The organism is Salinimonas sediminis, assembly GCF_003429285.1.
GTDB lineage: Bacteria > Pseudomonadota > Gammaproteobacteria > Enterobacterales > Alteromonadaceae > Alteromonas > Alteromonas indica.
On the sequence record NZ_CP031769.1, the window covers coordinates 3,850,415 to 3,908,085 of the forward strand.

The 57,671-nt window shown below is 44.4% G+C and carries 52 protein-coding genes (2 of these 52 running past the window's edge); 36 read left to right on the forward strand and 16 right to left on the reverse strand.

The genetic code is table 11. The features are described from left to right. Positions 1–264, forward strand: partial view of an AAA family ATPase gene (locus D0Y50_RS16910; RefSeq protein WP_117318137.1) — the 3' portion only. Its footprint begins 234 nt before the window's first position; only the last 264 of its 498 coding nucleotides appear in the window; the start codon falls outside the window, past its left edge; it ends in the stop codon at positions 262–264. A 38-nt stretch (positions 265–302) separates the two neighbouring features. Here D0Y50_RS16910 and cspE read toward each other — a convergent pair whose 3' ends face one another. The 6 genes from cspE to prlC all read right to left on the reverse strand — a co-directional run bounded on the left by cspE (position 303) and on the right by prlC (position 6,770). Next, the gene (gene cspE, locus D0Y50_RS16915; protein WP_108568737.1) at positions 303–512 is read right to left on the reverse strand and encodes a transcription antiterminator/RNA stability regulator CspE; all 210 of its coding nucleotides are present in this window, start codon (positions 510–512) and stop codon (positions 303–305) included. A 294-nt stretch (positions 513–806) separates the two neighbouring features. After that, positions 807–2,447 carry a ubiquinone biosynthesis regulatory protein kinase UbiB gene (gene ubiB, locus D0Y50_RS16920; RefSeq protein ID WP_108568736.1) on the reverse strand — a complete coding sequence of 547 codons (1,641 nt, stop codon included), beginning with the start codon at positions 2,445–2,447 and terminating at the stop codon, positions 807–809. Positions 2,448–2,459: 12 nt separating this feature from the next. Further along, positions 2,460–3,092 carry a ubiquinone biosynthesis accessory factor UbiJ gene (locus D0Y50_RS16925; RefSeq protein WP_117318139.1) on the reverse strand — a complete coding sequence of 211 codons (633 nt, stop codon included), beginning with the start codon at positions 3,090–3,092 and terminating at the stop codon, positions 2,460–2,462. Beyond that, a complete protein-coding gene (gene ubiE, locus D0Y50_RS16930) occupies positions 3,092–3,886 on the reverse strand; it encodes a bifunctional demethylmenaquinone methyltransferase/2-methoxy-6-polyprenyl-1,4-benzoquinol methylase UbiE (RefSeq protein WP_117318142.1) in 795 nt (264 codons plus the stop codon). The genes D0Y50_RS16925 and ubiE overlap by 1 nt, the downstream gene beginning before the upstream one ends. A gap of 161 nt (positions 3,887–4,047) precedes the next feature. Beyond that, the gene (locus D0Y50_RS16935; protein ID WP_117318144.1) at positions 4,048–4,734 is read right to left on the reverse strand and encodes a DNA-3-methyladenine glycosylase I; all 687 of its coding nucleotides are present in this window, start codon (positions 4,732–4,734) and stop codon (positions 4,048–4,050) included. Further along, positions 4,734–6,770, reverse strand: coding sequence for an oligopeptidase A (gene prlC, locus D0Y50_RS16940; RefSeq protein ID WP_117318146.1), 2,037 nt, complete (start codon positions 6,768–6,770; stop codon positions 4,734–4,736). Before prlC ends, D0Y50_RS16935 begins: the two co-directional genes overlap by 1 nt. Before the next feature lie 305 nt (positions 6,771–7,075). Between prlC and D0Y50_RS16945 the strand changes: the two genes are divergently transcribed. Together D0Y50_RS16945 and D0Y50_RS16950 are read left to right on the forward strand one after the other, a co-directional pair. After that, entirely contained in the window at positions 7,076–7,639 is a 564-nt protein-coding gene (locus D0Y50_RS16945) for a response regulator (protein ID WP_108568731.1), read from the forward strand. A 202-nt stretch (positions 7,640–7,841) separates the two neighbouring features. Then, positions 7,842–9,164 carry a response regulator gene (locus tag D0Y50_RS16950; protein ID WP_117318148.1) on the forward strand — a complete coding sequence of 441 codons (1,323 nt, stop codon included), beginning with the start codon at positions 7,842–7,844 and terminating at the stop codon, positions 9,162–9,164. On the opposite strand, the gene D0Y50_RS16955 is transcribed toward D0Y50_RS16950, so the two are convergent. Beyond that, complete coding sequence (locus D0Y50_RS16955; RefSeq protein WP_170145542.1) at positions 9,156–10,424, reverse strand: sensor histidine kinase; 1,269 nt, start codon at positions 10,422–10,424, stop codon at positions 9,156–9,158. The two genes, D0Y50_RS16950 and D0Y50_RS16955, sit on opposite strands and share 9 nt — an antisense overlap. A 179-nt stretch (positions 10,425–10,603) precedes the next feature. Between D0Y50_RS16955 and gorA the strand changes: the two genes are divergently transcribed. The 4 genes from gorA to D0Y50_RS16975 all read left to right on the forward strand — a co-directional run bounded on the left by gorA (position 10,604) and on the right by D0Y50_RS16975 (position 15,297). Continuing rightward, on the forward strand, positions 10,604–11,950 hold the full coding sequence (gene gorA, locus D0Y50_RS16960; RefSeq protein WP_108568728.1) for a glutathione-disulfide reductase: 1,347 nt from the start codon (positions 10,604–10,606) through the stop codon (positions 11,948–11,950). A gap of 89 nt (positions 11,951–12,039) precedes the next feature. After that, positions 12,040–13,236: a tyrosine-type recombinase/integrase gene (locus D0Y50_RS16965; RefSeq protein WP_108568727.1), complete on the forward strand. Its 1,197-nt coding sequence runs from the start codon at positions 12,040–12,042 to the stop codon at positions 13,234–13,236. Then, positions 13,223–14,155 carry a hypothetical protein gene (locus D0Y50_RS16970; RefSeq protein ID WP_176582465.1) on the forward strand — a complete coding sequence of 311 codons (933 nt, stop codon included), beginning with the start codon at positions 13,223–13,225 and terminating at the stop codon, positions 14,153–14,155. The genes D0Y50_RS16965 and D0Y50_RS16970 overlap by 14 nt, the downstream gene beginning before the upstream one ends. A 101-nt stretch (positions 14,156–14,256) precedes the next feature. Further along, positions 14,257–15,297, forward strand: coding sequence for an IS481 family transposase (locus D0Y50_RS16975; RefSeq protein ID WP_117315792.1), 1,041 nt, complete (start codon positions 14,257–14,259; stop codon positions 15,295–15,297). A gap of 91 nt (positions 15,298–15,388) precedes the next feature. Here D0Y50_RS16975 and D0Y50_RS16980 read toward each other — a convergent pair. Further along, positions 15,389–16,497 (reverse strand): IS3 family transposase gene (locus D0Y50_RS16980; RefSeq protein ID WP_408640653.1). Its coding sequence is split into 2 segments (ribosomal slippage): positions 15,389–16,245 and positions 16,245–16,497, totalling 1,110 coding nucleotides; the frame shifts between segments, so codons are not numbered across the junction. A 148-nt stretch (positions 16,498–16,645) separates the two neighbouring features. On the opposite strand from D0Y50_RS16980, the gene D0Y50_RS16985 reads away from it, so the two are divergent. Genes D0Y50_RS16985 through D0Y50_RS16995 form a run of 3 tightly spaced genes read left to right on the forward strand, consistent with a single transcriptional unit; the run spans position 16,646 to position 19,828 of the window. Continuing rightward, a complete protein-coding gene (locus tag D0Y50_RS16985) occupies positions 16,646–17,329 on the forward strand; it encodes a hypothetical protein (protein ID WP_117318153.1) in 684 nt (227 codons plus the stop codon). Between the two features lie 8 nt (positions 17,330–17,337). Further along, on the forward strand, positions 17,338–19,419 hold the full coding sequence (locus D0Y50_RS16990) for an integrase (protein WP_108568725.1): 2,082 nt from the start codon (positions 17,338–17,340) through the stop codon (positions 19,417–19,419). After that, positions 19,409–19,828: a hypothetical protein gene (locus D0Y50_RS16995; RefSeq protein WP_108568724.1), complete on the forward strand. Its 420-nt coding sequence runs from the start codon at positions 19,409–19,411 to the stop codon at positions 19,826–19,828. Before D0Y50_RS16990 ends, D0Y50_RS16995 begins: the two co-directional genes overlap by 11 nt. Before the next feature lie 342 nt (positions 19,829–20,170). Here the strand turns inward: D0Y50_RS16995 and D0Y50_RS17000 are convergent, their stop codons facing one another. Then, positions 20,171–20,593, reverse strand: coding sequence for a PD-(D/E)XK nuclease superfamily protein (locus tag D0Y50_RS17000; protein WP_108568723.1), 423 nt, complete (start codon positions 20,591–20,593; stop codon positions 20,171–20,173). A 681-nt stretch (positions 20,594–21,274) separates the two neighbouring features. On the opposite strand from D0Y50_RS17000, the gene D0Y50_RS17005 reads away from it, so the two are divergent. Continuing rightward, positions 21,275–22,195 carry a WYL domain-containing protein gene (locus tag D0Y50_RS17005; protein WP_108568722.1) on the forward strand — a complete coding sequence of 307 codons (921 nt, stop codon included), beginning with the start codon at positions 21,275–21,277 and terminating at the stop codon, positions 22,193–22,195. 605 nt (positions 22,196–22,800) lie between these two features. Further along, entirely contained in the window at positions 22,801–23,475 is a 675-nt protein-coding gene (locus D0Y50_RS17010; protein ID WP_117318155.1) for a response regulator, read from the forward strand. Between the two features lie 31 nt (positions 23,476–23,506). On the opposite strand, the gene D0Y50_RS17015 is transcribed toward D0Y50_RS17010, so the two are convergent. Beyond that, complete coding sequence (locus D0Y50_RS17015; RefSeq protein WP_117315792.1) at positions 23,507–24,547, reverse strand: IS481 family transposase; 1,041 nt, start codon at positions 24,545–24,547, stop codon at positions 23,507–23,509. Between the two features lie 127 nt (positions 24,548–24,674). Between D0Y50_RS17015 and D0Y50_RS17020 the strand changes: the two genes are divergently transcribed. From D0Y50_RS17020 to D0Y50_RS17110, 18 genes are all read left to right on the forward strand, one after another. Further along, on the forward strand, positions 24,675–25,964 hold the full coding sequence (locus tag D0Y50_RS17020; protein ID WP_013783479.1) for an ATP-binding protein: 1,290 nt from the start codon (positions 24,675–24,677) through the stop codon (positions 25,962–25,964). Beyond that, on the forward strand, positions 25,948–26,313 hold the full coding sequence (locus D0Y50_RS17025; protein WP_013783478.1) for a cupredoxin domain-containing protein: 366 nt from the start codon (positions 25,948–25,950) through the stop codon (positions 26,311–26,313). The genes D0Y50_RS17020 and D0Y50_RS17025 overlap by 17 nt, the downstream gene beginning before the upstream one ends. After that, positions 26,303–27,067, forward strand: coding sequence for an FTR1 family protein (locus D0Y50_RS17030; RefSeq protein WP_013783477.1), 765 nt, complete (start codon positions 26,303–26,305; stop codon positions 27,065–27,067). The genes D0Y50_RS17025 and D0Y50_RS17030 overlap by 11 nt, the downstream gene beginning before the upstream one ends. Beyond that, positions 27,064–27,759, forward strand: a complete 696-nt coding sequence (locus tag D0Y50_RS17035) for a hypothetical protein (protein WP_013783476.1) — start codon at positions 27,064–27,066, stop codon at positions 27,757–27,759. The genes D0Y50_RS17030 and D0Y50_RS17035 overlap by 4 nt, the downstream gene beginning before the upstream one ends. A gap of 1,666 nt (positions 27,760–29,425) precedes the next feature. After that, positions 29,426–30,178: a thermostable hemolysin gene (locus D0Y50_RS17050; RefSeq protein ID WP_075607102.1), complete on the forward strand. Its 753-nt coding sequence runs from the start codon at positions 29,426–29,428 to the stop codon at positions 30,176–30,178. Further along, on the forward strand, positions 30,168–31,673 hold the full coding sequence (locus D0Y50_RS17055; RefSeq protein ID WP_075607103.1) for an AMP-binding protein: 1,506 nt from the start codon (positions 30,168–30,170) through the stop codon (positions 31,671–31,673). The genes D0Y50_RS17050 and D0Y50_RS17055 overlap by 11 nt, the downstream gene beginning before the upstream one ends. 3 nt (positions 31,674–31,676) lie before the next feature. Next, the gene (locus tag D0Y50_RS17060) at positions 31,677–32,357 is read left to right on the forward strand and encodes a TenA family transcriptional regulator (RefSeq protein ID WP_075607104.1); all 681 of its coding nucleotides are present in this window, start codon (positions 31,677–31,679) and stop codon (positions 32,355–32,357) included. 46 nt (positions 32,358–32,403) lie between these two features. Continuing rightward, on the forward strand, positions 32,404–33,249 hold the full coding sequence (locus tag D0Y50_RS17065) for an SDR family oxidoreductase (RefSeq protein WP_075607105.1): 846 nt from the start codon (positions 32,404–32,406) through the stop codon (positions 33,247–33,249). A 136-nt stretch (positions 33,250–33,385) separates the two neighbouring features. Next, positions 33,386–33,970: a tetratricopeptide repeat protein gene (locus D0Y50_RS17070; RefSeq protein WP_408640705.1), complete on the forward strand. Its 585-nt coding sequence runs from the start codon at positions 33,386–33,388 to the stop codon at positions 33,968–33,970. Between the two features lie 1,037 nt (positions 33,971–35,007). Then, positions 35,008–36,116, forward strand: a protein-coding gene (locus D0Y50_RS17080) for an IS3 family transposase (protein ID WP_408640653.1) whose coding sequence is annotated in 2 segments (ribosomal slippage) — positions 35,008–35,260 and positions 35,260–36,116 — 1,110 coding nt in all. Because the reading frame shifts where the segments join, the coding sequence is not laid out codon by codon here. Between the two features lie 138 nt (positions 36,117–36,254). After that, positions 36,255–36,494 carry a hypothetical protein gene (locus D0Y50_RS20105; RefSeq protein ID WP_456300108.1) on the forward strand — a complete coding sequence of 80 codons (240 nt, stop codon included), beginning with the start codon at positions 36,255–36,257 and terminating at the stop codon, positions 36,492–36,494. Between the two features lie 238 nt (positions 36,495–36,732). Further along, on the forward strand, positions 36,733–37,467 hold the full coding sequence (locus D0Y50_RS17085) for a glycosyltransferase family 2 protein (protein WP_075607107.1): 735 nt from the start codon (positions 36,733–36,735) through the stop codon (positions 37,465–37,467). Continuing rightward, the gene (locus tag D0Y50_RS19815; RefSeq protein WP_232366294.1) at positions 37,468–37,728 is read left to right on the forward strand and encodes a hypothetical protein; all 261 of its coding nucleotides are present in this window, start codon (positions 37,468–37,470) and stop codon (positions 37,726–37,728) included. Then, complete coding sequence (locus D0Y50_RS17090) at positions 37,713–38,183, forward strand: TVP38/TMEM64 family protein (protein ID WP_232366530.1); 471 nt, start codon at positions 37,713–37,715, stop codon at positions 38,181–38,183. The genes D0Y50_RS19815 and D0Y50_RS17090 overlap by 16 nt, the downstream gene beginning before the upstream one ends. Next, positions 38,158–39,900 (forward strand): ArnT family glycosyltransferase, encoded by a 1,743-nt coding sequence (locus tag D0Y50_RS17095; RefSeq protein ID WP_075607109.1) that lies wholly within the window; start codon positions 38,158–38,160, stop codon positions 39,898–39,900. Before D0Y50_RS17090 ends, D0Y50_RS17095 begins: the two co-directional genes overlap by 26 nt. Positions 39,901–40,022: 122 nt before the next feature. Next, a complete protein-coding gene (locus D0Y50_RS17100) occupies positions 40,023–41,630 on the forward strand; it encodes a phosphoethanolamine transferase (RefSeq protein ID WP_075607110.1) in 1,608 nt (535 codons plus the stop codon). Then, the gene (locus D0Y50_RS17105) at positions 41,618–42,025 is read left to right on the forward strand and encodes a diacylglycerol kinase (protein WP_075607111.1); all 408 of its coding nucleotides are present in this window, start codon (positions 41,618–41,620) and stop codon (positions 42,023–42,025) included. The genes D0Y50_RS17100 and D0Y50_RS17105 overlap by 13 nt, the downstream gene beginning before the upstream one ends. Positions 42,026–42,305: 280 nt before the next feature. Next, positions 42,306–43,466 (forward strand): IS30 family transposase, encoded by a 1,161-nt coding sequence (locus D0Y50_RS17110; protein ID WP_117318160.1) that lies wholly within the window; start codon positions 42,306–42,308, stop codon positions 43,464–43,466. A 31-nt stretch (positions 43,467–43,497) separates the two neighbouring features. On the opposite strand, the gene D0Y50_RS17115 is transcribed toward D0Y50_RS17110, so the two are convergent. The 6 genes from D0Y50_RS17115 to D0Y50_RS17145 form a co-directional block, all read right to left on the reverse strand. Next, the gene (locus D0Y50_RS17115) at positions 43,498–44,538 is read right to left on the reverse strand and encodes an IS481 family transposase (RefSeq protein WP_117315792.1); all 1,041 of its coding nucleotides are present in this window, start codon (positions 44,536–44,538) and stop codon (positions 43,498–43,500) included. 215 nt (positions 44,539–44,753) lie between these two features. After that, positions 44,754–45,185 carry a hypothetical protein gene (locus D0Y50_RS17120; protein ID WP_117318162.1) on the reverse strand — a complete coding sequence of 144 codons (432 nt, stop codon included), beginning with the start codon at positions 45,183–45,185 and terminating at the stop codon, positions 44,754–44,756. Positions 45,186–45,461: 276 nt separating this feature from the next. Further along, positions 45,462–46,031: a recombinase family protein gene (locus D0Y50_RS17125; RefSeq protein WP_117318164.1), complete on the reverse strand. Its 570-nt coding sequence runs from the start codon at positions 46,029–46,031 to the stop codon at positions 45,462–45,464. Between the two features lie 187 nt (positions 46,032–46,218). Continuing rightward, positions 46,219–47,586: a DEAD/DEAH box helicase gene (locus D0Y50_RS17130; RefSeq protein ID WP_117318166.1), complete on the reverse strand. Its 1,368-nt coding sequence runs from the start codon at positions 47,584–47,586 to the stop codon at positions 46,219–46,221. Then, positions 47,583–48,107, reverse strand: coding sequence for a hypothetical protein (locus D0Y50_RS17135; protein WP_176582466.1), 525 nt, complete (start codon positions 48,105–48,107; stop codon positions 47,583–47,585). The genes D0Y50_RS17130 and D0Y50_RS17135 overlap by 4 nt, the downstream gene beginning before the upstream one ends. A 375-nt stretch (positions 48,108–48,482) precedes the next feature. After that, complete coding sequence (locus tag D0Y50_RS17145) at positions 48,483–49,091, reverse strand: hypothetical protein (protein WP_176582467.1); 609 nt, start codon at positions 49,089–49,091, stop codon at positions 48,483–48,485. A 423-nt stretch (positions 49,092–49,514) separates the two neighbouring features. Between D0Y50_RS17145 and D0Y50_RS17150 the strand changes: the two genes are divergently transcribed. The 6 genes from D0Y50_RS17150 to D0Y50_RS17175 form a co-directional block, all read left to right on the forward strand. Beyond that, entirely contained in the window at positions 49,515–52,823 is a 3,309-nt protein-coding gene (locus D0Y50_RS17150) for an amidohydrolase family protein (RefSeq protein ID WP_117318170.1), read from the forward strand. 697 nt (positions 52,824–53,520) lie between these two features. Further along, complete coding sequence (locus D0Y50_RS17155; RefSeq protein WP_117318172.1) at positions 53,521–54,777, forward strand: HlyD family secretion protein; 1,257 nt, start codon at positions 53,521–53,523, stop codon at positions 54,775–54,777. After that, the gene (locus tag D0Y50_RS17160; protein WP_108568890.1) at positions 54,774–56,957 is read left to right on the forward strand and encodes a peptidase domain-containing ABC transporter; all 2,184 of its coding nucleotides are present in this window, start codon (positions 54,774–54,776) and stop codon (positions 56,955–56,957) included. Before D0Y50_RS17155 ends, D0Y50_RS17160 begins: the two co-directional genes overlap by 4 nt. Beyond that, complete coding sequence (locus D0Y50_RS17165; protein WP_108568891.1) at positions 56,950–57,210, forward strand: helix-turn-helix domain-containing protein; 261 nt, start codon at positions 56,950–56,952, stop codon at positions 57,208–57,210. The genes D0Y50_RS17160 and D0Y50_RS17165 overlap by 8 nt, the downstream gene beginning before the upstream one ends. A gap of 57 nt (positions 57,211–57,267) precedes the next feature. Further along, entirely contained in the window at positions 57,268–57,486 is a 219-nt protein-coding gene (locus D0Y50_RS17170) for a hypothetical protein (RefSeq protein WP_108568892.1), read from the forward strand. Between the two features lie 112 nt (positions 57,487–57,598). Next, positions 57,599–57,671: the beginning of an ATP-grasp domain-containing protein gene (locus D0Y50_RS17175; protein ID WP_170145544.1), read on the forward strand. The gene runs 827 nt beyond the window's last position; only the first 73 of its 900 coding nucleotides appear in the window; its start codon is at positions 57,599–57,601; its stop codon lies beyond the right edge, outside the window.

Below are 57,671 nucleotides of genomic sequence, written 5' to 3' on the forward strand. Positions count from 1 at the left end.
AATCTGCCCCACACTAACGTAGTGTTGTGTGCTCCTTTTACCCAAGAGTTGGCCAACCAGCACTGGCCACAACAGCTAGCAAGTCAGTACGGGTGTAACGTTATGGTATATTGGTTATTTGCTAAAGCCGAAACGATAAAGCAAAGAATGATAATTAGGGGGAATAACAGAGATAGGAATAAGCTGAAAAGGTGGGATGATTATCAGGCTTATTTTAAAGCAATGCCACAGTGCCGTCATATTGCGGTTGACTGTGACATATAAAAAAACAGCAGCCACACGACTGCTGTTTTTAGGAATACTTAGATAGCATTCACGTTGGCAGCTTGCAGACCTTTCTGACCCTGCTCAACTTCAAACTCAACGCGTTGACCTTCGTTAAGCGTTTTGTAGCCTTCTGACACGATAGCACGGAAATGAACGAAAACGTCCTTATCACCACTATCCTGAGTTAGAAAACCATAACCTTTATCAGCGTTAAACCACTTAACGGTACCTGTAACTTTAGACATGTAGACCTCAAAAATCTCTATAAATATCGCTTTCGCGTATAACTAAACGTCTTTAAACCTGACGAGTTTATTTGGGTCTTACTTTGGAATGAACAAACCACTAACAGCAAATCACAGGTGTAACTTGAGTATTTATACATCAACGCAGAAACAAATATAATCACGTCTTGTTAAAGACTGGGGCTAAAACAGCCAAGAACACTATAACAGGTATTTTTAAAATTGATACATAAAATAGGGATTGAATGTTAATAATCATCAAAATTTCATGTTTCGGCGGCTTCGCAAAATACGTTACTGCTGTTCCCGGTGTCCCTTTCGCCAAGAACGCATCCAGCAGCCTACGCCTACTGTAGCGCTAAGTGCCGTCAGCCCCCAGGGTAAATCATATATAGGCAAAATAGCGGCCACAATAATAAAGGTGGCGCCAACAATACTATAATGAGCAGCCCGGGTGGCCTGTATTTGCATATCCACCAGACGCTGGTGTTCTTTGCGTTGCTGAATAGGCAGTGCCTTTAATTGCAACATACTATCATGCAGTAAATCGGGCATATCAGGCAGCTTTTCCGACCAGTACGGTAAATTACTTTTTACCTTGTTAAGCATGGCCTTGATACCCACCTGCTCCTGCATCCAGTTTTCTAAAAAAGGTTTTGCGGTTTTCCATAAATCCAGCTGTGGATAAAGCTGGCGCCCTAATCCTTCGATATACAGCAACGTTTTTTGCAACAATACCAATTGGGGCTGCACCACCATATTGAAGCGCCGGGCGGTATTAAACAGTTGCAGTAAAACATTACCAAAGGAAATATCGGCCAACGGCTTTTGAAAAATAGGTTCGCATACAGTACGTATGGCCATTTCAAATTCGTCTATATTGGTATCTGCTGGCACCCACCCCGAATCCGCATGAAGTTGGGCAACTTTACGATAGTCCCGGTTAAAAAATGCCACAAAGTTTTCGGCCAGATAGCGTTTATCTTCTTTATTCAACGTTCCCACAATCCCAAAATCGATAGCAATGTATTTAGGTTGGGATGGGTTTTCAGGGGAAACAAAAATGTTGCCCGGGTGCATGTCAGCGTGAAAAAAGCTGTCTCGGAAGACCTGGGTGAAAAACACCTCTACGCCCCGCTCCGCCAGCAGCTTCATATTGGTATTTTGCGCCAGCAAAGCATCAATATTAGACACTGGAATACCGTAAATTCGCTCCATCACCAATACGTTGTGCCGACACAGCTCGCTGTAAATGGCGGGTATGTACAAAGCATCAGACCCTTCAAAGTTCCGTCTTAGCTGGATACCGTTGGCCGACTCGCGAAGTAAATCCAGCTCATCCACCAGGGTCTTTTGATATTCAGTGACGACTTCAACCGGCCGTAAACGTTTACCATCAGGTAACCACTTCTGGAGCACCTGGGCCAGGGTGAACAACAGGTCCATATCCGCTTCAATGGTTTTGCGAATATCCGGACGCAGCACCTTTACTACCACATTCTTTTGATTGCTACGCAAGGTAGCAGCATGAACTTGGGCAATAGAAGCCGAAGCCAGGGGCTCAACCTGAAAGTCGCTGAATAGCTCATCCAGATGGGTAATACCCAATGATTGCCGGATAATGTCCTGGGCTTTGTCGGAAGGAAATGGCGCAACTTTATCCTGAAGCCGGGCCAGCTCGTTGGCAATAGCGGGGTGTAGCAAGTCACGTCGGGTTGACAACATCTGCCCGAATTTAATAAAAACCGGCCCCAAAGATTGCAACGCCAGGGTGATTCGCTGGCCAGCGGTTTTATCTTTGTACTGGTTATTTATCCAAAAAATACACCTGCGCATGGCTCGGGCATACCAGGGCATCCAGCGATCAGGGATAAGTTCATCTAAACCGTGCTGTAACAGCACCTTGTTGATTTGATACAACCGAAAAATTCGCATAACCAAAGGTGATCACTGCTCGTTGTTTAGGGCATTAAGGCGGGCTTCAAAACGTTGTACGTCATCGCGTAATGCATCGACTTCATCGTTAAAGTGCATTACCGCCAGCTTACCTACACCGATGGGTTTTTCTTCGGTGAGGGCATTACTGATACCAGCACGTGAACGCGCCAGCGCATTGGCTATCTGGGTTTTGAAGCCAGCTAAGGTTTGGCCTGCCTGATGGGCGATTACGTCGCCGGTATAATGCGACAACCATTCCTGCGGATCGATATCCAACTGGCCAAAGAGTGCGGCGGTGTGTTGAGCAATATGTAAATCGCCATCCAAATGCAGCTCACCTTGCCGTATTAACTGGGTTAGCTGGCTGGTTTGGGTCAATTTGGGCAACACTTCCAGAGAGGTACGTATACAACAGCTATTTTCATCCAGCTGTGCCACTAGCTCGCTGTGTTCTAAGAGTTCCGTGAGTACGTCTACCCGCTGCGAAAACACCAAGGTTAACGCATGCGGAAACTGGTCAATATACAAAGTCAGCCGTTTACCGTTTAGCGGAAGCAGTCTGGCCTGGCTATCTTCATCCAGTGCCAGTACCCGATTAATCGCCGTTTCAGCTATTGCACTTAACAGAGCACTGGCTGGCATTAAAATTTGTATCCACGATGCAATGCCACAATCCCGCCTGTCAGGTTGGTGTAGTCACATTGTTCAAACCCTGCCTGCTCAAACATTCCTTTGAGCGTTTCCTGGTCAGGGTGCATACGAATGCTCTCTGCCAGGTAGCGGTAGCTTTCTTCATCATTCGCAACTATCTGGCCCATCCGGGGCAAAATATGGAACGAGTAAATATCGTATATTTTAGATAGGTGCTGGGAAGCCGGTTTGGAAAATTCCAATACCAGCAAGCGGCCTCCGGGCTTCAGCACCCGATAGATTGAATTAAGCGCATTTTGCTTTTCTGTCACATTCCGTAAGCCAAATGCCATGGTGACCACGTCGAACGAGTTATCGGGAAAAGGCAAACTTTCGGCATCGGCCTGGACATAATCAATATTGCCAACCAATCCTTTGTCACGCAGTTTATCGCGACCTACTTTAAGCATGGAAAGATTGATATCGGCCAGGGTGACTGAACCACCGGGACCGACCATGCGCGAAAATTTTGCGGTCAGATCGCCCGTGCCACCCGCAATATCCAATACTTTATGCCCGGCTCTTACGCCAGAACAGTCAAGCGCGTAACGTTTCCAAAGACGGTGGATTCCCAATGACATCAAATCATTCATGACATCGTATTTAGCCGCTACAGAATCAAACACGTTAGCCACTAAAGACGCCTTTTGCGCCTTATCGACCTGCTTAAAGCCAAAGTGGGTTTGCTGCGTAGTGGGCGTGGCCTGGGTATCGGAGGTACCAGATGGTGTGTTTGCGTCGCTCATACCTGTCCTGTTGGCATATTCAGTTATGCTCGGAAGTGTAACTAATAAAGCCCGTCAGCAACAGTCATTTAGGGTTAAATTCATGCTAATTAAGAGCGGCCTGAGCAGGGAAATTATAGCGGGATGGCCAGCCCTGGCGAGGCTGACCGGCTGGTTCAGGGTTAAGTGCGATTGCTGCCCCAGCTGTACGCCACAATTTGGCTCAGCTGACACAATGGACGTCCGCTTTGCTGCTGCCAATCCATAAACTGTTTGTTGATAGCGGCTAAACTTCGCTGGCTGGTAGCCCCGCCGTCATAAACTTCATGCTGATGCAAATATGTCAACGTATCTTGTGACAGCAAGAAAGTATCAATGCCCAATGCGCGCAGCATATACGGCCCCGTATTGCCGCCGAGCCTGGCCCCGCGTCGCTTCAGCAGCTGCCATAAGCCAGTAATATCCTGTGGCGCAATACCACTGACAAACTGCCCGAAACTACCATGCTCGCGGCTAAGATCAGCAATCAGCATAGCGTTTTCACGCACCGTCATTACTTTCTTATAGTTTCGCACAATCCGCTTGTCGGTGGCTTTTTGCTCTAACATTTCATCCGGCATCAACAGAACTTTATCCACATCAAACTGGAAAAAGACCTCTTCAAATGCCGGCCACTTTTGCTCTATTACCCGCCATACAAAGCCTGATTTGAAGACTTGTTTGGTCATTGCGGCCAATACCCTGTCGTTGGGTATTGCGGCTACCTGCGCAGAGGTAAGGGGCTGACTTAACAGCCTTTCAAGCCCTGCTTGTCCGCCCTTACGCTCGCAGGCCCGACGATATAGGGTATCGAAGGGTTCTGCTGCCATTACGCCTTGATTCCACTATGCCGCAATAGCGCATCAACCTTTGGTTCGCGTCCCCTAAAGGCTACAAATAAGTCCATAGGCTCCCGGCTACCGCCCATCTCCAATATGTTATGTAAAAAGGCCTGTCCCGTCTCGCGATTGAAAATGCCATCTTCTTCAAACTTACTAAACGCATCCGAGGATAACACTTCCGCCCACTTGTAGCTGTAGTATCCAGCTGCATAGCCACCGGCAAAAATATGCCCAAAGCTGTTTTGAAAGCGATTAAAATCAGGAGGCACGATAACGGCGACTTCCTGACGCACCGCATCCAGCACCTGCTGAACGTCGACCTCGTCACCCGCCTGCTGATGCAGGGTAAAATCGAATAAGCTGAATTCCAGCTGCCGGGCCATTTGCATAGCCGACTGGAAATCTCTGGCGGCTAACATTTTATCAAGCAAGTCATTGGGGAGCGGCGCCTCGGTTTCATAATGAGCCGACAGGTAACTCAACGCCTCTTCTTCCCAACACCAGTTTTCTAAGAACTGGCTTGGCAGTTCAACTGCATCCCAGGGCACCCCGTTAATCCCAGATACCCCCGCTACCGACATTTTAGTTAGCATATGGTGCAGGCCATGACCGAATTCATGAAACAGCGTGACCACTTCGTCATGGGTAAACAAAGCAGGTTTGTCGCCCACCGGCCCATTGAAATTACACGTCAGAAAGGCCACTGGCAGTTGGATTTCACCATTACTGCATTCACGCCGTACCCGGCACTCGTCCATCCATGCCCCACCACGTTTGTTCGCGCGGGCATACAGATCCAGATAAAAACTACCACGCAGAGCATCCGCCGCATCGGTAATAGTGAAATAGCGAACATCGTCGTGCCAGGTATCAATACCAGGTTGCTCTATAATTTTAAGGCCATATAAACGATGTACCGTTTCAAACAAGCCATGCAGTACTTTTTCTTCGGGGAAATAAGGCCGCAGCATTTCGTCTGAAATCGTATATTTATCTTGTTTCAGCTTTTCGCTGTAATACGGAATATCCCAAGCTTGTAATGTAGATACATTATGATGGTCCTGCGCATACGCCTGCACTTCGGCTAAATCAGCCTTGGCCTGCGGCAACGAGCGCTCTGCTAAGTCACGGATAAAACCTGTTACCTGGTCTGTCGAGGCCGCCATTTTGGTAGATAGTGAGTATTCTGCGTAACTATCGAATCCCAACATTTTGGCTGACTCGGTCCGCAGCGCCAGTATTTCCTGAATAATTTCAGTATTGTCCCACTTGCCCGCATTAGGGCCTTGATCTGACGCCCGCGTAGCATAGGCCCGATACATTTGTTCCCGTAAATCGCGGTTATCAGCATACAGCATTACCGGCAAATAGGACGGGATATCCAGGGTAAACAACCAGCCCTGCAAATCTTTTTGGTGGGCAGCTTGGGCCGCCGCGGCCAGCGCTGATTCAGGCATTCCCTGTAATTGCGCTTCGTCAGTCACATGCTTAGTCCAGCCCATGGTGGCGTCCATCACATTGTTACTGAAAGTAGACGATAGCTCTGATAAACGGGCGCTGATTTGGGCGTAACGCACTTTTTTATCGGCCGGTAAGGCCACACCAGAAAGCGTAAAGTCCCGGATAGTATTTTCAATATACTTTTGGCGCTGTTCATCCAGTGTTTTGAACTCATCACTTTGACGCAGGCTGGTATAGGCTTTGTACAACCCTTCGTGCTGGCCTACCCAAGTACCGTATTCAGATAATAATGGCAAACAGCTGTCATGCGCTTCGCGTAGCGCATCGTTACTGACCACTGAATTCATATGAGATACCGGCGACCACATTTTGCTTAGCCGATCGTCAGCTTCTTCAATATGGGTAACGACATTGGCATAGCTGTAATCCCCCGAGGCGACCACCTCATCAATGGTCTCTTTACAATGGCTTATGGCTTTTTCAATAGCCGGTTTAATTTGTTCCGGGGTAATTTGGGAAAAGACGGGCAGGCCGTCTACCAGCTCAATGGCAGGTTGTGTCATATGACTCTCGCTTTTATTCAGATGTATGTCATGAATGTAGGGTTGCACCCGGCCAAAAACAAGTCAGAGGTATTGGATTACTGGCGCAGATACGTATTGCTTATACCCTTAAGTGGGCCTTTTTGATCGCCCGGTATTGCGCTCCCGCGCCTTCGCCCGACAAATCATCCCCTGGCAGGACGGCCCGCTTATCTGTTTATATTCACCTGCTGTTATTGTCACAAAGTATACTAAAGGCCTACTTGTCGCACCGCGAATGCTCAACTATACCTGTTAGTAACCTATTTTAATGACGCCTGAATTTTATGAAGACTTTGACCTCCGGAGAAATCGCTACCTACTGCGATGTTAATTTACGCACGGTTATCCGCTGGATCGAAAGCGGTAAACTTAAAGGTTTCAAACTTCCCGGCAGGGGCAATAATCGGGTGCTGGAAGAAGATTTCCTGGCGTTTCTTGAGCAGCACGATATGCCCATCCCGGAGCCGCTTAAAAATAAGGCGTCCCCCTCAATTTTGATTGTCGATGATGAACTTCCCGTGGCGAAGTCAATTCAGCGGGTGGCGCGGCGTGCCGGTTTTGACCCGCTTATCGCGACAGGCGGGTTTCAGGCCGGGGTTATGCTAAGCCAGCACAACCCTACATTAATGACACTTGACTTAAGTATGCCGGGGATGGACGGCTATAGTGTTATTCAGTTTACCCGCGAACAGGCCCGCTATAAGCAGTTAAAAATTATTGTAATCTCTGCGCTGGACGCAACCAGCCTTGAACGTGCATTGCAAATGGGCGCTGATGCAGTGTTAGCAAAACCATTCTCTAATCATGCTTTAACCGAAATATTGGAACAGTGTATGGGCGAAGCCTGATACATCGCCAGCTAGTGTAGCGGTAAAGCGGCCCTAATCAGCGTAGCTTTACAGATGCGGGAATTACACTACTGCGCCTGCCTGCTCGTAGGCTAGGCGTTATCTGCACCTAATGGATAAGTTTGGCCCCCTGTTTTTTTCCTTATACAGAGCTACACTTATCAGATGCACTTTACTAAATTGTCAGCAATTAGGAGAGTCAATGAGCTCAGTAGCACCGCCGGTTAAAAAGAAGTATACCGTGCTGTTTGTTGATGATGAGCCCAATATTTTACGGGCGATTAAACGTGCGCTGTTTAAAATGGACATCAATATGGTGTTTGCTGAAAGCGGTATACAGGCATTGGAGGCGTTAGGTTCGCAAACCATCCATGTGGTCATTTCAGATATGAAAATGCCTCACATGTCAGGCGCTGAGTTACTCGAGCAAGTAGCACAACACTATGCCGATACCTTTCGGGTTGTCCTTACCGGCTTTGCCGATATTGATTCGACTATCAAAGCGGTAAACCAAGGTAAAATTCATCGATACCTGCAAAAACCCTGGGATAATCAGGAGCTGATAAACACCATCGAAGAAGGTTTGGAACGGGTAAAATTAAAAGATGAAAATGCGCGTTTACAATTGCTTACCCGTGCACAGAATAAAAAGCTAAAAGATATCAACCTGCTGCAGGAGCAGACCATTCAAAAGCGTACCCGGCAAATTAAAGCGGTGCTAAGTAAGATAGAAAAAAATCATCACGCGCTGGAGCAGGTCCTATTTAATGTCATTAGTATCAACCCGGCTATTAACGGTAAGTTTGCCATTGAAGTCAGTGAACTGGCAGCGTTGCTTGCAACAGAATTTGACTGTGATAAAGACACTGTCAAAACCACCAAATATGCCGGCCTTATCTGTGAGCTGGGCTGTCTGGGCTTAGACCCGGAGGAATTTAAACCAGCATTTGCCTCGTTAAATTACCAACAGCAAAAAGCCTATTTATCGCAAACGCGTCAAGCCGCCCTGATTCTGGCCCCGGCGCATCATTTGCAGCCCGTCTCAGATATCATCGAAATGCAGTTTGAGCATTTCAATGGGTCTGGATTGAACAAAAAGGTAGCCAAAGAAATACCGGTTGGCGCGCGTATTCTGGCTATCGCCAGAGACTACTGGCGCTTGGTATCGGGCCGGGTCACAGGCTCCGATATTGCCCCGCGGGAAGCCAAGCTGGAAATGAAGAAGCATCTGAATACCCGATACGATGGGGAAATTTTGACATTATTGCTGGAGTCCGAGCAAATTGGTAAACCCAAATACATTGAAAATTCTTATGAGGCCCGCCAGCTTAAAGAAGGTATGGTGTTAGGCGCTAATTTGTACAATGACAGTCACCTACTCATATTGCCCGAGGGCCACGTATTTACCAGCTCTACGATTGAAAAACTGGTGCGGTTTGAAGAGGAGCGTGGCAGTGCGTTCGCTATTTTAATTAAACCAGAACCGCTACCTGAGCAGCCCGAAGAAGCTGAAACCTCATTGTGAACCATCTTGCTGGCGGGGCAAACGAAGGGTAAAAGTAGTGCCTTTGCCGACGTCGCTGGTGGCGACTATGGTGCCACCATGCGCGCGAATAATACCTTGCGATATCGACAAGCCCAGCCCGGTTCCCTGCCCGGTGGGTTTGGTGGTAAAAAAGGGCGTAAATATACGGTTGAGGGTGGCCTTTGGCATTCCCGTACCGGTGTCGGTCAGCGATATCTCCAGCCACAGTGCGTCGCCCTTTACCGCAATGGTCAATGTGCCGACGCCGGGCATAGCGTGGGCGGCATTTAACATCAGGTTCATTAGCACCTGCTCAAGTTGCGATGTATCACCGCGCAGCCGTGTATCAACGGCGCTGACATCAAGTTCCACTGTATGGTGATCAGCAAACCGGCTTCGGGTAAGATTGATACAGCGTTGTAATACCGGGTGTATATCCATCGCTTTAAAAGTGCCGTCTGCACGACGCGAAAACGCGTACAGATCGCTCACAATCCCGCTTATACGGTCAATACCTTTGATATTGGTTTGCACAATATCTTCGCAATCTTCTAGTAAAAACTGAATATCGTATTGTTTTTGCAGGGCCTGCAGTGGCACCCGTAATTCGCCGACTTCTTGCTCGAGCTGGCTAAGCTGAGCAAAAATGTCGCGAAACGAGGCGGTGTAATCGGTCATCGACTCTAAGTTAGACCGGATATAGCCGATGGGATTATTAATTTCATGAGCAATACCCGCTGTCAGCTTTCCCAACTCTGACATTTTTTCTGCCTGCACCAGTTGCGCCATCGTTTCTGCCATACCCCGCGACATTTCTTCTATTCGTGCTTGCGACTGTTCGAGCAACCTATCCTTTTGTTGCTGATCGATAGCGTACTGCAACCATTTAGTCCAGCGAGACATACAAGCTAAGTCAGGTGTGTTATTGGCGCTTAACTCAAATAGCAGCCAATGTTCGGGATAGGCTTTTACCTGCAATTTGATAACCAGCAAGCGAGGCTTCTCTAAAAACCGCACATTTTGTTCACTGTGTGGGCCGCCCTGTGCTTCAAGCGTGTTACATTGCTCGTGACAGCGTTGGTATTGCTGTTGCCAGCCTTGCCCAGCCACATACACTGGCGGTTGAGATGACACCGACAACGCATTGTACCAATGTGCAATCGACGCCCCCCACGCGGCGAGATTATTGTCTACCAGCAACCGAACCACACTATCCAACAGAAAATCAATATCAGGTGAATCGCAAATCACCTGCATCATTGCGTTGCTAATTATAGATTCGACCTTATGATCAAAGCATGAATCGGACATGACCACTGTTTTTCTAAAGACCTATTAGAAAAGGTACTCCGTAAACCTCAATTGCACCAATTTTTTGAGGGATTTTTATAACCGTGTCAGACTACCCGCTGGCCGACTCTGATTAGACTGGGATAACTATGAAACAATTTGACTACATTTGTATTGGCGGCGGGAGTGGCGGTATTGCGTCAGCTAACCGCGCCGCTAAGCACGGTAAACGCGTCGCTATTGTCGAAAGCAACCTGATTGGTGGTACCTGCGTTAATGTGGGTTGCGTACCTAAAAAAGCGATGTGGTTTGGCGCCAATGTAGCCGAAGCCATTAATCGTTATTCCGAAGATTATGGGTTTGACGTTACGTTAAACAAATTTAACTGGCCGGTAATGGTGGCGAACCGTCGCGCCTACATTGAGCGGATTCATGCCTCTTACGGCAAAGTATTGGCAACAAATGACATCACCTTGATTAAAGGTTATGCAACCTTTGTGGATGACCACACTATCGAGGTTGACGGCGAGCAATATAGTGCGCCACATATTACTATTGCCACTGGTGGCCGCCCTCGTTTGCCCGATATCCCGGGGGCTGAGTACGGTATTGATTCGGATGGTTTTTTTGATTTAGACCAGCAACCTGAACGGGCTATTGTGGTAGGCGCAGGCTACATTGCAGTAGAATTAGCCGGCGTATTGCACAGCCTTGGTACCAAAACAGATTTAGTGATTCGCCATGATGCGCCATTGCGCCACTTCGACCCTATCATTCACGAAACCCTGGTTGAGGTCATTGAACAGGAAGGGCCGAAGCTGCACAAACAGTCGGGTGTCGAAAAAGTAGAAAAAACCGCCGATGGCGAGTTATGTGTTCATCTTACCAGTGGCGAAATTGTGCACACCGATTGCCTTATCTGGGCTATCGGCCGGGTACCAAATACAGATAACATCGGTATAGAAAACACCGCAGTGCAAACCGATCAGCGCGGTTATATCACGGTTGATAAATACCAGAATACGCAGGCAGATGGGGTCTATGCAATTGGTGATATCACTGGCCACGTTGAATTAACCCCGGTGGCCATCAAGGCCGGTCGGTTATTGAGCGAACGGCTGTTTAACGGCCAGGATAATGCCTTTTTAGACTACAACCTGGTGCCTACGGTGGTTTTTTCCCACCCGCCCATTGGCACAGTGGGCTTGTCCGAAGAAGCCGCCAAACAGCAATATGGGGATGACCTTATTACCGTGTATTCCTCCTCGTTTTCAGCTATGTATACCGCGGTAACCCGGCATCGTCAGCCGACCCGAATGAAGCTGGTGTGTATGGGCGAAGATCAAAAAGTTGTTGGCCTGCATGGTATTGGCCATGGCATGGATGAAATCCTCCAGGGCTTTGCAGTGGCGATGAAAATGGGTGCCACTAAAGCAGATTTTGACTCCTGTGTGGCTATCCATCCCACCAGCGCCGAAGAATTTGTTACTATGTAGATCGCGTTCTGGAATGTTAGACTGTAGCTGAGCACTTTCTGGAAAATGTACTACCCTTTAGAAATTCTTAGATTCATTCGGGGTAGTACATGACTTACGTGATTCAATCAAATCCCTTCTCTGTGCTTCCCCTTTCGGTACCCAATAGTGGGCATATTAAGCTGGAAGGTATCCCAACTTTTTACTATTCAAACCACGAATATATTACACCTGTAAATCTTTGGATAAATCATCTAGTCAACTACAGGAAGGCGAAAGATTTAAACTCCACGGTTCGTGCTTTAAAGCGCTACTTTAATTTCTTGGAAGAAAACTCATTATCTTGGGATAAATTTCCGACTGCTAAATATTTAAGACCTACCTATAGGTTTAGAAACGATAATTTACTAACAAACGCAAGGCTAGGACAAATCCAGTTCTCTACGGCATCTCTTTACATGAGGCATGTCGTAAAGTTTTACGAGTGGTGTATCCACCAAAAATTTCTTAACGTTAACGAATCCGGTAAACCATTTGACTACGAGATGGTGAAAATCAGAAACACCGGAATGATGAATCATCTTAACCCTCATTACATTGTCAGTAGCACGGACCTTCGCGTAAAAGTTCCTTTAAAAGAGCGAGTGCAATCACTCAATCCGCTATCAAAAGATGAGCTAGAGCCCTTTGCGAAAGCACTCTCCACGTTCAACATAGAGTTTATAATCCATCAACTCTTGCAAGTACAATCAGGTTTGAGATTACAGGAAGCATGTACTTTCCCATTATGTTTAGCGTTGGAACTTGAGTTTTCCGATAAATCAGAAGTGAAAATTGGTCCGATGAATGGTGTAGCTACAAAGTATGGAAAAGAAAGAAAAGTCGAAATCTCTCCCAGCCTCAGAGCTCTACTTGTTGGCTATGCAAAATCAAAAAGGCGCAGGCTAAGGCTCAAAAAGAACAATAGTTCATTTTTGCTAGTCTCGAAATCAGGTGCTCCATTTAGTCCTAACAACGTTCAGCAATCGTTTAGAAGATTAAGAAACGCTGTTGAGCGTGAAACGTCTTCGCTATTTTCTCATACCACTCATGACCTCAGAGCCACGTACTGTACGTACCGCCTTGCATCGCTTTTAGAGATAGGGATGCAAAAAGACGCAGTAACACAAATGATGGCATGGATGGGACACAGTAGTGAAGCAACAACTTGGAAGTACGTCGACTTCTTGGAGCGTAAAAAAAACGTTAGAGAAGCAGCAAGCTTTCTAGATACCATTCTTGAAGAGTCGCTATATGAGTCAATCTGAGCAAGATAAAAGCCTCATCATTAGTTTGAAAGTAGGGATAGCTCGGTATCAGCAATTCGACTTCAATAGATTTCGATACCTCAATGTGCCGCTAAAAAAGGAACTAACTGGCGGTATATATGCAAATAGAGACGAGCTTGTTCGACGCTGGTTTACAGCTCTTCGTGATGATCAAAACTACTCAGACAGAACGAAGTTTGGATATGTCAATGACCTTGTAAGATATGTGAAATTTGTAGATTCGTCGAATCTCGACTTGGAAACTCACGATTCCATAATTGCGTGGGAAAGGCATCAGGTCGAAAAAGTGAGGCTTGGCTCGTTGAATGTCAATACAGCTCGTAAAAGAACAAGTTCTATAAAGTGCATGCTTACTATACTAGGGTTACCTTGTAAGGATTGGTTTTCTCCGAGAGGGCTTTTCAGACGCGAACTGAACCCTACTGAGGGCTATTCAGACTCTGAACTCAAGTCCCTTTTAAAGCCAATCTACTCAACGTTTAATAAGCTTTTTGAACAAATACTTAGCACTCCAGAACTGCATTTATACACAGAGCCAAGAGTTGCAACTGCTGAAATTGCTTTCGGGCCCCGGAGAATAGAAGTTGCGGGGGCCATCACAAAATGTTTTTCACTTGGTTATTTCCTCATGTCTTATTTTACTTGGGGAAACATGACGTCCTTATTATCTATGAAAAAGTTTAAGGAGAGTAACTTCAACGAAGAGCGCATATACTCGCAAAGCGTTCTAAAAGCCAGGGCGAATAAGTACGTAACGATATCAATCGGAGAAAATAATCGTCAAAATGTACCGAAACATTCGCTGCGATTCATAAAGAAACTTTTACAGTTGAGCCACGCTATCGCGCCGAATAATGAGCATTTGTTTTTTATGGCTTGTAGGGGCAAGTTAAAGTGAATTAGTCTCGACTTAATCTGACACTTCTTCTTGAAAAGATGAGAGTTACCCGTTTTGATAAAGGTGTCGAATCTTTAATCAAAACAAAATAGGTAACTCTCATGTTGCATACTAGCAATCCAATCATCAAACACAAAGCAGGACTGTTAAATCTGGCTGAAGAGCTGGGCAATGTATCGAAGGCCTGCAAAGTGATGGGCGTGTCTCGTGACACGTTTTATCGGTATCAGGAGTTGGTTGAAGAAGGCGGTGTTGATTCGCTGATTAACCGTTCAAGACGCACACCTAATCTCAAGAACAGGGTCGATGAGCAGACCGAACAAGCTGTCATAGCTCACGCCATTGAGTTTCCCGCTCACGGTCAAGCCAGAACAAGTAATGAGCTGCGTAAAGCAGGCGTGTTCGTTTCAGGCAGCGGTGTTCGCTCGATATGGCTCAGACATAATCTGGAAAACTTCAAAAAGCGACTTGCCGCACTGGAAGCCAAAGTTGAAAGCGAAGGCATCATTTTGACCGATGAGCAGGTTGCCGCGCTTGAGAAGAAAAAGCAGGATGATGAGGCCTGCGGTGAGATTGAAACACACCATCCCGGCTATCTAGGCTCGCAAGATACCTTCTACGTCGGCAACCTCAAAGGTGTCGGCCGCATTTACCAGCAAACCTTCGTTGATACCTACAGTAAAATTGCGTTCGCCAAGCTCTACACGACCAAAACGCCAATCACCTCGGCCGACATCCTCAACGACAGAGTGTTGCCGTTCTTTGAGGCTCAGGAGCTGCCCATGCTGCGGATTCTGACAGACAGGGGCACAGAATATTGTGGCAAAGTGGAACAGCATGATTATCAGCTCTACTTAGCCATCAACGATATCGACCACACAAAAACCAAGGCGCGACATCCGCAAACCAATGGGATCTGTGAGCGATTCCACAAAACCATCCTGAATGAATTCTATCAGGTCACCTTCCGCAAAAAGCTCTATGACTCGCTGGAAGCATTACAGAAAGATCTGGACGAGTGGCTGGAATACTACAACAATGGAAGGACTCATCAGGGCAAAATGTGCTGCGGCAGAACGCCAATGGAAACATTAACCGATGGGAAGCAGATTTGGGCTGAGAAGAACTTAGCTCAAAGCTAATCTGACACTGGCACCGTGAAACGGGTAACTGTCAGATCAGGTCTGAGCTAGTACAGTTAAAGCCTCTTGAACCAAGCTGTCCACTTCCCCTTTAATGAGACAGTGCTGAACTAGAGTTTTCCAGTTTTGCCCGGTAAGCTGCCGGTGGCAGGTTACCCAGACTTTCATGTGTTCTTTCTTCGTTGTAATCCAGTCGCCAGAACCAGGCCATGTCTCTCACCTGACTGAGATTTTCAAACAAGTAAGCATCCAGAAACTCTCTGCGGAATGAACCATTAAAGCGCTCAACAAAACCATTTTGCTGCGGCTTTCCTGGCTGGATATAAACCAGCTCAATATTGTTGGTTTCACACCAATCTGTCAGCGTTGCCGAAATGAGTTCCGGGCCATTATCCATACGCAGCTGAGTGGGTAATCCACGCTCAGCTTTAAGCTGTTCTAGCACGCGTACGACACGGCCAGCGGGCAGTGATGTGTCAACTTCAATAGCAAGGCACTCCCGCGTGCCTTCATCCACTACATTCAGTGTTCTGAACCGTTTGCCGCAATACAAAGTGTCATGCATAAAGTCCAACGCCCATTGGTGGTTTGCCTGATCCAGTACTTCTAAAGGCTGTGCTATTCGCTTGGGCAGTACCCGTTTGGTTCTGCGCCTCAGATTCAACCCCATCTGGCAGTAAACGCGATAGACACGCTTATGATTAAAGGTGAAGCCTTTGAAACGCATTCGACCAAAACACTTCCAAAAGCCTGCTCGCGGCGACTTCTCCAAGACCGCATTGATACCATCAATGACAGCAGCATCCGCTTTACGCCAGTCTCGTCCAGGACGATAAAAGGTCGCACGGCCAATACCAACGAACAGGCAGGCTTTTACGACGCTTAGCCCCGCATCAACCAAGATGCTGACGCATTCTCGTTTCTCTGCTGTCACCAACCCTTTTTTGCGACAAGTTCCTTAATGGCATTATTTTCTAAGCTGACATCGGCAAACATTTTTTTGAGCTTAGCATTTTCTTCTTCAAGCTCTTTTAGTCGCTTGACGTCTGAGGCTTCCATACCACCGTATTTGGACTTCCAATTGTAAAAGGTTGCACTGCTGATACCGTGTTGACGGCAAACTTCCTCAACCTTCATACCAGCATCAACTTCCTTTAACACCCCAATAATCTGAGATTCTGTATATCGTGATTTTTTCATAGTCGTCTCCTGCGTTAATCATTGCAGAAAACTCCAATTAAGTCTGTCTCAGTTTAGGGGAAGTGGACAAAGCCATTTAAGATCCACTAGTATTTGGCTTCAATCTACTTTTAATCTACACACAGATGACAATCTACCGCTTAGGCCTATGGCAAAGAGATTTAGGGCGACTGGTAGTGCTCGATATTTAGATTTAACAGGCGACTATGCTGGCGCTTCTATTTTATTAGGCAATACACCAAATACTCTTCGTCAGCACTATACTACGGGTAATCCGATAGAAAATAAAAAGCAGTTACAAGCTGCCACCCATACATTGGAAGCTGTTGCACGATGTTCTGACCTTGCCCAGGCGAAAAGCTATGCGAAATCGAAACTGGATGTTGAAGTACTCCCCTATGAGCAGTTTCTTGCTAAGTATGGTGATTTAAATAAGCACTCTAAAAAGACAGCCCTTGGCTCTGGATGCATTTCACCTTTCGGTAAACAAGCTAGTGTTTACAGACGAAAAATGAATTTAAGTCCAATGCACTTTGATGTTGATCATTTGGCTTGCGCCGATATCTTGAATTGCTTTGACTGTCCCAATCAGGTGATTATCGAAAAAGTTGAGGATATTTGGTGCTTAATGAGCTTTCGGGAAGTAATTGAAGAATCAATTATCGACCATAAAAGTCATTCTCAGTTCGTTAGAAACTTTGCTTCACTGGTTGAAAAAATAGACTTGTGTATTTTTAGCGTTGACCCGAAGGTACGCCGTAAAGCAACTAAAAAGCTCAAACAGGAAGGTCGTCACCCCATTTGGCCTGAAGGTATAAATTACAACTTTTAGAGAGCACGATGCAAATACTTCTTAGTCTTCCTGGAAATGTAGTGAATGAAAACCTCGATGGTTTTCAAAAAGTACTTGAATCCTATAGTAAGTTGGACTTCAAGTATCTAGATAACGTGCCAGTGACTAAAGACCATGCGGGGACTACAGTTAGCTACTTTGGCGATGAAGAGTGGATTTTATCTGCTTACATAGATAGAAAGATAACCAACAAGGATAAAATCACTTTTTCAGAGATCAGTTCTTTTGAACTTGCTACAGAGCTGAAAATGATTTGTTTTTCTTGGCTTTACACTAATGCAGGCAGAGGGAACTCTTACCCACTGAAGCCATCAACAATTATCTTTCAGCACAGTAAGTTGCTGCAAGTCTATAAGTTTTTGGAAAAAATGAAATGGGCTAGCATTTCCAAACTGTCGCATGCCGTTTTGTTTTATGAATTTTGTACATACTTAACATCTTTGCAATACAGTTATGGCAACACCGTCCAGATATTCAGCATGTTGAATAAAGTACAAAGGGCGGATCACATTCTTCCCATAGGCCTAGTAATCCCTACCGATCAAAGCACGAAAGCCTTAGCAATTGAATGCTGCGCGGTTGAAAAGACTAAACCAAATCAGTTTTACGCTATGCCTACAAGTATCATGGAGAAAATTTATTCGAGAGCAATCGATTATATTGAAAAACTCTATCCGTATAGAGTTTTGCTAAGTGAACTGATACGAGAGTTGCGCATAAATTACGAAGTAGGCAAAAAGGTTGTTGATCGCAAAATAAATGACGGGAGTTGGAAGTGGTTAACCCCAAATTCCGCAGACTATAGGGTAGAGGTAAATAAAGCTAAGCCTCAGAGCTACTCATCCATTATTGAGTTGTATCTTCAAGGGACGCCATTAGAAAAACATATTTTACCCTGGCGACAATTTGAGTCGTGGTTATCAAAAATCCAGGCCGCTTGTTATATCGTTTGCGCAGCATTTACAGGAATGCGACGCAGCGAACTGTACTCTTTGCATCCCGATAGTTTTAAGACTAGAACGTACAACGGTAAAATCATTCACACTGTACAATCATACCACCACAAGATGACACAAGGACGAGGACAACTATCTGAGTGGGTAACAACAACTATCGTAGGAGACGCCATCTCACTCGCTGAGGCCTTGACGCAATATATGCGAGAACAACTGTTCAATCATCCAGACCCGATGAAAAACCACGAGGCGAGTTGTTTATGGCTTACTCAAACAAAGAAAAGTGAAGCTCCAAAGATCATCTATGAAGGGCATTTTCGCAACAAATTTAATGAGATAGCTAAAGAGGCAGGAGCAATTGTAGATGACGAGGCCCTTGAAGAATTTTACTTGATCAACCCAAACCAAAACTCTGTTTTATCTAATAAAAAAATTGCACTTGGATATATATGGCCCATTACTTCTCATCAATTTCGAAGAACTTTTGCCGTATTTGTAAGACGCCACAACCTCTGTTCCACGATAGCCGTTAAAGAACAGTTTAAACATTTGGATATACCAACCAGTGAGTGGTACGAAGAAGGCGGTGCGGCAGCAGTACTTAGAGGGATTAATACCGATAGCGAGCTGTCAGAATTGATAAAAAATGTTCGTAATGAAGTTATTACTGAAACTGTTTTTAAGTGGTACAACCGAAAAGATAAATTATTTGGCAAGCGCGGCCTTGAAATAATGAAAGATAGAGGGTCAATTCCAACAGAGCATAAAAGTTGGCAAGAAATTCACAATCACGTTAAAGCTGGCAGAATAGACTTTGTAGGAACGTTACACTCCTATTGCTTAGCAGGATATCAATGCCAAATGAGCAAGGTCGCCTCACCAGCAAATTGTTTTAAATGTGAAAATCAGTTAATAGATGAAGAACAAGCGAAGGGCTGGTCAATAAGACACCAACAGTGTATCCAGCAGATAAAATACCTTAAGAGTATAGATTCTTTTTCTAGTTCTATTGAAAGCCATTACCTTTCACAAATTAAAGCAGCCGAGCGAGTCATGCACTTCTTTAACATTCCATTTTCTGAGTACAAACAAGACGGGGGAAATGATGACTAAATCAGAAGTTACGAGAGCGAGGATTGAAGAGGCTCTAGACAGAATACTGAATAAAGCCACAACAATTGTCCCGTACTCCCAAAAGCTCTCGGTTAAAGCGGTTGAGGAGGAAGCAGGCCTAGGCAGCGGTTCAATATACTATTACGAAGATATTGTCGAAGAAATTTGGGCTTTAAAAAAACAAAGCTATTCAGTGAGTATGATACCCGAACACTCCTCAGACGCTCTTTCAAAACTGAGGTTACGACTCAAAAAAGAAATTAAATTGAAAAGAAAGTACAAGAGCGAAGTAGCTGAGCTTCGTGAAAGGCTATCCAATATGGCTAGCCAGCACAATTCTTTTGCATTAACCATCGAAGAGTACAAACAGAGAGTGGCAGAATTAGAGTACCAGTTAACAAATGAATAGCATGTCTAATTTATCTTGTATCGTCACATCGAAATAACTTGGTGTTCACACGCTTGTGTGGAGTAGGCAACATTTGATTTAACAAAATTGCTAGAAAGCTTGCGCAAATCTGACAGTTTCTCATTGCACATACTGCGCTCGCACTCTCATTGAAGCTCATTGGCATCCATTAGTGCGTAAGAACTTGTCTGTAAAAGCATACTAGGTTAATTGGTTGCTGATCATTAAAGAAGAGATTTTCTATTAACATAAGACAATTAGGACAGTACCTTCTGAAAATAGGCCTGCTACATGTGTAATTATGGTAGTGTGCCAGAAACGGCACACTACATGCTCCTTAACTTAAGCGGCATAACGGCCTAAATCTGGACCTATAAAAGCAACAATGTCTTTCACAGTGATAGCAGTCAGCTTAGGTGCTGATGACCGGTAAGAATTTAAAAATTCAATGGCCCTGTCATGTTTCAATAGCTCACATCCACCACATACGACTAAGTAATCATCGTATGCAGAGCGTGCCGCGTCCATTACTGTATATCCAAGTTTCTCTATAGCAGTGCCGGCAGATTCTTGATACTTAACAACAACTTGAATTGTGCGTATTGGTGTATGAACGACAAAATGTGCATAGTCCCTTTTATCCGAGAAAATACTCGGATATTTGACATTTCGTTGGTACGTCATTGGCTTTTCGTTAGTATTTTCAGAAAACCCAAGCCCCTGAAAAGTACTAGTAATATCGTTTAGTAAATCTTTTCTACTCATTAGTAGTTACCTCAATAAATTTTCTAAGATAGGATAAGCCTAAAAAACAGGCTAATTCCGAGCAAAAACTTACCGCTTCCCACATTTTTATCTAATAAACGGCTCAAAATATTGAGGTGAACATCAAAGACATGTACTATCATGACTCTTAAAGATTGATAGGCTGTTCTTCAATGGACAAGCACTTCAGTGTCGTGTCTTATTCTTTCTGTTGGCGCAGATAAATAAATCACCTCACAAAAAAAGCACTTTTCAGTAACACTGATAAGTGCTTTTTTATTTCTCCCTTCTAACTCCTTTGAACGGCTTCCGATCACTTTTGACGTGCATAAATTGTCCGGTGTTTGCATCACGCTTGACCCAGTGACCTGAACCAGTTTGAGTTTGCGATCGTTTTCGAACAGCTCCGCAACGGCGGTTATCACCGACTTTTCCGTTAGTTGCCATATACAACCTCCTTTCTTCATTAGGATCTATATGTTAGAGACCAATTCTCCAACTATGATCAATCTTACGATCAAAAAACAACCAAGTCAATTCTTGCGTAAAGTTTTTATAAGTGAAAATGAAAATTCAATAGCATAAAATCAACAACAAAGACCGAAATCAAAATACGAAAGTAGACTCTAAGACATTAGTGAAGTAGTATTTAAGCCACATACATGACTAGATATACTGATAATGCTTACCTATAAAGACCTAAAAGAACAATATACAAATACTGCAGATCGCCTTGCATACATCGACTTTATGTTGCGCTTCACTGGTATCGTTAAACGTTCTGACATCGGTGAAATGTTCAATTTATCTGATGCGGCGGCTTCAAAAGTTCTAGCTGATTACAGTAATATTTGTAAAAGAAATATTGTGTACAACAGAAGTGTAAGAGCTAATGCTATTGTAAGAGATAGTTATGAACCTCTCATAGATTTTGACGCAGAAACAGCATTAGGCATGTTAGCTAATGGTTTCAATAAGAACAAACTCTCTCTACCGGCCAAAACTATAATCCCCTTTGAAAAAATAGGGAAAGTAACTAACAATCTCTCAACTAATTTTATTGGGAAAATTACAAGAGCAATTAAAGGTAAATACGCTATTAGTTGTGAGTACCGTTCAGAAAACAGTGATAATCATCATAGGCGAACAATCATTCCTCTTGCAATGATGCACGATGGGGTTAATTGGATGTTTAGAGGTTATCATCGAGACGACGAAAATAAGGTATTTTTTAAGAATTTCCATTTTTCAAGGGCGTTTGATGTTGTTGAGCATTTTGGAGAGAAAACATATAAAGCTCTATCCCATGAAACCTTAGATTTTGACAAAGAATGGAATTTAATCCTTCCCCTTCAGCTCCAGCTTCATACCGATAGAAGTGAATCACAAAAAGCCAGAATCAGAACTGATTTTGGTATCCCTGAAAACAAAAACGAGATGACCACATCAGTACGTTGTGCATTCCAGTGGATTATCGAAAAAGAATGGTTTATCGATAGCAGAAATGGAGAGGAAAAGTTAGAGGATAAAACTCCGAGATTTTATAAATTTAAACTCTTAAATGCTGAAATGCTGAAGCTTTTAAAATCAAGCAACATCTAAAATGAAGCACAAGTACTAAAGTATCGATAGGTTTAGATGTTTGAGCGGTTGGAGGAAAAATACTGAAATGCAGTTATTGTTAGCAAAGCATAGCTGTTGGAAAAATTCCTAATGTGTACGTAAATGGTGAAGTTGACACAACGGTATCCGCAAGGCATCAAAAAATGAAAAATATTCCCTGCGATGATTTAACAAGAAAAATTGTGTACCTAGCAATAAAAGACGCCGGTAAGAAATGATCGATACTGATTCAAAACTGGCCTCTCGGTACTAGCATTGTTACGTTTAGTAGCCCATATTTGATCTAGCACTTTTAGATGTAGGTTAAGATGTCATCTGACAGGCAGCTTCAGACAATTATCGGACAAACAGATTATTGGCTTTTTTGAGTTTTGTACTAATTGCGGATATCTCCTCTGTAGCCAACGTAATTGTTGAGGTCATAAAAGCCCATAGGAAGTGTGTGGTAGCATTTTTGACGATTATTAGAAGCTATGAAAGGTCTGAAAAAACCTGCTCGATTCAGACCTGTAATAAAAAATGCTTAAGGTTTTCTTAAGTTTTTTTGTATATCCTTAAATTTACTGAGAAATTATGGGGATCTTATGCGCATACTGTTAGTTGAAGACGATAAGCCTTTGTCCAACGCGCTTAAAGTTTCATTAAGAAAGGCAAACTATACTGTAGACTGTGTCTACGATGGTGCCAGCGCAATAAGTACACTTCGCCCATCGCAAAATGATATTGTCATTTTGGATCTAGGTCTACCAGACCAGGATGGATTAATCGTTCTCAAGAGTATTCGAAAAACTAATCCAGTACTGCCAGTCTTAATTCTGACCGCAAGAGACAAGACCTCTGACAAAATATCAGGGCTAGATGCGGGTGCAGACGATTACCTCCCCAAACCCTTTGAAATTGATGAGTTGCTGGCGCGCTTACGGGTTTTAGAGCGCAGATTAGGTACGTCTTCAGAAAGTGTGATCACTGTGCAGAACGTCAGCCTTGATACAAAGCACCATACATTGACTATTGATAGTGACATAGTACATCTTCCGCGTAGAGAGCTTATGCTTTTGAAAGCGCTAATTGAAAACGCGGGTCGCATATTGAGTAAGCATCAACTTGAGAGCAAACTCTATGAATGGGGTGAGGAAGTTTCAAGCAATACAATAGAAGTGCATATCAGCAATTTAAGAAAAAAGATGCCAGAAAACTTCATTCGAACCATTAGAGGCGTAGGGTATTGCATATCCTGTACTAGCTCAGACCTGATCTGACAGTTACCCGTTTCACGGTGCCAGTGTCAGATTAGCTTTGAGCTAAGTTCTTCTCAGCCCAAATCTGCTTCCCATCGGTTAATGTTTCCATTGGCGTTCTGCCGCAGCACATTTTGCCCTGATGAGTCCTTCCATTGTTGTAGTATTCCAGCCACTCGTCCAGATCTTTCTGTAATGCTTCCAGCGAGTCATAGAGCTTTTTGCGGAAGGTGACCTGATAGAATTCATTCAGGATGGTTTTGTGGAATCGCTCACAGATCCCATTGGTTTGCGGATGTCGCGCCTTGGTTTTTGTGTGGTCGATATCGTTGATGGCTAAGTAGAGCTGATAATCATGCTGTTCCACTTTGCCACAATATTCTGTGCCCCTGTCTGTCAGAATCCGCAGCATGGGCAGCTCCTGAGCCTCAAAGAACGGCAACACTCTGTCGTTGAGGATGTCGGCCGAGGTGATTGGCGTTTTGGTCGTGTAGAGCTTGGCGAACGCAATTTTACTGTAGGTATCAACGAAGGTTTGCTGGTAAATGCGGCCGACACCTTTGAGGTTGCCGACGTAGAAGGTATCTTGCGAGCCTAGATAGCCGGGATGGTGTGTTTCAATCTCACCGCAGGCCTCATCATCCTGCTTTTTCTTCTCAAGCGCGGCAACCTGCTCATCGGTCAAAATGATGCCTTCGCTTTCAACTTTGGCTTCCAGTGCGGCAAGTCGCTTTTTGAAGTTTTCCAGATTATGTCTGAGCCATATCGAGCGAACACCGCTGCCTGAAACGAACACGCCTGCTTTACGCAGCTCATTACTTGTTCTGGCTTGACCGTGAGCGGGAAACTCAATGGCGTGAGCTATGACAGCTTGTTCGGTCTGCTCATCGACCCTGTTCTTGAGATTAGGTGTGCGTCTTGAACGGTTAATCAGCGAATCAACACCGCCTTCTTCAACCAACTCCTGATACCGATAAAACGTGTCACGAGACACGCCCATCACTTTGCAGGCCTTCGATACATTGCCCAGCTCTTCAGCCAGATTTAACAGTCCTGCTTTGTGTTTGATGATTGGATTGCTAGTATGCAACATGAGAGTTACCTATTTTGTTTTGATTAAAGATTCGACACCTTTATCAAAACGGGTAACTCTCATCTTTTCAAGAAGAAGTGTCAGATTAAGTCGAGACTAATTCACATATCCAACTCTGGAGATTAACGTGACGTCGATTCGTCGCTTTCTTATTTTAACTCTTACCAGTGCTTTAGTCCTTATTGTCTTCAGTGCGGCGCTCCACGGCTATCGTGCCACAATAGGTATATCAACTACGCTACTAGACAATGAACTCACCGCGTTAAGTAGTGCCGTTGCTTCGTTCAATGGTGGCTCACCAGGTAAAGATCACGCTTTGTTATTTCAAATCTGGCAGGACGATAAGCTGATAAAAAGTTCAAGCAAAGTGTTAAAGGCCCCACTCTCTGACTTTAAAGACGGTTTCTCAGAAAAAAATGCTCTTGGAACACGATGGCGTGTGCATACCTCTTATGTAAAAGATGATGGCTCTTGGTACATGGTGGCGCAACCATTGAGTAATCGCTTTACGTTAGCAGATGCATTAACCGTTGCTTCCATTACTCCTTTTATTGTCAGTGTTCCCCTTCTTGTCGTAATTTTGTTTTTAGGAATAACCTGGGGGCTTGCCCCCCTAAAACAGCTTTCTCGAAAATTGGCTAAACGAACAGGTAATAACTTTTCTACCATTGCACTTGATAGAGAACCCAGTGAACTTAAACCTGTTGTTTCTACGCTCAACTCAATGTTTTCTCGACTAAGTGCTGCGTTTGAAAGAGAACAGCAGTTTGCGTCCAACGCCGCACATGAACTGCGTACACCGCTAAGTGTGATGAAAATCAATATTCACAATATTGCTGAAGAATTAGGAGATAGCGGTAAACTACTTGAAACGCTTCAACGCGACACCGATCGGATGATTGACGCGGTGAATCAATTTTTGTTACTGACACGTACCAGTCCGGAGACATTTGTAGAACAAAAAGAGGCAGTTAATCTGCACTTTGTTGCGCAAGAAGTGATTAGCGATCTATATGGAAAAATTGAAACCAAACAGCAAGAGATATCCTTAGAAGGCGATGAGATTTGGTTAAACAGCGTACATTTTATGTTGTACACCTTATTGCAAAATCTTATTACCAACGCCAGTAATTATTCCCCTGAAGGGGCACAAATTGTTGTTCGAATTGAACAACTCGCATCAAACGTAGTTTTGAGTGTCGCGGACTCGGGTCCTGGCATACCAATAAGTGAACGAGCCAGCGTATTAAAGCGATTTAACCGCGCAGCACAAGCTAAGACGACAACAGGCAGCGGCCTTGGTTTGGCCATAGTATTGCAAATTGCTGCTCTGCATAATGCCAATGTTGTGCTTGATGATGCTAAGATCGGAGGCCTTGAAGTGAAGGTGGAGTTTGAAAATGAACTCTTACTTTAAATTTTCTATTGGCCTTTTTATTGGCCTTTTATCATTTTTCTCTCCTCGTGCGTTTGCACTAACTGAAGTCGTGATAGAAATTAAAGATCATCTTTTTTACCCGCAGAATGTAGTGGTTCCAGCGGGGAAAAAGGTACGTCTTACTTTCATCAATTTCGACGATAGCCCCGAGGAAATAGACAGTTTTTCCCTTAACAGAGAAAAAGTGATTTTTGCCAAAAGCAAAGGCAGTATTTACATTGGACCGCTGACACAAGGTGAATATCCTTTCTTTGGAGAATTCCACCCTAACAGTGCAGTGGGCAAAGTAGTCGTAAAGGAACAAGAGGAGAAGCCTGATGCTCATTAATACGGTCGTACTCTTCTTAAGAGACACATTACCTATTTTTCTATTGCTCAGTGTACTTCTTGCATTACCTGGCGTTTCACGATTGTCGCTAGTATGGCGAATAGCCTCACTGTTAGTGACCGCAGCAATGACATATTCTTATCTAGGCGTTATCTCTCAACTGGCAGAGGGCGCTGGCTTTGAGTTATTAAAATCGTTACTCCTAGTGAGTGCCTGGATAGGTATTTGTGTGCTAGTCATTTGTCCCTTTTCAAAACGTAACTTCATCAGAATGGGTATTACGTTGCTTGTGCTGGGTATTGGGTTACCTAACAGTTTGCATTTTATGGTGTACTTTGTGTCAGGGCTTACGCATAACAGTGATAGTACGTTGCTTTTTCTTGGTACTACAATTGGGCTGGGGATCAGTATCAGCATCGCTATTTTGCTCAATATCGCACTAACGCACTTTGTAAGCCACAAAGCGACGTTTTGTTTCACGACTCTTTTTGTCGCCGCGCAAGTTGCAAACATCGCGCTTCTTTTGGAACAAATAGATATATTTCCTGCCCCACAACAAGTTTGGGATAGTAGTCATATCGTTAGTGACAACAGCGAGTATGGGCATTTATTGAACGCATTAATTGGCTACGAAGCCACTCCATCAATGAGTTACATGATGTTATTTATATTTACTTTGGTTGTGCCCAATACTATTGCTGCGACAAGGAAGCGCATACCTGCGCTGTGGCAACAAGTGGAGGTTACACAATGAAGCGCACTATCTTATTATTAGTTGTCCTTCTTGCCGCATTTTCTGTGAGCGCTGACAATTTTACCGTAGACAGAGTCTATCACCCTTATGTATTGCCTTTTGAACGCGAATTCGAGTGGCGATTAACTTCACGCCAAAATGATAACGGCAATGTATTGATGCAACGCTACTCGTTTGGACACGCCCTTTCTGAGTTTGTAATCCTGGAGGCTTACCTTGTGGGAGCTCGCGATGAAAACCGAGATTTTGGGATAGAATCTTATGAACTTGAGCTTCGTTGGATGGTCACTGAACAAGGAAAGTATTGGGCTGATTGGGGAGCCTTATTTGAATTAGAAAAGCAACACAATACGGATGACTGGGCAGCTAAGGCCGGCATTCTGAATGAAAAAGAGTTTGGTCAGTTTAGTCTAACTACTAACGCAAGCCTAGTATATGAATGGGGTGAAACCATTGCCAATGAGTGGGAGAGCGAATTCAAAGCAAAATTTCGCTATCGCTGGCTCCCAGAGGTTCAACCCGGTATTGAGATATATGTAGGAGAGGACTATGTGGGCGCTGGTCCGGTTTTTATGGGAATTAAACGCTACGACAGGCAAAAGCAATTAAAATGGGAGCTTGGCTTTATTGCAGGGCTCAATGGTGACAGTAAAGATCACACATTGCGTATGTCACTGGAATACGAATTTTAATGCTCAGACGTATTATAGGCTTAAGCTTTTCTTAAGGTTTTTACTTTCATACACACGCCATATGCATCGATAGACGTTGGTGTAGCTCTGTCTGCAAAAAATCTTCCTTCATTGCTATGGGAGATTATTCATTCAGTAACTCCTGAACAAACTGAAGTCATCGTAGGCGATGACGGTAGTGATTACAATACATCTACATTACTGGCCACTTTGGCAGGATCATTCCCTTTACTTTAAGGGGGAGTGGACATCTCCAGTTGCAGAAAGAGCACTTCTGGTAATCGCTGCTCACGGAAAATGGATTGTTACGTTAGACGCTGATGGTTAAAACGATCCTGTGGATATCCCAAAATTAATAGAAACAGCTAAACAAGTAAATAGTCCCCACTTTTGCGTCATTGGTTATCGACAAAAAAGAAAAGATACAAGATGAAACGTGTGCAATCTAAAGTAGTGAATTGCATTCGTCAGAATGTTTTAGGTGATGCTAACCTGATACGGGCTGTGGGTTAAAGCTGCTTCCACGACGTACCTTTCTATTGCTTCCATATTTTGATCAATTGCATCTATGCCTTCACAAAGCGGCTAGCATAATATGAAAAATCTCATCGGAAGATTGGTGCTAATTCAGGGGAAAAGTCACTGTGAATCATCTAGCTCGCCATGAAGTCAATCAAATTACAATGCTTGGAATAGAGATTGGGCTGGTATTGTAGATATGCTCGGCGCCAGGTGGTTGATGTAGTGTAAATAAACTCGGTTCCATCAACGTGATATTCACGCATAAAAAGTGAGTATTTTCCTCTTATGCGTACTGTCAGTTTCCTGATGAGGCAGTGGTTAGTTACCTATCAGTTCAAGTATCCAGTGACATTCTTGAGCACATAGCACTGATCCAAACTGGTTAATATCTTACATAGCGAAACTCAGCACGGAAGAAGTATTCTTGGTTTTGAGTGCCTTTGTGGTATTAATGACACTGGGTATTCCCCGGCAAGCTGTTAGCTTTTTTGAGGGCGTGGCTTTGGCCCATCTGAGGGTAGTATTATAGCGCTACTACTTACCTGTATGTCCGCAAGTGCAGCCTATCTATTGGTACGCGGTTCTTTTAGAAAGCTCATAGCCAAAGCCATTAAATCAGAAGTTTATGAAAACCGTTTTTTACAATTGCGCGTGTACTCCTGAAAAGCAGCTTTCGAACAATACTTATGGTTCGACTGTTCCCAATAGGCGCCAATGTTGTGACCAATACTATAGGTGGCGCGTTTCTAGTACTTTTAATTCCTTTCTTTATAGCAAGTGGGTTAGGCTTTATTCCGCAAACCTTACTTTTCTCAATGCTAGGAGGTGGCTCTCGTTATATTAATGCCGTAGAAAAACCTATCCATATAGCAGGCCTAGTAATTAGCGTTTTGCTAATACTTTCAATGTTGCGCTTTACTCACAAGGACCATGCGCAGTGACAAATATATTTCGTCACGAGCGTAAGATTTTCGTACTTTTTGTTGTTGCAGCCATCATTATTTTCAGTGGTTTAGGCGTTCTCGATGCCTGGCCGCCCGACGAACCACGTTTTACGTTAGTTACCAAAAAAAGTGACCCACTTAAGCTACTCTTAAGGTAGCGCGGTAATACTCATACTATCGAAGAACACAAGAGTGTACGTATGAGCCTTACTTTATCGGTAGCACCAACCCCCCTCGACGATGGGGAGGCATTTCAGCACAGAAGACAGCGCAGATCACTTGCTTTTGTTGCTGCAAATCTTACTTACCCAGCAAGGCAACAAATTGAAACCTTTATCGCTAATGGCTTCGCTACTCGCTATAACGCGCATATCACTTCATTCATGCCTATGTTGTTTGCACTTGAATTTAACGGAGTAAAGGCTGCCGCCGGTGCGAGATGTAGTGCTACTGACAGCACCAACCACGCACTTTTCATCGAGCAGTACTTAGATAGCACTATTGAGGGGGAATTATTACGTCATGGAATTAGCACGCAAAGACACGAAATTGTAGAAGTAGGTAACTTATTTAGTTGTTCACCGCGATATACGCTACCACTTTTACTGTCACTGTGCTTTTTATTCTCTCAGCTTGGTAAAAAGCACGTTGTGTTTAGTGCGACGACCCAAGTAAAAAAACTTCTTCAAAATTCAGGTGTTTCGCTTATTTTCTTGGCGCCAGCTAATGCAAAAAAACTGGTATCCAGTCACGATGATTGGGGTACGTATTACGATACAGCACCACAAGTAATAGCCCTGGCCCTCAAAGAAGTTACCCATCAGGTAATGAACAGTGTACTTCTTCGTCAATACTATCAACAGGCAATTGGACTCATCACTGGTTCAAATTTCGAACAACAACTAAACGATGCCTTAGTTTGCTACCCAAAAGGAGCCTCGCATGTTGCTTGAGCACTACTTAAACGGTGACGACTCAGCTATTGCGCTGAAGTACAAAGATAAATCGTTGACGTATTTGGCACTTAAAGAGGCAGTTACTCACCTTGCCAATTGGATCACAAACAACAATGTGAGTCGCATTGCTATCGCCTTTGACAATAGTTTTGCGTGGGTGGTAGCTGACCTTGCATGCCAAGAAGCACAAGTTTGCTGCGTACCTATTCCACTGTTTTTCAGTGAGACACAGCAGCGACATGTTATCGAAGAGAGTCAGTGTGAATGCCTACTCACGACCGAAGTCTTAAGCTTCTTTCCTTCTTCTAAGAAAGAAGTCTTGAGTGATAGCTTAAACATTACTGGATATATGCTAACTCCGCTCGCAGCATCGGTGAGTATGCCTACAGGCACTAACAAGATTACTTTTACGTCAGGGTCGACAGGCACGCCAAAAGGTGTATGCCTTTCTAACGAATCTCAGTGGCAAGTTGCAAGGTCTATTGATAGTGCTTTTCAACAGGACGAAGTCAATCATTTGTGCATACTGCCTCTTTCTACATTGCTTGAAAATATAGCGGGTATTTATGCGCCACTACTTCATGGCGGTACTGTACAGCTTGCATCCGCAAGTGCGAGAGGTTTTGAAGGTAGTCGACTTGTAAACCCGCAAACATTACTAAAACTAATAAACGATGTGCAGCCAACGTCAATTATCTTAGTACCGGATTTACTCATGGTGCTTCTCCAAGCATGTTCAAAAGGCTGGCTGCCACCGACGTCGTTATCGTTTATAGCAGTTGGCGGCGCTCATGTTTCACCTTTCTTATTGACTGAAGCTCGAACCAGAGGCTTACCCGTTTATGAAGGCTATGGCCTGTCAGAGGCTGTTTCGGTCTCTACACTCAATACACCAAACTGCAATGTGCTTGGTTCTGCAGGCAAAGCGCTTGGTCACAATACACTTCATATAGACAAAGGCGAAGTTGTCGTGACGGGTAATCATTTTTTAGGATATTTGAATCAACCAGAAAGTTTTTATCCATCCGAGGTGAGAACTGGGGACCTAGGCGTTATTAACGATGGCGTTTTAACGTTAAGTGGCCGTAAGAAAAATATTATGGTTAACAGCGCAGGTAGAAACGTGTCACCGGAATGGATCGAATCTTTACTGATGGGGAGTGGATTATTGCGTCAGGCGCTCGTCTTCTGTGAAGCTCGCCCCCACAGTGTTGCTTTGATAGTTCCTTTATCACCTCAGATCTCAACGGACAGAATTAGAAAAGCCGTTGAACTGATTAATCAACAATTACCCGACTATGCACAAATAGAAAACTTTGATGTCGTTGCGCCGTTTACACCAGAAAATGGGTTGTTAACTCAAACAGGTAAGGTCAAACGGGACGATGTAATCACTCATTACAGCTGTACTTTAGCCGCACTGTATTCAACCTCTTACTTTATCTCGCACGCTGAAAACAGTGTGTATAAAAACATTATCTCTGGAGAGTAAATAGTGTCATTTTATCAACAACTTCAAGAAAGTACCGAGCAAGCTAGAAACACGTTTTTACAAGTGCCAATAATTCAACGTTGTTTTAACAATGACTTTTCCCTTGATGATTATATAGCGTTCCTTCAACAGGCCTATCACCACGTTAAATTCACCGTCCCGCTTCTTATGGCTACTGGCGCGAAATTAACCGAAGAGAAAGAATGGCTTCGCGAAGCAATTGGCGAATATATTGAAGAGGAAATGGGACACCAAGAGTGGATTTTAAACGACTTAGCAGCATGTGGGGTGGATAAGAACGAAGTTCGCTACGGCCAGCCTGCACCCGCTACTGAACTTATGGTTGCCTATGCGTTTGACGCCATTGCGCGTAAAAACCCACTTTATTTTTTTGGAATGGTGTTTGTACTGGAAGGCACAAGCATTGCGCTGGCTGATGCTGCGGCAAAGCAAATTAAAGACAAGCTGTCGCTCCCCAAGTCAGCTTTTAAGTATTTGACTTCACATGGTGCACTGGACCAAGAGCATATAGTGTTCTTTGAGGGGTTAATGAACAAAATAGTCGCCCCTCAAGAGCAGGCCATGATCATACACAGCGCTAACATGTTTTATCGCTTGTATGGTGATATTTTTCGCGAACTTACACCAGAACATGGTTTACACCCCGTTGCACAAACTGCGTAACTTGGTGAACACTGTTTTAGCTAGGGATAACGCAAGGTAAAGTATTATGAATATTCAATGGCAAAATCAAGTAATACTAGTAACAGGTGCCAGTGGTGGCATTGGACACGCCGTTGCTAAAGCATTTGATGAAAAAGGTGCACACCTCATTCTTACTGGCAGAAATGAAATACGTCTAAAAGAATTACAGCAGTCGCTTAAACACCACCATACTATTGTAGCTGCAGACATATCGCACCATGAAGGTCGAGTTAAGCTTATTCACGTTTGCGAGCGATTACCGGTGAGTATGCTGATTAACAATGCTGGTACAACCCATGTTGGTGAATTTACCAATGCACCGATCGAGTCAGTGGTGACCACTAACCTTTTGTCGCCCATGTTGCTTACTCAAGCCTTACTTCCCCTTTTGTCACAGCGTCCTCAGGCGCATGTTGTCAATGTGGGATCAGCGCTCGGTAGCATTGGTTTTGCGGCTCACAGTACTTATTGCGCGACTAAGTTTGGAATTAAAGGTTGGAGTGAAGCCCTGCACCGCGAATATCACAACAGCAACATTCGGTTTCACTATTTGGCGCCTCGAGCGACCTCAACGAAAATCAATGACGAGAGAGCTGTTGCACTCAATAAAGCGCTGGGTAATCAAGTTGATACTCCAGAAGTTGTTGCACAAGCGCTTATTAAATTAGTAGAGCAAAACAAAACTCGCTTTAGCATCGGCTTTGCTGAGCGATTCTTTGCCAAATTGAATGCCATTCTTCCCACCATTGTAGATAACGCGTTGGCGAAAAAGCTACCCATTATTAAACACCACACATTCAGCAAAAGAGAGCAGAGTGCACGCATAGACAACGCGCAAAATACCAACGAATTATCTAGTAAGGTGATTTAGTACCGGAGCGATCATGATGAAAAATTTAGCCCTTGTAACCCGAATTACTCTACTTACATTATCTCTGGGCTTTGTAAGTTACACATTTGCCCAAGATAACGTAAGACAGTCATTAAACGAAGTATCAACCCCGTCGATGCAGCAAGAGATTCAATCTCCTCTTTCTATACTTCAACACGAATGGGCTCATATCAACTATGAGTTGGAGGATAAGCAAAAAGAAAAAGCCTTTGCCACGTTTATGGAAAAAGCGAAGTTTTTTGTTAGTAAAGAACCCAACAACCCTGAATTAGTCATTTGGCAAGGCATTATTCAATCGAGCATAGCGGGGGCTAAAGGCGGGTTAGGTGCACTCGATTACGCCAAAGCTGCGCGTAAGAGCTTTGAGCAGGCTATGCGATTAGACGAAAATGCATTGGCAGGTTCAGCCATGACAAGCCTAGGGGTGCTTTATCATAAACTACCGGGCTGGCCGATAAGCTTTGGCAATGACAAGAAAGCGGAGAAACTGTTAAAGCATGCCCTTGAAATCAACCCAGATGGTATTGACCCTAACTACTTTTACGCTGAATTTTTATATGACAATGGTAAGTACGACCAAGCACGAGCGTTTGTCAAAAAAGCGAAACAAGCTCCTGCTAGAGCAGGACGCCCGCTTGCCGATTTAGGAAGAAAGCAAGAAATTTCTCGACTTGAAGATAAGTTAGCTCAAAAGAGCTAACATTTTATCGTCTAAAAAACGCTCGCAATTTAAATGTTGCGGGCGTACTTTCTCAGTTCGAAACAAGTTACTAATCGGTCTCAAAAAGAGAGCTTAAGGTAAAAATGTCCGCTCTACTTACAACAGGACTCCACAAGCAGCCCCTTGCAGCATAAACTTTTATAGATTCTATGTCGTCCACCTCGATGCCTAAAGAGCGGACAGCGCTCTCTAACTTCTTATGGCGGGGCAATAGTTGGACAAACCGAAGGTTTTTGTCTTCTTATAGATAAGATAAGGCTTGGTTCTACGCTTCGAATGGGGCTGTATAGGGGTATCTAGCCTGAGTTTGTCAATCCATCTATGAAAAATACGATTGAATTGACTGGTAGATATGAGCATAAGATGAATTGATGCGTGACTTCAAAAGGTAGTCAGAACCCGTAGCCAAGTTTTCTTTACCCAGGCTAAAATCTATTTTCCAGTGTTCGGTATTATCTCAAATTGAACAGGACTGCCTGTTTTTTGCTGAACAACGTGTGCTCTCCGTAGAGCTTTACGTCCGCATACCACGCCTGACACTTTCAGTTTCACAAGATTAAATAATGCGAGGACTCGAGTTTGCCCTTAAAGTTCTAAACGAATTCTGATAACCCATTTGTGTGCTAATTGAAGAGGCTTTTTCTGCTCGATAATAGGGGCTTTATTCCAAGGTGTATCAATTTGAATTACCCTAATTTGTCTCCCATTTATGAGAAAACTTAAGTGAAGAAGGTACTGAACATTTATATCTCAACCTGCGCATAAGTGATTCTTTGAATAGAAATCGACTGGTTCCGTTCAGTAACTCTTTAGTTTATCTCGTTATCATATTCAATATGAATAACGTCTTGTGACTAACGATCAAGGCTTATACTAGTCCTGCTACTTAGTTTAGTGGGTGCACAATTACCTCTACAGAAATTTTTCCACAATGGTAGGAGTGGCAATGTCCACTTCCCCTAAACTGAGACAGACTTAATTGGAGTTTTCTGCAATGATTAACGCAGGAGACGACTATGAAAAAATCACGATATACAGAATCTCAGATTATTGGGGTGTTAAAGGAAGTTGATGCTGGTATGAAGGTTGAGGAAGTTTGCCGTCAACACGGTATCAGCAGTGCAACCTTTTACAATTGGAAGTCCAAATACGGTGGTATGGAAGCCTCAGACGTCAAGCGACTAAAAGAGCTTGAAGAAGAAAATGCTAAGCTCAAAAAAATGTTTGCCGATGTCAGCTTAGAAAATAATGCCATTAAGGAACTTGTCGCAAAAAAGGGTTGGTGACAGCAGAGAAACGAGAATGCGTCAGCATCTTGGTTGATGCGGGGCTAAGCGTCGTAAAAGCCTGCCTGTTCGTTGGTATTGGCCGTGCGACCTTTTATCGTCCTGGACGAGACTGGCGTAAAGCGGATGCTGCTGTCATTGATGGTATCAATGCGGTCTTGGAGAAGTCGCCGCGAGCAGGCTTTTGGAAGTGTTTTGGTCGAATGCGTTTCAAAGGCTTCACCTTTAATCATAAGCGTGTCTATCGCGTTTACTGCCAGATGGGGTTGAATCTGAGGCGCAGAACCAAACGGGTACTGCCCAAGCGAATAGCACAGCCTTTAGAAGTACTGGATCAGGCAAACCACCAATGGGCGTTGGACTTTATGCATGACACTTTGTATTGCGGCAAACGGTTCAGAACACTGAATGTAGTGGATGAAGGCACGCGGGAGTGCCTTGCTATTGAAGTTGACACATCACTGCCCGCTGGCCGTGTCGTACGCGTGCTAGAACAGCTTAAAGCTGAGCGTGGATTACCCACTCAGCTGCGTATGGATAATGGCCCGGAACTCATTTCGGCAACGCTGACAGATTGGTGTGAAACCAACAATATTGAGCTGGTTTATATCCAGCCAGGAAAGCCGCAGCAAAATGGTTTTGTTGAGCGCTTTAATGGTTCATTCCGCAGAGAGTTTCTGGATGCTTACTTGTTTGAAAATCTCAGTCAGGTGAGAGACATGGCCTGGTTCTGGCGACTGGATTACAACGAAGAAAGAACACATGAAAGTCTGGGTAACCTGCCACCGGCAGCTTACCGGGCAAAACTGGAAAACTCTAGTTCAGCACTGTCTCATTAAAGGGGAAGTGGACAGCAAAGCAGTCACTTTTACATAGATGGAGCATTAACCTACTGTAAATAATAAATTTATTCTGAAAGAGAAAATACGTTTGAACTTGTTCAATCGTACGCTAATAACCGCTTAAAAATTAACTATCTGACTGTGCGAAATTCATACTTCCGGTTCAATAGGCAAATTCATTTATTCGGATACAATTTCCCAGAAAGGGGTATTCAGGTAGCGAATTCGATGGCTGAGCGAAAAAACTTTAAAACGTTTAAACTAAATATTCTAAAGCGTTACACGGAGTCTGGCTGGAAATTTTTTGTTGCTTATGGTGATTCAAGCACTGGTTTTGCCGCTCACATGGTCCTCAAGACAAAATATTTTCCATAGCAAGACAAGGTGCTCGTGTGTGCAGGTCAGGGTCTAGGGGGAAAGTGCTACGATAGCTGGTCAAAACACATTCCTATAGCGTTCACTCCTTAACAGCCTATTTCTTCCTTCCTGAGCGATTAGGACATTTTTACCTCAATTAAAAGACTCTTCATAAGGTTACCTTAAGTTTCATTTGTTAGTGTTTTTTTATCGAAAATAGAATTTGCTTGATTTTGAGGCTTTGACAGAGGGCTACGTGCGAATTTCAGTTGTTATACCAGCGAGAAACGAAGAAGAAAATTTAAAACCCTTAATTGAGGAAATTTATAGCGCGTTAACAGATGTAGCAAACTTCGAAGTCATCTATGTCGATGATGGAAGTACGGATAAGACATTTGAGAATTTGCTTTATCTGAAAGCGAGTGGCTTTCACAGAGTTAACGTGCTACGGCATAGGCATTCGGTGGGACAAAGTACAGCTATTTGGACAGGGGTGAGCCATGCTGATGGAGAACTTGTAGTTACACTTGATGCGGATGGGCAGAATGATCCTGCTGATATACCAAACCTCCTGACTATGGCCTCTCAATTTCCGTTAGGGAGTCACTTTTGCATTGCTGGTCATCGTAAAAACAGAAAGGATACAGCTTGGAAAAGATTTCAGTCAAAACTAGCAAATTCGGTAAGAAATAAACTTCTTAATGATGATACACCTGACACCGGATGTGGGTTAAAGGTCTTTCCAAAACAAACATTCCTCGATTTACCCTATTTTGACCATATGCATCGTTTTCTGCCAGCACTGATCCGGCGACAAGGTGGGATCATTAAAGTTGTTGAAGTGAATCACAGAGACAGGCAATTTGGAAAATCAAAATATAATATGTTAGGACGGCTTGGGGTCGGACTAATTGATATGGCAGGAGTTTATTGGCTTCAGAAACGTAATAAACTTAATGATGTCATCTTAGAAAATGAAGAGAGTATCTAATTGAATTCCAGTCTCCTTCGTTTCTTCATTCTGGTACTTACCATTCTGTTTTTTAGTCATTTGATTTCGGTCTCTCCCTCATTTGACGCATTTAATCAGGAGTGGATAGACAAGCATACCCGTAATAATGGAGTGACAGGGATAGCCAAATTTTTAGCCGTCTCAGTATTTTTACTTTCTATCGGACTTCCACGCCAGTTAGTCGCATTTATGGGGGGTATGCCTTTGGATTTGCTGAAGGTGTCATCTATTCAACATTAGCAGCTACCCTCAGCTGTGCAACAGTTATGGCAGTATCCCGATATTTCGCTAGACCGATTATTATTCAACACTTTGAAATGCGGGTGCGCAAGTTAGACCACTTTCTAGTTCGCTCTCCCTTTCTTAAGTCCGTTATCATTAGACTGTTGCCAGTAGGAAATAATCTACTCACAAACATTTTTGCTGGCGTTTCAAAGATTCCACGACGCTCTTTTATTCTTGGGTCTACTATTGGCTACATCCCTCAAATGGCGGTTTTTGCATTGATGGGTAAGGGTGTATTAATCAACTCTGAACTTAAAATAATCATAAGCGCCCTATTATTCGGGATTTCCAGCTTGCTAAGCGCATATCTTTTTAAGGTTTATCGTCGTCAACATAATGACGATAAAACTCTTCGTTCACTCACAAAAAGCAGCAAATGTAGCAATGAATCAGACGAGCTTAGCCATTAAACATAAGAACAAGCACCCAAACTATACTTTCTGGCTTTTTGTACTGGCTAGCGTGTTGATATTTATCGGGCTTGGGTTAAGAGATCCCTGGCCTGCTGACGAACCTCGTTTTGCACAAGTTGCAAAAGAAATGGTTGAAACAGGTCAGTGGTTCTTTCCAGCCAGAGCGGAAGAGTTTTATCCTGATAAACCACCTGTGTTTATGTGGTCTATCGCTTTTTTCTTTGCGCTATTCGGGTCAATTAAGATTGCCTTTCTGCTCCCATCTGCTTTATGCAGCCTACTCACACTTTTTTTGGTGTATGACATCTCAAAACGACTGTGGAGTACAAAAGAAGCGCTGATCGCAACGTCACTTCTTTTATTGAGTTTTCAATTTTTGCTTCAGGCCAAGTCTGCACAAATAGACGCAATGGTCTGCTGCTGGATAACAATAGGATGCTATGGTCTTCTGCGCTTTTTCTTAGTTGAAAGACGATGGCGTTGGTATTACCTCGCCTTTTTCTTCATGGGTATTGGCGTCATCACAAAAGGGGTCGGATTTTTACCAGTCCTGATGCTGATACCATACTTGATACATCAACGCGTTTGGCCTCAGCGGGACATAACTAAGAACCAAACGAAAAACTCCGTATTACCGTGGTTAATGGGTGCAGTGGTGATGTTACTGGCTATATCACTATGGTTTGTACCTATGTTGATATTGGTCGAAAATAGCCACGATCCATCACTTGCTCTATATAGAGATAACATTCTTTTCAGGCAAACGGTCACTCGATATGCTGATTCCTGGCATCACATAAAGCCATTCTGGTATTACCTCGTTGAGGTTATTCCATTATTCTGGCTGCCAATTAGCATCGCTCTTCCATGGCTCATCCCATTTTGGTATCGCGCAATTAAAAAAGGTGATGCCCGCATACTCTTACCGTTGGGTTGGATTGTACTTGTCCTACTTTTCTTCAGCGTAAGTCCTGGCAAACGGGGAGTGTACATATTACCCGCATTGCCGATGCTGGCACTGATCTCTGCGCCTTACTTTGATTCAGTTGTTAATAAAAAAGTATTTTCCTGGCTTATGTGGGCTGTTGTATTTTTATTATCAGTAGGCTTATTGGGGTTTGGTTTTTCCGGCATAGTAGAAGCATCATTCGCCCTAAAATTAGAAGAAAAGTTCGGGCTTTCTCCGTGGATGTTTTTTTTAGTAACGGGGGTACTGACGTGTCTGGTTACGGTGATTACTTCTAGAGGGAAGCACTGGAAAGCCTGGCCTTATTTCTTGTGTACTCTTTGGGGCATGTACGCTACATGGGGTTACACTTTACTTGAAGATGTAAAAACCCCTAAAAGCGTATTTGGAAATATTGAAAAAGAAATTGGCAAACATGATGCAACTATTGCACTTGTTGATTTTTCTGAACAGTTTATTCTCTTCTCGCCTTATCCCATCGTCCACTTTGGCTATCATACCCCTACTGATGAGCAATTATCTGCCGCCTACCAGTGGCTGGAGAAGACTGACAAGGGAAGATATATCCTCGTAGATGAAAAACACGTACGCAACGATTGTTTTAAAAAAGAAATGGCAACGTCTGTAGGATATGCACATCGCGTCCACTGGGTTCTATTATCGCACGAGGCATTAACCGAAAAATGTCCGCTTACGAGAACGACGACTGAGATCTTTAGTTATATCCCAGACAGGCCCGTTACGTGAGGGTTACATATTTTCATACAATTAAAAAATAATGCGAAAATTTTCATTCCACAGTTTTTCTTAAGCGTTATTTAAGTTTTAACAGGTAACTTGTGTGCTAAGAAGTACACGAGAACCTTATTGTGAAATTTCCAAGAACACTAAATTTCAATCCTACATCAGCTCAGTTCATTTTACTTTCTTCATTATTTATCGCAGCAATATTCAACGCACCATTTCTGTCTGCTGTTTATGAAGTTGTAGCCCCTGTAACATTGAATGAGTGGGTGTTTTTTCTCTCTGTACCGCTCTTGCTAACCTTTTTTAATGTTATTTTTCTAAGTCTTTTTGGTGCCCTATTTTTGCCGCGCACCACAGTTGCAATTACTTTCGTTGTAAGTTCTCTTCTACTTTACGGCACCTTGGCCTATGGTGTCATTTTCGATAAGAGCATGATACAGAATGTAATGGAAACAAATTCTGGTGAAGCCTTTTCCTATCTAAATTCAACACTTTTTTTATTCTTCTCTATATTGGGATTAATCCCTGTATTTGCGATTTTTAACCTGGAATTAAATGGGAAGCTCAAGGCTCGAATCAAGCACCTTCTAGTGCTGAACTTATTAGCTTTATTGGGTATTGCAATTATAGCCACGTTCCTTTTTAAGAGCTATGCAGCTGTCGGCAGAAATAACAAAGACCTAACGAAGTATATTATTCCCTACGCCTTTTATGATTCAGGGTACAAGTACCTTCGGGACACTTACTTCTATCCGCCTTTATCCTACAAAGTATTAGACAAGCGTCCCTACATAAAAGGGAATGCTGATATACATCCGTCTACTACAGTGTTTGTGGTTGGCGAAACGGCCAGAGCTGACAAGTTTTCAAGCAACGGCTATTCGAGGCGTACTACGCCTAATATCCAGAACGCAGGTGCAATCAGTTTTAGCAAGGTGACATCTTGCGGCACTGCTACCGCAGTCTCCGTGCCATGTATGTTCTCAAGACTTTCACGAGAAAATTATGATTCGCGTATTGCAGACAGTCAGGACAATGTTTTAGACATCATTCATCGTGCAGGTGTTGACGTCACCTGGATTGACAATAACAGTAGCTGTAAAGGAGTATGCAAGAGGGTAGAGACTATAGACTTCAACCCGTCAAGAGATCCCAAGTTGTGCGATGGAGATTATTGTTATGATGAGGTACTTGTTGACCTTTTAAGAGAAACTCTTTCAAGGCCATCTAAAGAACATAGAGTTATAGTCTTACATATGATTGGCTCACACGGGCCTACCTATTACCGGAGATACCCAGAGAAATTTGCTAAGTTCGTGCCCGATTGTCCCAGAAGTGATATTCAAAATTGTGAAGAGGCAGAGCTGACAAATACGTACGATAATACTATTGCATACACAGACTACGTGCTAGGCCAGATTATTGAACAGCTTTCCACTATTCCTAATTCGTCGATGCTTTATTTATCGGATCATGGTGAGTCATTGGGAGAGAAAGGGCTTTATTTGCACGGTTTCCCCTATAATTTAGCGCCTGTTGAGCAAACTCATGTACCAATGGTTTATTGGGCCTCCAGGTTTAGCCAACCCCAATATAGTGATTGTGTAAATTCGTTATCCAGTCATCCTTATTCGCAGGACAACCTTTTTGACACATTACTTGGTCTTACTAATGTGCAAAGCAGCACCTACCAACCCACTCAGGATATTTTACGAAAATGCGAGTCATAGACGAAACCACATCAGAAATGCATTTCGACCCTAAAGCCAAACCAAAGGGTATGTTGCGTATTGTATTAGCAATGAAAAACTCTGTAAGAGCTATATCATGGCTTGTTAAAAACGAATCAGCGTTCCGCCAAGAACTTATCTTACTTATCTTAGCAGGGGGAGTGCTTGCTCTTTGGTCTATACCCTATATGGAAAAGGCGATTTTACTTTCCTCCATACTCTTCGTCCTGTTCGCTGAAATTGTCAATACTGCAATTGAAGTCACTATTGACCGTATCGGAAAAGAGATTCACCCACTGTCAGGCTTAGCAAAAGACTTAGGCTCAGCGGGTGTTTTCGTGGCTATCGCAATTTCATCTTTGTTATGGTTAGGAGCACTGTGTAGGTATTTTTGATTCTAATCTGTTGGCACCACAATATGGTAACGCTCGGGCATGAGTCAAACTTTCCAATACGTTCATATTGCTAAAAGCAGTAAATCTCTACAATTCACAAACTTTGAAATGGGAAGTTAAAGTCTGTTTTAACTATGAAACTTATCACAAATATCACTAGATGCAGTAATCCGCTAATTGAACGTAACTACCTAAAAGACGCAGCAAGCCAACGGCTGCTTTACGTCTTGAGTTCAATTGGTGAGTGCAACGCTATCCTTATTAAAGGAGGAATGTTGCCATGAAACAAAGAAAACGTATCTATTACTCACCAGAACAGAAAGCACTTATTTGGGACAGGTATAAGCGAGGTGATTCGCTGCATGATATCGCTAGAATGTTTGACCGCTTTCACTCTTCTATTATGCCAACCATTTATCAAACTGGTGGGTATCGGCCACCAGAACGAAAAAGACATCTACAGTCTCTTTCGCTTGATGAAAGAGAAGAAATATCACGATGCTTAGTCGGTAAACAATCCATTCGAGAAATTGCCAGACGTTTGTCTAGAGCGCCATCTACAATTAGCCGTGAAGTAAAAAGAAATGGTGGGCTGAAGCACTACCGTGCCGTAAGAGCTGAACAACGAGCATGGGACGAAGCATTGAGACCTAAGCCATGTAAGTTAATTGACTCTCCAGATTTATGTAAGCTGATAGCCGTTAAGCTTAAAAGGGCATGGTCACCACAACAAATTGCAGGTTGGTTAAAGCGACAATACCCCAATAATCAGGAAATGTACGTGTCTCACGAAACCATCTATAAAACACTCTTCATTCAGACGCGAAGCGCTCTAAAGAAAGAACTGCAAAAGTGTTTGCGGTCAAAAAGAGTGGTTCGCAAGTCGCGTCAATCTTCACTGAAAAGGTTAGGTCTAGGAAAAATTCCTGACGCCGTTTCTATTAGTGAGCGACCTGCATCAGTTGAAGATAGAGCGATACCTGGTCACTGGGAAGGCGACCTTATATGTGGTTCTAACAACAGTTACATAGCGACACTAGTAGAGAGGCACTCTCGATTCGTAATGCTGGCAAAAGTGGATGATAGTAAAACGTCGACCGTGATTGCTGCACTTATTAAGCACGCTCAAAAGCTACCTAAGGAACTATATAAATCTCTAACTTGGGACAGGGGGAGAGAAATTAAAGACCACAAACAGTTCACTCTAGCCACTGATATAAAAGTCTATCTTTGTGATCCTTACTCACCGTGGCAACGTGGTTCCAATGAAAACACCAATCGATTACTACGGCAGTATTTTCCAAAAAGTACCGACTTATCAGTACACAGCCAACAAAAACTTAGCAGCGTAGCGAGACAACTTAACGAAAGACCAAGAAAAACGTTAGACTATGAAACACCAGCACAGAAATTTAACTGTACTAGCTCAGACCTGATCTGACAGTTACCCGTTTCACGGTGCCAGTGTCAGATTAGCTTTGAGCTAAGTTCTTCTCAGCCCAAATCTGCTTCCCATCGGTTAATGTTTCCATTGGCGTTCTGCCGCAGCACATTTTGCCCTGATGAGTCCTTCCATTGTTGTAGTATTCCAGCCACTCGTCCAGATCTTTCTGTAATGCTTCCAGCGAGTCATAGAGCTTTTTGCGGAAGGTGACCTGATAGAATTCATTCAGGATGGTTTTGTGGAATCGCTCACAGATCCCATTGGTTTGCGGATGTCGCGCCTTGGTTTTTGTGTGGTCGATATCGTTGATGGCTAAGTAGAGCTGATAATCATGCTGTTCCACTTTGCCACAATATTCTGTGCCCCTGTCTGTCAGAATCCGCAGCATGGGCAGCTCCTGAGCCTCAAAGAACGGCAACACTCTGTCGTTGAGGATGTCGGCCGAGGTGATTGGCGTTTTGGTCGTGTAGAGCTTGGCGAACGCAATTTTACTGTAGGTATCAACGAAGGTTTGCTGGTAAATGCGGCCGACACCTTTGAGGTTGCCGACGTAGAAGGTATCTTGCGAGCCTAGATAGCCGGGATGGTGTGTTTCAATCTCACCGCAGGCCTCATCATCCTGCTTTTTCTTCTCAAGCGCGGCAACCTGCTCATCGGTCAAAATGATGCCTTCGCTTTCAACTTTGGCTTCCAGTGCGGCAAGTCGCTTTTTGAAGTTTTCCAGATTATGTCTGAGCCATATCGAGCGAACACCGCTGCCTGAAACGAACACGCCTGCTTTACGCAGCTCATTACTTGTTCTGGCTTGACCGTGAGCGGGAAACTCAATGGCGTGAGCTATGACAGCTTGTTCGGTCTGCTCATCGACCCTGTTCTTGAGATTAGGTGTGCGTCTTGAACGGTTAATCAGCGAATCAACACCGCCTTCTTCAACCAACTCCTGATACCGATAAAACGTGTCACGAGACACGCCCATCACTTTGCAGGCCTTCGATACATTGCCCAGCTCTTCAGCCAGATTTAACAGTCCTGCTTTGTGTTTGATGATTGGATTGCTAGTATGCAACATGAGAGTTACCTATTTTGTTTTGATTAAAGATTCGACACCTTTATCAAAACGGGTAACTCTCATCTTTTCAAGAAGAAGTGTCAGATTAAGTCGAGACTAATTCAATTTAACCGATGTGTTGCGCCCATCGATTGAACTCAAGGTACGCAACAGACTGTCAGAATTGATACCACCCTGTTATCAGATCTGTCAGTTCAAATGACGACCAATCCATCTTATGTTTTTGTCTCACCGAAACTTCTTCTATAAAGGCTATATAGCTCATCAACTATGGGCTGCATCTCAAACCGTAAGCCTAAAGACTCAAAAGTTCCTGAGTCTGTGAAAAATGCTCTGAAGAAATGATATGGAACATTATCTCTCACCATTTCTGGCCCTACATAAGCGGGGAAAATTCTACCAACGATTGGTTTTGACCAGAGGTACTTGTCTATATTTTCATCCAAGTGTTCAAGATGGTTCCGAAGGTCTTTATTCTTGAGCACACTGTTATTTGAGACATCAAAAACTTTTCTTAGATTTTGTGCTCTTTTCCTATGGATCTTATGCTGCCCTTTGTTTGTTTCCCAAAAATACTTCGCCAAGTTTGCCGTGTGAACAAGCATATTTTGCACTGCATCAAGAATTGCATCTGTAGCAACAGACAACTTTTCTTATGTATCCGCCTCTCCTAAAATATTGGTAACAGATTCAACAGAATATATTGCGGACTCCAAGTTAAATCTAATTGCTTGACTGTAAAATGATAAGTGCGGAGGTTGAATCCCGTCATATAAGTCGATGTATTCTTTTTTATCTTCCATTAATGTCTTCACATAAAACAGTTTTCACGCACAGTTTCGTAGATGAGGTGATGCCACAATCGCCAAACTCCGAGCTCAATGTTGCATCTGGAACTTGATACTAAGTGCTGTCGTTATTTTCTAATCTAAACACTTAATAGCAGTTTTATTAAGCGCTTTATTGAGTGTGGGGCGGCTTACCCCAAAATGTTCTGCTATTTCGGCCTTAGTCACATCAGGATCGAGTAACATCGCATGCGCTTTTCTTATGTCTGAAGGGGTCAGTTTGGCTTTGCGCCCGCCTTTTCGGCCCCTGGCCCTGGCAGCCGCAAGCCCAGCCTTGGTTCGCTCGGAAATTATGCGCCTTTCAAAATGCGCGATTGAACCAATCATATGAAAAGCCAACTCACCCACTGCCGTCGTGGTATCAATGCTCTCATTCAAACTAATAAACTGAACACCTTGCTGTTTAAATTCATCAAGGAGCTCAATTAAATCTTTCAAGCTTCGACCCAAGCGATCGAGTCGTTGAACAACAACCACGTCACCGGCACGAAGAGAGTCGGTCATTCGTTCTAGTTCAGGTCTTGGGCGAGACTTACCACTACCTTTTTCTTGGTAGATTCTTTCGCATCCAGCTTCTTGTAATGCATCTAGCTGAGCACTGTCGGATTGTTCGTCCGTACTGACTCGCGCATAACCGATTTTCATTCTGTAATTCAAAAAAAGGTAGGTTTTCTTTACATAGATTAATTTACGAGTTTATTTACGCACGGGCAAGTAAAATTCGCCAACAATCTGGGAAGGCTTGTGAGCCGAAACAAACGGTCGTTTTCTTTTCATTTATAGTTTTTCATTTGCAACAAACCTTTTAGCACTGAAAAAGTGTAGATCAGATTTACAACATGAAAATTTTCTGCCGGAAGCGACCAAATGAGTCTATTGTCGAGTCGTACCATAAAGGAAGCAGATCGTTACGAAGACCCTCATCGAATTCCTTTTCGGCAACGGTTTTAGTAATTACTTGTGGATTGAAGCATAGAGAAGAGTCACCAATTAATACGCGTGACCTCGTAAAATCCAAATCATCTATATTTGAAGAGTTCAGAACTGCACAATGTGGTACTTCTCCAGCAACTCTACTTGCAAATTCGAGTAAGCGAGGGTGCGCTGGAGTGATAAAATACCCCATTTCGCGATCATTATTTTGCGCTCTTAAAACTCGCCCCAACACTTGCCTGAAGTAGAGTTCCGTTGTTACTAGTGAGAGATAGCAACAGACTCGTAAGCGGGGAATATTTGTTCCTTCGCTTATCATGCCAATCGAGATAATCCATTTTTCATTACTTCTTTTGAAATTTTGAATCAACCGTTCAGGTTCACTTTCTTGGTATGTCACAACTTTGCTATATTCACCAAGTTGACTTAACAAATATTGGATTTTTTTAGCGTGAGAGATCGATGATGCAACGATTAAGCCTCCTGCATCTTCAGCAATTAATCGTTCTTTGTTCAATCGAACAATCCCACGCTCCAGTGTTTCCCGTAAAACCTCATCATGGAAAATGATTTCTGAGTATGGAAGGGTACTATCTTCTAAAAACTTGGTTATCGATTGAAAATTTTCTTTACCGCCATCCTCAATAACAGTAATAAGCTCGTTATCTACAAGAGTGAGATGCGGAACGCGACAAACGCCATCTTTGATAGCCTGCTTTAGATCATAGCTGTAATCTACGTGTAAACGACCATGCTCACCTATGTAATTTGCAAGAGCAATGGGAATAGTGTCGCTTCTCCAAGGAGTTCCAGTCAACGCTATGGTATAAACTGCTCGCCCTTGAATATGCTTTAAAATCTCTGCCCCCCAGGCATTGGCATTTTCAATTTGGTTACCTGCACAGTGATGTATTTCATCAAAAATCACAAACACTCGGTAGCTACTCAAAAGCTGCCAAAACGTATCGTCCAAATGCCTCATACTTTGGTAAGTCAGTGATGAACCTATTGCGCCAAGTCCACCACAAAAACGTTTTCCAGTTATCGCTTCAAGTTCAACTCTAAAGTCATTTGCTACGACAGTCGACGGAGAAAAGCATAAAACGAAGTCGACTTTATCTTGCTTTAGGAGGATATCCGCAAGTGCAGATGCCATGACAGTCTTTCCTACACCTGGCGTTGCAAGGCATAAAAAATTAGTAAAGGCCGATTTAAATTTTTGTAGAGCGGTTTCAATAGCTCTTTGCTGCCAATTTCTCAATCTCATGAAAATCGAGCTTCATACTCAGAAAGTAAACGTTCAAATCCCTTTACTTTGCCCAACATTAGCTTTGCTTGCTCTCGCGTATTCTGATAATGAGATTTAACATGCTCTGCAAAATCAGGCATTTCTTGCACCCACTCGGAGTAAGCCTCAGTTTCTCCCATATTCATCAGCATTTCCGTTTTGTAATGTCGAATCTTCTCTTGAAGCTTTGTGGCTATAATGTCATCAGCTTTGTTTCTATCATGCTCAGTTAGTTGAGGTAACTTTGAATCTTCTTTCGACTCAGAAGACCACCGAAAAACGATCGCTCTGCCACGTATCCCGTGAATAGCCGAGATTCGTCCATCCTCTGAAAGCCGTTTTAAGTGGCGATAAACAAACTGAGTGGCATTTTTCTTTTTGTCAAAGTCGTTGGGATATCGCTCCAAAAGATGCTTCGTTACATCATTCACGGTAAAAGTGTGTAAGCCTAGATCCTCAATAAAATCATAAAAATCAATATCGTATTGCTTTTTAGGCATAATTTAGTTCTCGATTGCCAAACTTATGTCTCGAAATTCGCGACAGTGTACTTCGTCTCTATCATCGAGACAATGAAAACATCAGTCTATTCCTCACATTACGACAAACTCAGGTTGTGGTTAAAAGCACAACGTGAAGAACAGTCTTTAACTTTGCGAGAGGTCTCGGAAAGATGGGGCAAACACCATTCCATATTGGGAAAAATTGAACAAGCTCGGCGAAAGGTTGAGCTGGTTGAGTTCATCGAGTTGTGCGAGATAATTGATGCAGACCCACATGAAGGGCTTTCTCTACTCATAGCATCGATGAATGATAAATCGCTAAAATGAAAATTCTAAATTGGCGTCAGTCTGAGGCTTCCTTGTCGTCAATTGTCATCGTCTGTAAAGATTTACCTTTATCTCGTTAGTGAAAAGACTGCTCTCACTCCATGATGAAATTATATTCCGCGAATCAAGCCATTGGGCCAATGCCGTATTTTCAGGTGTGTTCTTTAATTTAGGTGAGTGGTAGCCAGTTTTAATTTCAGAAAATGGTTTTGGTAAATCTATCAGAACTTGTCGTATTTCAGCTTCTTCCAGTAAGGAGTGGAATTTGTTAAAAAGTTTGATTTTTGTTTCAACTCGAGTCGAATTTCGTATTAAAGATTGTACAATTGCACTATCAAGGCCGGATATTTGCGCATTGGAATCGATAATTATTTGCCCTATTAATGAAGCTCTTTCAGGACGGTTTACTAAGTCTTCAAGGCTCATCAATCTGATTAATTCAATCTTAGAGCTTATACTAATTTCAGTTTGAAGAAGAGCCTCTTTTAAATCATCATTAAGTTCGTAATCCCCTGGATTATCCAGATATTGTGGAATATTTTTCGAAAAAAATTGCACTTGCAAGTCATTCTTGTCAGCAAAAGCATCTAAAATATCCTTGGTAAATCCCACTTTACCCTCTTCTATTAATATCTTAAGCTTTTCATTGTCCATCTCTCTGGGAAGTACATTAAACGAGTTAGGTAGAGCTATGAATGCCTTAATCCAAGCAGAGAATACAAATAGTCAATTCATCCATACCTTCCCTGTTATACTTTCTCTGGAAAATGCATAATGATTTCCTCAATAAGAAACGTCATGCGCGTCATAAAATTGGAAAGTATGGAAAAAGCTTAGAGAGCAAGTGTATAAACAATTTCCAGACATTTTCCATATTAACAACTAAATAGTAAACGTAAACGATGACGTAACCTTACTGACGGCAGCTATCCTGAGTATAGCTGCCGATGTTCTGCATGGTTTACAGCAGTTTCATAGCCGCTGATTTGTATCACGCTATCACTTTTTGCAATACAAGCTAATTGCAGCTAAGTTAACCCCCTCAAAAAAGATCAAAATAATACAGGGTTAACACACATGACTATGCCCCTTCGCCGCGCTTTGCTGGCCTCCGCTATCGGCCTTTTATTCAGTACTGCCGGCCCCACCATAGCCGCCGAATCCGACAATAGCGATTGGAACGTACTTAAGCCGCCATTTGATACCCACGCTGTGACGATTTCTACGGAACAAACAACCTGGTCTAGTTTGTCGGTTTCCCCCGATGGAAGCTACATGGTGTTTGATATGCTGGGTGACCTCTATAAAATGCCGCTGTCCGGGGGCAAAGCCACTGCCTTGACTGCTGACTTCGGCTGGAACATTGAGCCAGCTATTTCGCCAGATGGGAGCAAAATCGCGTTTATTTCCGACCGGGGCGGTATTTCCAATATCTGGGTGATGCATAGCGATGGCAGCAACCTGCGCCAGGTGAGCCAGGAAAAAAACAACCTGATTCACTCGCCAAAATGGAGTCCTGACGGTCAGTATCTGGTTGCTACCAAAGGCATTATGTCTAGCCGCAGTATCCCGGCCGGAGAGATCTGGATGTATCACATTGATGGCGGTGATGGCCTACAGATAAAAGCCAGGGTCAATGGCCCTGCCGACCAGCAAAATATTGCTGACCCGGTGTTTTCCCATGATGGTAAGTACATTTATTACACCGAAAATACTTTGCCTGGGGCGGGTTTTGATTATAACCGCGATCCCCTGGAAGGTATTTTTGCTATTACCCGGTATGACCGCGAAACCGGTCAAGAGCATCGTTTTGTCAGCGGCACTGGCGGCGCCATCGTGCCTACGCCGTCTCCGGATGGTAAATACTTAGCCTTTGTGCGCAGAGTCAAAAATAAAACTGGCCTGTTCATTAAGAACCTTACGACTGGTGAAGAAACGCCCCTAACCTTATCGCTGGAACGTGACATGCAGGAAGGTTTTGGGTCAGAAGGCTATTACGCCTATTTTGATTGGCTGCCTGATGCCAGTGGCTTGGTGTACTGGACGGGCGGTACCTTCCACAAAATTGATATCCAAAGCAAAACCATTAAGGATATCCCGGTGTCGGTGGAAGCCGAGCTGCGTTACGCCGATGCACTGCACTTTGATGTTGACGTGGCACCGGATAACGTTGATATCAAAATGATTCGCTGGTCGCAACAATCCCCTGATGGCAAAACGATGTTGTTTCAGGCTTTGGGGAAGCTTTATATCAAGGACATTGCCTCTGGTAAGATGCGCCGTTTGACTACGCAAAATAAGCACGATGAGTATTACCCGCGTTATTCTGCTGATGGTCAGTCAATCGTGTACACCACCTGGAACGACCAGAAGCTAGGTGACGTGCGCATGATTCAGGCTGATGGCAGTGGTGAGAAAATTCTTACCCCCACACCAGGCCATTATATGGAACCTGCCTTATCGCCTGATGGCAGTAAACTGGTATACCGTAAATTCACTGGTGGTTATTTACTTGATTCAAAATACTCACTGGAACCTGGGCTGTACGTTACTGACATAGCGGGTGGCGAACCCACCAAAGTGTCGCCGGATGGCTATAATGCCCATTTTTCCGGTAACAATGCACGGGTTTACTTTACCGAAGCGGTAGGCGGCACCCCGTATCCGGAAACACAGCTTAGCAGTGTCAACCTGAACGGTCATGACAAAAAAATCCATTTGTATGGCGCTGACAAAATCAGTGAATATCGCTTGTCCCCGGATAATCAATGGGTAGCGTTTGTCCATCAATTTAAAACTTATGTCGCCCCCTTTGTAAATAACGGCAAAAAAGTCACGCTTGCCCCGGATATGACGGCTTTACCGGTAACTCAGCTGTCTGCGCGGGCCGGCGAATACCTTAGCTGGAAACCTGACAGTAGCGCGGTGGGCTGGTTCCACGGTCCGCAATACTATTCGCGTAAACTGTCGCAGGCCTTTGACCTTGACCATGCAGGTAAGACACTGCCTGAACCCGAAGAGCAGGGTATGAACCTGTCCTTCAGCGCCAAAGCAGATAAACCCGTGGGCTATAAAGCATTGGTAGGTGGCACCATCGTCACTATGCGGAACGCCGACAAGCAGCAAGAGGTTATCGAAGACGGCGTGATACTGATCAAAGACAATCGTATTGTGGAAGTAGGTACACGCGATCAGGTAAGTATTCCTGACGATGCCATGCGAGTCGACGCCGCAGGCAAAACCATCGTACCGGGTTTGGTTGATGCCCATGCTCATGGCGATCAGGGGCGCAACGAAATCATTCCACAGCAAAACTGGGGGCAGTACTCTAATGTAGCCTTTGGGGTAACTACCATCCACGATCCTTCCAACGATACAACCGAAATTTTTGCGGCGGCTGAATTGCAGCGAACCGGTAACATCGTGGCGCCACGCATTTATTCTACCGGCGCTATATTGTACGGTGCCGAGGCCGTAGGTTATAAAGCCATTATAAATGACTATGACGACGCCTATTTCCACGTACAGCGGCTAAAAGAAGCTGGCGCCATTTCGGTGAAAAGCTATAACCAGCCGGCGCGTAGCCAACGCCAGCAAATTCTGTGGGCCGCCCGCAAACAAAAAATGATGGTAGTGCCAGAGGGCGGCGGTAAGCTGCAACAGAATCTGTCGATGCTGGTAGATGGCCATACGGGCCTTGAGCATAGCTTGCCAATTGAACGCGGTTACAGCGATGTCACGCAATTGTGGAAAGCCACTAAGTTTGGCTATACACCTACTTTCGTGGTGTCCTATGGCGGTATGATGGGGGAAGAATATATGTACGACCGTACCGAAGTGTGGAAAAACCCACGTTTGTTACGTTATACCCCCTCATATTTGCTCGATGCGCGCGCTATTCGCCGCCCTACCGCGCCAGACAATCAGTATAATCACCAAAATGTGGCCGCCTATGCCAAAACGCTCCGCGACAACGGTGTAAGCGTGCATATTGGCGCACATGGTCAGCGTGAGGGCCTGGCAGCTCACTGGGAAATGTGGCTGATGCAACAGGGCGGCTTTACGCCGTTTGAAGCGCTACGTGCCGCCACCATCGATGGTGCTCGCCATCTTGGTATGGCCAGGGATATTGGCAGTATTGAAAAGGGCAAACTGGCGGACCTGGTAGTGATGGACGGTGATGTACTGAACGATTTATCCCGTAGCGAATATGTGGAGTACACCGTACTAAACGGACGTATTTATGAAGCTGCTACCATGAATGAATTGGGGGCACAGAAAACCCGCAAGCCGTTCTTTTTTGAAAAGGATAACCGGGCGTTTATGCCGGATGAAACCGCCACCGAAATGGAACAAAAAGCCCATAAATACCACTGGAAGCATTAACTAGCCCGCCGGTCAGATGACCGGCGCTTATTCGGCTAACGTAAAAATTGGCAATCGTCCCTGGTTTTTTACGTTAGCCTTTACCCCTTGTACCCTATTGCCTGGCGGCGTCTCGTTTGTCATACGCCCGGCGGCGCCCGCTTTTCGCTAGTCTATTCTATGTGCCCCCTTGTTTCTCGTTGCTTGGTTACCCGGGTTAACTTGTATGGCTGACGTCGGTTTTTAAGCCCTGTCACGGCCTATACCCACCTGCTCTACCTTGCGCTGTGCCACCTGCGGTGCCTTGCGCTGAACGCACGGGTGCGATTTACCTTGACGCAGTTTCATACAGCTTATGCCAGCTTACTTTATGCCTTTGCACTTAACGGACATTGGTATAAATATCCGGCCATTTACCCGGTAAATCAGCAGTGTGAAGCAGGTAGGCCGTCAACAGGAAGCCGTATAACCTGCCCTCCCCTATGCTGAACCTGTCGATTAATTAGTACGACTTAGCAACCTTCAGGAACGCAACTTACCGGGTTAGGGAACGCCCAGGTTGCAAGTAAGTTGCAGGTTTGCTGGCTATCCCGTTTTGTCATGCAGGTGTCATGGAGTTCAGATGCCACGGAGACATTCCCCCCACGGACGGGGAGAACGGCATAGCCGGTAATCCATCCTGACTACTTTTTTAATACAGGACAGGCAGAGCATTGCAATGAGAAAAGGATTATTCAGAACCCAGGCTATTGAAGCCCAAGGACAGCGATTGCACGGCAAGGTGTTAATTCAACCTTCCATACGTACCGGTCTGGTGGGATTGTTGATTCTGTTATGGGTTGGGCTGGCGTTAGGCTATTTGGCAACGGCCCAGTACAGCCGCCAGGCTACGGTGACAGGCTGGCTTGAGCCGCCCACCGGTGTCGTCAAAGTGTATGCCGATCAGCCCGGTAGCCTGATTCACTCAGTCCAGGTTAAAGAAGGACAACAGGTGGTGGCCGGGCAACCCCTGATTACCCTGCATACCCAGCATCCCTTACAGGATGGCCGTATTGCTCAGCACATTCTGGCCGGCGAATATAAACAGCAACTGGCTATGCTAACCGACCAAGTTGACCGTGTTCACACCTTATACCAGCAAAAACGCACACATACAGAGCAACGTATCGCGCGGTTTGAGCAAGATATCAGCCGTTACACTCATCTTATTTCATTGGCTCGCCTGCAGTTTGATTTGCTAGACAGCCGCTACCAGCGCTTATTACCATTGGCTAGCGCGCATATTGCCCATAACGAGGTGGAAGCGGTACTGGTACAGCGCCTCACGGCACAGCAAACTCTGGCTGAAAAGCAGCAGGCATTAGCCCAGGTTAACCAGCAGTTACGGGAACAACAAGAAGCGTTAGCGACACTGCCGCTGAACAAGCACAGTGAACTGGCTACACTCAACCGTACCATCAGCGAAACCCGCCAGCAGTTTACGCAGTTGCAGAGCCAGTCTTATCGGGTAATAAAAGCCGCCCGTGATGGCATTGTGTCTAATTTACATGTCGCCAGCGGGCATACCCCCGCAGCCGGCAAACCTCTGCTGACATTACGTCCGGCCGAAGGCGGAGTACGTGCCCGATTTGCTATCCCCGTCAGGGCGGCCGGATTTATTGCCAAGGGGCAGCAGGTAGCTTTGCGTTACGATGCGTACCCATTTCAAAAGTTCGGGCTGCATCAGGCTATCGTTACTACTCTATCAGACGCCGCCCTGCTACCCGCTGAACTTAACCATAGCCCGTTAACTTTAAACGAACCGGTGTATTTAGCCGAAGCTCAGCTTGAGCAGCAGTATTTACAAGCGTATGGCGAAGCAATCCAGCTCAAATCCGGGATGACCTTCACTGCCGATATCACCTTAAGTAAGCGCACATTACTGGAGTGGCTGTTCGAGCCCTTGTTAACCCTGACAGGCAGGACGCACGCATGAGTAGCTTATCCTTACAAGCTTGGCAGGTACGGCTGATAGCCTCTTCCAGACGGGTACCCCAGATATTTCAGGCTGAAATAGCCGAATGTGGTTTGGCGTGTTTGTGCATGATCAGCCAGTTTTACGGCAATAAAGTAGACCTGGCCGCTTTACGACAACGCTTTGGGGTATCGGAACGCGGCTTGACGTTAAAAGATTTGATGAGCGTAGCCAATCGTATCAACTTAACTGTACGGGCATTGAAATTAGAGCCCGAACAACTGGCCCAGCTCAGTCTGCCCGCGATATTACACTGGGATATGCAACATTTTGTAGTGCTGACCCGGGTGGCCCGTAACGGCATTTATATTAACGACCCCGCACAGGGCCAGCGGTTTATAACGTTTCGTGAAGCCAGTGCCCATATTACCGGGGTCGCGCTGGAGCTGACTTGTACTGGGCCCTATACCGAAGCGGCCACGCAACCGGTGTTGCGGCTGCGGCATTTTTGGCATAAGGCAGCTGGACTAAAGCGTAGCTTATCCCTTTTGTTCGGATTATCGGCACTGTTACAACTGTTCGCTCTGGCCAGCCCTTACTACATGCAAACGGTGGTAGACGACGTTCTGGTTCGTCATTCAGCTAATTTACTGAGCGTACTAGCCTTCGGTTTTGCGCTTCTACTCCTTGTAGAATGCGCCACCAGCGCGTTGCGAAAATGGTTAATTTTGTCATTGTCGAGCCGGTTGCAAGGTCAAATGTCAGCTAACCTGTTTCATCATTTGCTGCACCTGCCGGCCGATTTTTTTAGTCGTCGCCATTTAGGCGATATTATCTCGCGGTTTGGTTCGCTAGCGCAGGTGCGCGAACAGCTTACCACCGGTTTGGTAACAGCACTGCTTGATGGGTTGATGACGGTCATTATGTTGGTTGTCATGTGGCTATACTCTCCCCAGCTGTCGCTCGTAGTGTTATGCAGTGTCTTACTTTATGTACTGCTACGCTGGTTAACCTTCTACCCATTGAAAAACATCAGTGCTGAACGACTGCATCACAGTGCAACCGAGCAGGGCCATTTTTTAGAAACCGTACGCTGTGTGCAGGCGGTCAAGCAATTTAACTATCAGGCTTTACGGCAAAATCAGTGGCAAAACCTGCTGATTAACGTGCTTAATACAGATATACGCATAGGGAAAACCGATATTAGTCTGTCGGCGGCTAACCAATTACTTTTTGGCGTGCAGCATTTACTGGTTATTTATTTAGGCGCTCAGGCAGTCATGGGCAATATATTTAGTGTAGGAATGCTATATGCCTTTATCAGTTATAAAAGCCAGTTTACCAGTGCAGCAGATAACCTGATTACCCAGCTTATCCAACTTAAGCTATTACGGGTGCATCTGGACCGGCTCGCAGATCTGGTCTTTACGCCCCAGGAAACCTTGCATCATGAAGCGGGATTTACCCAGACCAGTACCGGTGAGTTGCAGGTTTGTAACCTCAGCTATCGGTTCAGTCCGCTGTCTGCCCCCTTGTTTCAGGCAATCAACCTGACCATTCCCCCAGGCACTACCGTGGCCATTGTCGGCGCCAGTGGGGCGGGCAAGACCACCTTACTCAAATGTTTGATGGGGATGCTTAAGCCGGATGCCGGGGACGTCACCTATCAAGGATATACCGTGCATAGCAGTGCCGGTTTCAGGCAGGTCACCGCCGCGGTTATGCAAGATGACTGTTGTCTTAACGGAACGATATTAGACAACCTCACCGGTTTTGCCGACAAACCTGATTGGCCGGTAGTGCAGCAAGCCGTTCATATGGCTTGTTTAAGTGAGGATATTGCCGCCATGCCTATGCAGTATCAAACCCTGGTGGGCGATATGGGCAGTGCTTTGAGTGGCGGCCAGCTTCAGCGGCTACTATTGGCCCGCGCTTTATACCGCCAACCCCGATTATTATTTTTAGATGAAGCTAGCAGCCACCTTGATATAGCAAACGAAAGTAAAATCAACCAGCACCTTAAAGCAATGTCAATTACCCGCATTATTGTGGCCCACCGACCGCAAACTATCGCCATGGCCGATCGTGTTTACCGGTTGGAGAACGGTGCCCTTTATGCAGTACCACCGCCTATTCCGCGCACTGAGATTCAGCAAGCCCCTGTGCCATCAACCCCGTTCCAAGGAGAACATCATGAGTAGCATTCAACCAGTTAGCCCCGCCCATCTGCGCCTGTCCAGTTTGTCCAAACGGGAGATGCAGGTGGCACAAAAGATATTGCAGGGGCTGCCGAACAAAACCATAGCCTGTGAACTGTTTATTAGCGAACGAACAGTTAAATTCCACTGCGCAAATATCTACCGAAAACTGGAAATACGCAACAGGGCAGCTCTCATGGCCCGCTATTTCCGGTATCTGTACCAGGCCGAAGATAACAGTTTACCTGCGGCCTAAACACCCTCTGGCGGAATGACCAGCCAGATTTTTATCCCTTACCAAGGAAAGTAAGTTATGAAAAAAGTACATAAAGAAAACGTAAATACAGCCCCCCTCAAGTCTATGCAACTGCTCAGTCCGCCCGCCCTGGCCTGCGTATCGGCAGGGACCCTTAGCGGCGCGCCGCTGACCGACATATCGCCCGCCGTGCCACGGCCGGTTAAACCAGTACGTTATTTTACGTTGGCGCTGGGTGAAGATGGCGGCAGCTTGCCCGACCCGGTACTGCGTTGAAATAACATTTAAGGCTAGGTCTACGTGTTTAGCCTACCGGTGGCGGCAGTATAAGCCTCTGCGGTCACCGGCCTGTCATTTTTTATCGTGTTTGGTGATAAGGACATTAACCATGAACGGATACATATTGCTTATCGGCCACCCTGCATCCCCGGAAATTGCGGCGCTGGTGCATCAACTTACGC

Coding starts and splice junctions, on each gene's coding strand:
- cspE (WP_108568737.1), bottom strand. CDS start 512: ATGTCTAAAGTTACAGGTACCGTTAAGTGGTTTAACGCTGATAAAGGT.
- ubiB (WP_108568736.1), bottom strand. CDS start 2,447: ATGCGAATTTTTCGGTTGTATCAAATCAACAAGGTGCTGTTACAGCAC.
- D0Y50_RS16925 (WP_117318139.1), bottom strand. CDS start 3,092: ATGCCAGCCAGTGCTCTGTTAAGTGCAATAGCTGAAACGGCGATTAAT.
- ubiE (WP_117318142.1), bottom strand. CDS start 3,886: ATGAGCGACGCAAACACACCATCTGGTACCTCCGATACCCAGGCCACG.
- D0Y50_RS16935 (WP_117318144.1), bottom strand. CDS start 4,734: ATGGCAGCAGAACCCTTCGATACCCTATATCGTCGGGCCTGCGAGCGT.
- prlC (WP_117318146.1), bottom strand. CDS start 6,770: ATGACACAACCTGCCATTGAGCTGGTAGACGGCCTGCCCGTCTTTTCC.
- D0Y50_RS16945 (WP_108568731.1), top strand. CDS start 7,076: ATGAAGACTTTGACCTCCGGAGAAATCGCTACCTACTGCGATGTTAAT.
- D0Y50_RS16950 (WP_117318148.1), top strand. CDS start 7,842: ATGAGCTCAGTAGCACCGCCGGTTAAAAAGAAGTATACCGTGCTGTTT.
- D0Y50_RS16955 (WP_170145542.1), bottom strand. CDS start 10,424: ATGATGCAGGTGATTTGCGATTCACCTGATATTGATTTTCTGTTGGAT.
- gorA (WP_108568728.1), top strand. CDS start 10,604: ATGAAACAATTTGACTACATTTGTATTGGCGGCGGGAGTGGCGGTATT.
- D0Y50_RS16965 (WP_108568727.1), top strand. CDS start 12,040: ATGACTTACGTGATTCAATCAAATCCCTTCTCTGTGCTTCCCCTTTCG.
- D0Y50_RS16970 (WP_176582465.1), top strand. CDS start 13,223: ATGAGTCAATCTGAGCAAGATAAAAGCCTCATCATTAGTTTGAAAGTA.
- D0Y50_RS16975 (WP_117315792.1), top strand. CDS start 14,257: ATGTTGCATACTAGCAATCCAATCATCAAACACAAAGCAGGACTGTTA.
- D0Y50_RS16985 (WP_117318153.1), top strand. CDS start 16,646: ATGGCAAAGAGATTTAGGGCGACTGGTAGTGCTCGATATTTAGATTTA.
- D0Y50_RS16990 (WP_108568725.1), top strand. CDS start 17,338: ATGCAAATACTTCTTAGTCTTCCTGGAAATGTAGTGAATGAAAACCTC.
- D0Y50_RS16995 (WP_108568724.1), top strand. CDS start 19,409: ATGATGACTAAATCAGAAGTTACGAGAGCGAGGATTGAAGAGGCTCTA.
- D0Y50_RS17000 (WP_108568723.1), bottom strand. CDS start 20,593: ATGAGTAGAAAAGATTTACTAAACGATATTACTAGTACTTTTCAGGGG.
- D0Y50_RS17005 (WP_108568722.1), top strand. CDS start 21,275: ATGCTTACCTATAAAGACCTAAAAGAACAATATACAAATACTGCAGAT.
- D0Y50_RS17010 (WP_117318155.1), top strand. CDS start 22,801: ATGCGCATACTGTTAGTTGAAGACGATAAGCCTTTGTCCAACGCGCTT.
- D0Y50_RS17015 (WP_117315792.1), bottom strand. CDS start 24,547: ATGTTGCATACTAGCAATCCAATCATCAAACACAAAGCAGGACTGTTA.
- D0Y50_RS17025 (WP_013783478.1), top strand. CDS start 25,948: ATGAACTCTTACTTTAAATTTTCTATTGGCCTTTTTATTGGCCTTTTA.
- D0Y50_RS17030 (WP_013783477.1), top strand. CDS start 26,303: ATGCTCATTAATACGGTCGTACTCTTCTTAAGAGACACATTACCTATT.
- D0Y50_RS17035 (WP_013783476.1), top strand. CDS start 27,064: ATGAAGCGCACTATCTTATTATTAGTTGTCCTTCTTGCCGCATTTTCT.
- D0Y50_RS17050 (WP_075607102.1), top strand. CDS start 29,426: ATGAGCCTTACTTTATCGGTAGCACCAACCCCCCTCGACGATGGGGAG.
- D0Y50_RS17055 (WP_075607103.1), top strand. CDS start 30,168: ATGTTGCTTGAGCACTACTTAAACGGTGACGACTCAGCTATTGCGCTG.
- D0Y50_RS17065 (WP_075607105.1), top strand. CDS start 32,404: ATGAATATTCAATGGCAAAATCAAGTAATACTAGTAACAGGTGCCAGT.
- D0Y50_RS17070 (WP_408640705.1), top strand. CDS start 33,386: ATGCAGCAAGAGATTCAATCTCCTCTTTCTATACTTCAACACGAATGG.
- D0Y50_RS17095 (WP_075607109.1), top strand. CDS start 38,158: ATGAATCAGACGAGCTTAGCCATTAAACATAAGAACAAGCACCCAAAC.
- D0Y50_RS17105 (WP_075607111.1), top strand. CDS start 41,618: ATGCGAGTCATAGACGAAACCACATCAGAAATGCATTTCGACCCTAAA.
- D0Y50_RS17110 (WP_117318160.1), top strand. CDS start 42,306: ATGAAACAAAGAAAACGTATCTATTACTCACCAGAACAGAAAGCACTT.
- D0Y50_RS17115 (WP_117315792.1), bottom strand. CDS start 44,538: ATGTTGCATACTAGCAATCCAATCATCAAACACAAAGCAGGACTGTTA.
- D0Y50_RS17125 (WP_117318164.1), bottom strand. CDS start 46,031: ATGAAAATCGGTTATGCGCGAGTCAGTACGGACGAACAATCCGACAGT.
- D0Y50_RS17130 (WP_117318166.1), bottom strand. CDS start 47,586: ATGAGATTGAGAAATTGGCAGCAAAGAGCTATTGAAACCGCTCTACAA.
- D0Y50_RS17135 (WP_176582466.1), bottom strand. CDS start 48,107: ATGCCTAAAAAGCAATACGATATTGATTTTTATGATTTTATTGAGGAT.
- D0Y50_RS17145 (WP_176582467.1), bottom strand. CDS start 49,091: ATGGACAATGAAAAGCTTAAGATATTAATAGAAGAGGGTAAAGTGGGA.
- D0Y50_RS17150 (WP_117318170.1), top strand. CDS start 49,515: ATGACTATGCCCCTTCGCCGCGCTTTGCTGGCCTCCGCTATCGGCCTT.
- D0Y50_RS17155 (WP_117318172.1), top strand. CDS start 53,521: ATGAGAAAAGGATTATTCAGAACCCAGGCTATTGAAGCCCAAGGACAG.
- D0Y50_RS17160 (WP_108568890.1), top strand. CDS start 54,774: ATGAGTAGCTTATCCTTACAAGCTTGGCAGGTACGGCTGATAGCCTCT.
- D0Y50_RS17165 (WP_108568891.1), top strand. CDS start 56,950: ATGAGTAGCATTCAACCAGTTAGCCCCGCCCATCTGCGCCTGTCCAGT.
- D0Y50_RS17170 (WP_108568892.1), top strand. CDS start 57,268: ATGAAAAAAGTACATAAAGAAAACGTAAATACAGCCCCCCTCAAGTCT.